Raw genomic sequence first — 57,671 nt, 5'->3', positions numbered from 1 at the left:
CTGTCGACAATGGAAAAGTCGATATTCTGAATAAATATGATAGGGACGCTGTTATTGGAAAAGGAAAGAATATTATTAAACTAGCTACCCACAACGGCAATATTTCAGTAGTAAAGTAACTATTTGTTATATGGCATAAGCTCACCTACAAAAAGGTAGGTACAGAGCTAGCCTCAGATAATTAAAGGGGTTCCACTCATTGAACGTTAATGAGTGGAACCTTTTTAAATTTAGTATATGGTGAAGTAAAGTAATAGTGGCAGCTAAAAATGAGCCGTATACAAATCTCTCTTGGTTCTTGTAATTTGAGCATGGAAGGTCTAAAAAAAATATATCTTCTTTTATCTTTTCTTCAAAAAAGGAATATTTGTTTAAATAAAACGATACTATTTTCTGATACAACCTATTCCTGCGAAAGGAGCAAAAGTAAATGAAACGAAATGTTGTGTATGGCTTATTACTAACAGTGTCTTTAGTATTTGCGATTTTTTTAATTGTTGATTGGCGCCAGTACGAAAATGGGTTAGAACACGCTATTAGACCTGCTGATGAAAACTATGAAAACAGCGAAAACTATATTTCTGACAAACGTATGATAGATGTAATTGTAAAGCTAACAGAAGAAAGTCCTGCAACATTTGGAACGAGATTAAAAAGTGCACAAAGAATAGATGAGAAACGTGTCCATGTGAATACCAATAAGCTAGAGGGAACTATTGAGTTAAAAGATATAGAAGGTAAGACCGTGGTATGGCGTGTCCTAGATAACACATCCCATCATTTAATTATGGAAAGCAAGAACTGGGGAAATGAATAAGGGACCTGCTGATGTTTTTTCTTATGAAAACAGGCTGAGACAAAAGTATGCTAGTGGTGTCTCAGCCTGTTTATACTTTTGTTACCGATTGTTCTTAAAGCACCAAAATAGAGGAGGAAAGATATTTTTGATTAATACTCATTAAAATATTCTTGAATCTTTTTAGGGTCCTTTGTTTTCGTTAAAGCAAGCATTAAAAGAATACGGGCTTTTTGTGGATTTAATGAATCGGATGTAACAAACTTATCTTTATCATCTGATTCTTCATGTGTCACAACCCCGCTGCCTACGCGGCTAGATCTAACAATAACTACGCCTTTTTTTACCGCATCTCTAGCACCTGTTAGGGCAGCATCAGATAGCAGCCCATTTCCTGCTCCTGCGACGACTATTCCTTTTGCTCCGGCTTTTACGGCCGTGTCATAAAAGTTCCTAGAGTCGTTTTGATACCCATATATGATGTCTACTTGAGGAAGCTTATCTAATTTTGATACATCGAATATTGATTGTGTTGTATGCTTGCGAGTTGGTTTGTTATAAAATAATACCTGATCTCCAGCTATTTCTCCTACATATCCCTGTTCAGGAGATTTAAACGTATCAACTGCTGTTGTATGCGTTTTTGTTATATAGCGAGCTGCGCCAATTCGATCGTTAAGCGCTACTAAAACGCCGTTATTTCGTGCTTCTTTTGTAGAAGCAATTTTCACTGCATTATACAAGTTTAGCGGCCCATCTGCACTTATAGCGGTAGCTGGTCTCATTGAACCAACCACAATTACAGGTTTTTCACTTTTTACTACTAAGTTTAGAAAATAAGCCGTTTCCTCCATCGTATCAGATCCGTGTGTTACGACAACACCGTCAACATCCTTAGACGCTAATAGTGTATTAATTCGTTTGGCTAACTTCAATAAAATGCTGTTATTTATATTTTGACTTCCGATATTTACGACTTGTTCTCCGCTTACATTCGCTAGTTTTTTTAACTGAGGAACAGCTTTAATGATTGTTTTAATATCAAGGGCTCCTGATTCATATCCAGTTGTGTCTGTGCTGCTTTCAGAAGAACCTGCAATCGTACCTCCAGTGGCCAAAACCTTTATATTGGGCAGCTCTTCTTTCACTGAATGTTTTACAGTCATTTTAGAATCATCTACTGATGCATTGACCAATGATAAAGGTTCCGAAAATAAGATAACGCTTGATAAAAAGGTGATGCCTATTATTTTTTTCACTTTCATCGTTACTTAGCTCCTTTTACGCAAAATACATGTGACAGTATTATTAGTAATTTGAGTTTGAAATATCCAAGGTGCTATTTTATTAAGATCTGTATTTGAAATATCTTTCTCCAAACAAATAAATTAGAAGAAAAGGTACACACTGTATGATAAAATGAGTAAATAATATTACAAATAAAGAAAAATATGGAACTTAACTATTCTAATAAGCTACTCTAACCAGTTTTAATAATCTTTTATAGAGGATGGAGATATCTAAAATACATAGAGTTTAAAAGGGAGAGAAAGTAGTGAAGCCGATCATTGTAGATGAACTAATAAAGAAGTTTTCCTTACTAGGTTTAAAAAAGGAGTGTGTGGAATTAGCAGTTGATTTAAACGATATTTACGAAGGCAGTAATAAACTTGATCGATTAATTAGAGAAACTCTTAGCTCTTCACTAAATCAAGAAAAGCTAATTGAACAATTGATTGAAATAGAGATAGAACTTGATCATATTCATTGGCATTATAAAAGCTTAAAAAAGGAATTAAAACAGTTACTTAATACTTAAGTTGGAAGAAGGTGAAGTCTTGAAAAAAGAATTTTATCAAGGGGAGAATTTTTGGAGCGACGATAGTGAATATAAGCGTATAGATTATCCGATAAATGATGAAATCGTAAAGCAAGCTGAAGCTATTTTAGGTGTTAAGTTACCTAGTTCATTATTGAATTTAATGAAAATAAGAAATGGTGGAGGACTTAACTACCCATACTTTATGCTACCTGATGGAGATACCGACAGTATTCCTTACGGGCAGAGAGCAAGGATTAGTGACATTGATCCTATACATTTTAAAAAGGATGATATAAGCATCTTGTCTTCTAAAGAACTATTAAAAGAAGTCAGCCTCACCGGTGAATTTGTGGTGTTATGGACGGATTTTCACTATTGGGTCGTGTTGGATTATCGCAATAGATCACAAAATCCTGCTGTTATGTATATCGCAGAAAACTTTTCAACTTCAACATACGACACTACAGAATGGGAGTATATTAAAATAGCAGACACTTTCGATGATTTTTTAAAGCAGCTATTTCGTGTACCACCATTAGATCCAAAACAATTAAAGAATGGTTATAGCCGCAAATAATGATTAAGCTAAATCAGTATCAAGGCTGTATATTTAATCATAAAAAAGGTTCCTATCTCTAAATGGATGGAACCTTTTTAAATACAATGAATTATTAACGTTTATTTCTTATAATAAAATGAATCCAGCTATTAATAAAACAGCACCCAGCATAATCCGGAATCCTGAAGATGACACTGGATCGGTTGCTATATCCGATGCTACTGCTAAAAAAACTAACGCTTTTTTAGTTTTTCCTTTTATGTTTTTATCCCTTATAATTATAAAAATTCCTGAAACCAACAGATACAAACCAATTATTAAAGATAATATAGGTATAAAAATCATTTTATTTCCACCTTCTTCTAAAGTGCTATAGCATAGTTGTTTTCTATGCTTTTCCGTAACAATATGTACGCTAGTAGTATCACCACTATGTTCCCATTTAAGAGATTACTTGCAACCTCCTTGAAGCTTTTGCATCAGAACCAATTCAGCTATATATGGTATATTGAGAAGAAGTATGATCTATACGGTTTTTTTACGAATCATGAAGCATTAAAAATAAGAAAGTTATTATGTATAAAAATAAAATAGTCCACCCTATATAAGCATCGTTTATAAAATCAAAAATAGGAAGTTTAATAAAAAGAAAATGACTTACTATAGGAAGCAAAACAAGAAGCCAAATAAATTGTTTATCCATTAAAATTTTAAAAAGGAAGATTACTAAAAGAATTGTTCCACATATAAGATAAATCAAATCATCCATATTATTTCACAAATTTCCAACCACCTAAAGGACTCCGATAGCTTAATTTTAGACACTAGACTGTTGTTCATACTTATTCCTCCAACGTTTAAAGCTGTTGTTTTTTCCTTTTCTATAAAATAATTTTTTGTTACGCTCTAAACTTTTTGACTATGTCAGTAGTACTTTACACCACTTACTTGTTCAGCCATATTAAACCTACCTTTTTCACCAGCCTCTTTGGTTCACCTTCATTATTATAGAATATACAACCAAAATTTCAATTAAAATCCAAAAATGCTATAAGATCAAAGATCAGTCCATAATGAGATGAAAAGAGTTAAAAGCACTCTTATGTAATATTTAAATATTCCTGCCAGAAAACGTGTGCACTTTTGCATAATGTTTTGATTTATTTAGATGCATTATAGTAATCTAGCAATTTTATTTGCGTTACTAAACACTTCATATTGATTATCCTCTTTTTCTTAGTTATAATGTAATTGTTACATTTGTAATAATAATGTAATATAATTGTAACTTATATACATTTTTGCGGTGTTAGATAGAATGGTAGCTAATTTTAAAAAATGAAAAGCTGTTTATGGATAAGCCCTTAGCGGTTGTGGTAGCAGCCGTAAGGTGAAAACTTTAGACAAAAAGGTGAGGACAATGTTGAAAAAAATATTTATTTTGGTTGTTCTAGGATATATATTCTTGAGTAGCAAGTATTTTCTTCAAAATTATGTGTATGCGGGCACGTATGAGCAGGATATAAAGGTTAACGATGACTTAGTGTCGAGTCTTCTTTTAGAAGAAGCTGTTTTTTAACGGCTTTTAAGGCGCTAAATTTTATATAAAGAGGTAATGGGTAGAGTTGTGATTTCTTAATCTTGTCAGCCTCTTTCCTTATCTTTAAAGGTAAAAAGTAGGCTGTAGTTAACATGATTGCAGGACTTCAAGTCCTAATAGATTTTTACATTGCCTAGACAACAACGAAGTAGAGAAGAACGATGTAGTTGAGAAGAGAAGGCTGAGGGAGTAAGAATAAAATGAAAAACTATTTAAATGTGGAAGAAGGCAAAAATAGCTGGAAGCGTTATGTAAGTACAACAATCCTTGCTTCTGTGTTTATGCTGTTAGGATCCATTATTTATATTATTGCTGAAATGATAATGGTTGCGGCTGATGAAAGTGGAAAATCATATGTTGATTTTGATAGCGGAGTAGCTGTAGGAATCAATGCTAATCTTGATTTTTTGTTGTCTCATATTATGTACATATGCTGGATTTTTGGTTTATGGATCGGGATTCGTTTTATTCACAAACGAAAAATGAAATCATTAATCACTGCTAACAAACGTGTGAACTGGAAGAAAGTAATATGGTCTTTTGGAGCTTTTAGTCTGTTACTAATCGTTTCACAATTAATTGATGTCGTGTTTAACCACTCGGATTATTCATGGAATCATGTAAGTTTAAAAGAGTATGCCCTGTTAGTACTGATCACGCTTTTATTAGTACCTATTCAAACAACAACAGAGGAGCTGTTTTTTAGAGGGCTTCTTCTTCAATGGGTGAGTAAGAAAGTGAAGCGTCCAATTTCACTTGCGATTATTGTGGGACTAATGTTTTCAATAGGTCATTTTGCTAATCCTGAAATGAATAAATCGATTATATTGGTGGGACTAGATTATATTGTAGCTGGTTTTGCTCTTACATATATCGCGATTAAAACAAAAAGCTTAGAAATTACCATTGGCGCACACGCAGCCAACAACATGTTTCTCGCCCTGTTCCTTACAACGGACGATTCTGTTTTCGGATCTATACCGAGTTTGTTTAAGGTAGCTAACACTGAGCCAGGAGCTAACCTTATTTGGTCGATTGTTATGTTTAGTGTTTTCTATATCTTATGTAGAGGGAAGATAAAAAAGGAAGAAGCAGCTGACAAAGATCAGCTTATTGCTTAAATTGGCACAACCAATACCTAAACAGGATAGGAGATGTAACAGAGTGAGTGGAAATCACGATGAAAATAAACCATTGACTCGTGCTGAAATGAAGCGGGGCCACTTAGCTACTCAACATCGCATTTTGAATGTACTTATCGTTCTTGCATCGATTGCTGCAGTATATCTAGTAATAAAAACGATACTTTAAAAGAGCAGCCTTTATGGCTGCTCTTTTTATTTTGTCCCAACACCTCGCAACTACCAATTGAAAAAAGCTTTTAACGAAATCATTGTAGCGGCGTAGACAAGAGATGAGATTAAAAAGGTAGGCAAATGCGCATGTTTTTCAAAAGGGAGCTCTTTACTGATTACGTTAAATAACATTGCACCTGAACTAAAAGCAATCATCGACTCAATAAGCAGTCCTGATGAGGGTCCGAAAACGCCCAGAATTGACCCAAGAAAAGTTGCTCCGGCCAGCATATAGCGACCTCTAGTTTTGTGTAAGCGCGGATGTTTTTTTCCTAGATGGTAAGACCATCCGATAAAATGAAGGCTGATAGCCAGTCCGTAGAATACTGATTCAACTCGCTTAACATCGGTTGAAAACACGACATAAGAAATGATAAAAGAATAAATCATAAAAAAACTAGCCTGTACCATATAAACGGTCAGTTCCGTTAGGTGTGTGGCTGCTTTTGTCTGAGCAAATGAATACACCGAAAAATAGACGAGTAAGCCGAGAAGACCAAGAAAATATAGTTCAGTATCAAGGGCTAGCGATCCTCCAAACTCTTCTTGTTTCTTATGAAGCGTCGGTAAGATATAAATAAATACATAAGCAATAGCTACACCACCTGATAATGAGAGCAGCTTTTGCTCCCCGATTGGAGAACGTTCGACAATCGTTAATGCGTATAATTGAATGAGGATAAAAACAATACCTATTATAATTGATTCAATTGTAACCATGATGGTCTCCTTTTAAGGTTCACTTTTAGGGTTTAATTCCCTTTAATAGAAGAAGAGAAACCATGATTTAGATGGAAACATTGCTGAATTATAGGTAGATGTTCGTAAACGTCATACTTTTAAGAATGGTGTTAGTTGATAGTATATACATATTTTACTTACTTATTATTAGCTAGAGAAAAGGTATTTATTATAAAGGAAAGCTGTTGAGTTCATGGGTGAAGGCATATCCATTATGTATTTTGGTATAGCTAGAATTTTTAAATGGCGGCCCTGAAGGATTCCTTTAGGAGAACGCTTTCCTATTCCTTCTATTTATTATGTTAATTAAGAAACAACATTATGATATAAAATATAGAAAAAATGTTATTATATAGATATTGATTTAAAAATAAAATAATGTATAGGGGATATCAGCTAATATGTTTTTTGTCATTATAGGATTTATAGCCGTCTTTATCACTTTATGTTCGTTAGAAGCTAAGCTAAGAACGATAGTGAAACAAAATAATAGATTAATTAAATTACTTGAAAAGAAGAATAGATACTAACAAAAAATCACCTAATAGGATAGTTGGGTGCTTTTTTATCGTGTAGGAGGATTTAAATTGAAAAGGAAGTTTTTGTTTTTAGGACTTATATCTATTTTTTTATTAGTATTGTGTAGCTGTGGCAGCAAAGAAGAAAGTGTGCGTTTTGAAGGTGAAGGAGATCATTGGAAAGCTTTGTATCTTTTAAATAAAGGCGAGAATACTCAAAACGGGCAAGGCAGTATCATTTATAAAGGAAAAGACAAAGAGAAATTAGGAAAAGTTTCTTATGTTGTGGAAGGGGAAACAAGCAAATTATCAGGTGCGGATGACGAGACAGAAGGGAAAATTAATTTAAATGGAAGCTGCAGTGGGTGTTCGACCCAAAGCAGCAACGCTCCTTTTCATGTGACAATAAAATGGAATGGTAAAGAAGATAAATTTGATTTAACATCAAAGTAAAACGATAAAACGTTGTATGTATATGAAACTAAAAATCTGGCACATTAATAACGTATTTTTCCTATTCTAATAAAGTTAAAAACCCTTTGCCTACATCAGGGAAGGATTTTTTTAAAAAATTTTGCATTTATTGGTTGTTAATCTGAATAAAGGGGAATTACATCTAGTAAGAGCATACAAAGGGGATAAACAGTAGTGACAAATTATAGGTACTATACGGGATCCCTGTTCGTCAGGGAATTAGAACGTTTAAAAGAAGAATATATTCAACTTGATCTCGATGATATGAAAAAAATGGTTGAAGAAGATATTTTACTGTTGGAAAAAGCGGTTAATATGCTGTCTACGAATACCATTTCTTAAGTTAAGCAACTTACTCAAGAAGCAATAAAGCATTATTTAACGACTACTGTTCATTCAATTTTTAAAAAAAGCTACCTCTTTTGACTGGGAAGAGGTGGTCTTTTTCAATTTCTAGACTGGATAGGGCATATGAAACAAAAAAAGCGTTTGAAAGAAGTTTTATAACATTTCCTAGTTTCTAACAAATGTTGCCCAAACAAAAAAAGGACATTTCTTCTATGCCCTGTTCCCTCATATCAGCCCCGCCTACGCTAAATACTATGACAGCCACTCATGCCATCCAACCTATACTTAGTATAAAAGAAAACGTTTACAAAGTAAAGATATTAATGAAATATTCTGTCTATTTTTATATTAAACGTATCTATTTCGAATAATATCAAATATAATAGATGAAATTTTTAATGTCTAGAGATTAGCTCACTCATTAATCTGTTTAAAGCAATGTGTAATATATCATGTTCTGTATACTCTTGTTCAAAGGCTAGACTTCTTTTTTCTTTTTTCCTCAACAACTTTCTAATTTCCTCACATAAGTAAATTTGAGAATCCAAAAGTTTTATTTCTTTTCTATCTTTTGTTTGTTTAGACATGAAATCAACTCCTTTATGATTCTTTAAGGAACTATTCTACCTTAAAAAGTAAAAATCCTTCTTCTATTACATCGGATTAACGTAATGGGGTTTATTAGAAGAACCAACCTCAGATTAGAGAAAATTGATTTAATAGCTCAAACCGATGAATTAACCCTAATTAAAGACAAAGATTAACTATACGTAAAATGTAAGAGAGGGTTTTTTTATTGATTCCAGAATTATATACAAAAGTGTTCTATTTAAACAGATTAATGGCTTCATTCAATTATGCATCTACTTATTTTAATTTGGCTGTTGTATATCGTAAGTAGAAATACACATTTAGCTTTGTCAGCGATATTTATGGAATCAAGTATGGAATGAATTGTAATTTGTGATTGCATTTCTTTAGAAGGAGAAGATAAATCAATGAGTACAAAAAGAATACATCTTACGCCATTTGAAACTACGCACATTCAATACTTACATAAATGGTTAAATGATGAACGGGCAATACGAGTGATAGGCAGAACACCTTTAACTTATGAAGAGGTAGTACAAGAAGTAGAAAAGAAAAGAATGAACAACGATTTAATTTTAGGAATTGAAAGCGATGAAAAAGAATTAGTCGGATGGGTATTTCTGAAGGATATAGACTATGCACATGGAAGAGCTAGTATAGGAATTCTTCTATCTTCAGAATCTAGAGGTCACGGATATGGTCGAATGGCTATGGAGCAAATGATTGATCTAGGGTTTAAACAGCTTCGTCTAAATAAAATCTATTTAACCACAAGGGGAATAAACGAACAGGCCATTACACTATATGAAAAGATTGGTTTTGTTACCGAAGGAAAATTAAGAAACCATGCCTATGTGGATGGGAAATACGTAGATACATATTTTATGGGTATATTAGCTTCAGAGTGGAATAAGTAAGCTTACCGGCCATGATGAAATTTTAAAAACTAGTACTTCTTAAGATATGTATTTGATTTTAGACAACGGGAGGGGTATAAATGAAATCTTATAACTATTTTTGTTCTACTCGAATTGAGGTAGGAATGGGGAAAGCTAGAGAATTACCAGAAATGCTGACATCTTTAAATATTGGTTCATCAATTTTAGTCGTGAGTGACCCTGGTGTGGTTCGTGCGGGATTAGTTTCACCAATTGTAACTGCCCTGGAGGCTGCTGGTTATCGAGTGCTGGTATTTGATTCAATTGAACAAAACCCTCGAGATACGAATTGCTTGGAAGGTGCTAAGTTATTTCGTGACTTTAGTGCGGATGCAGTTGTTGCCATTGGTGGCGGGAGTGCGATGGACACAGGAAAAGCTATTGCGCTGTGCGGCCCAAACGGCGGGGAACCATCTGACTATGCAGACGGCCGACTTCTGTATTCAAACATTGCACCAGTTATTTGTATTCCAACTACTTCAGGTACTGGCTCAGAGGTTACTCGGTCTGCTGTAATTACGGAAGCATCTACACATCGAAAGATGACGCTCAAACATGCTTCATTAAGACCTGTCTTGGCGATTCTTGATGCTGAACTAACATTAAGTCTTCCTCCTTCTGTTACGGCTGCGACTGGCATTGATGCCCTCGTTCATGCGATTGAAGGTTATACCTGTAAAGTCACAAATCCTATTTCACAAGCGCTTGGGGCTCAAGCAATGAGAACGATTGTTTCGGCATTGCCTATCGTTTTCCGCGATGGTAAAAATGAAGCGGCTCGTCAAGATATGCTGGAAGGAAGTCTCTTAGCTGGCTTGTGTTTCGGATCTGCAGATGTTGCTTCGGTACACTGCTTAGCAGAAGCGCTTGGAGGGCTTTATGATACCCCGCATGGAGTTGCTAACGCAGTGTTTTTACCATACGTATTACGTTTTAATTCTATGGAGAATAAGCAGCTGCATGCTACATTAGCAAGGTATATGAATTTTGCCAAAGATTCAGATTCAGATGAAATAGCTGTTGAAAAATTAATTCAAGGAATTATAGAATTAACAGAATCATTAAATATTCCTAAATTAAAAAAGCTAGAGGGTGTAAAGAAAGAAGACTTTCCGAGCATTGTAAAGTTGGCTATGCAAAACAACTCAACGCCAAGTAACGTCCGCTTAATTACCGAGGCTGATTATATGCAAATTCTTGAACAAGCTTACTTTGACCGTGTAGATAAAAAACGGCATTCTGAAGTAGAGAGCTTGAATTAAAGAATGAAAATTAAAAACCGGCCCCAATTGTCAGACAGTGTCTAACGATTTGGGGCCAGTTTTTAAGCAGTATCTATTTTTAATAAGAAGATACGTAATACCAGTTCTTATGTACTTTTTCTATCTGTTTAAAATCTCCGTCAAAATCGCTTTTTGAAGGTTTATGATCATTTGGGTCATAAACAAATCCTGAGAAATTGTCTAGCATTCCGCGGTACGTAAAGAAAAGAATGGATGTCGACTTTCCTTTTGTTTCTACTTCAATGTCGCCTCCGCCTTTAGACAATTGAGTATACTCTTTTGGCAATTGAATAAGTGATGGACTATCGGGTACGTTAGGTTTAATCACGCCATTTTCTATTTTAGCCGCAGCTTCTTCTCTCTTCTCTTGATGGATTTTAAAGTTCAAATCCAAGTTGACTTGAGTAAAGGGAAAGAAGAACCATAATATAATAGTAATGAGCTGAATAACAAGCGGCTGCCACTTTCTATTTTTAAAAAGATGAATCAATGCCCATACAGTTATGATGATAAAAAAGGCATATACAAATAACCAAACAGGCAACATTAAAAATTCCGTTATCATATCAACCAGATCCCACTGGAATAACGATACTAGAATAACTAACAAACTACTAACTAACGACAAAAGCAACAATCGACTACGTTTCACACATTTTCCTCTTTCTGAAATTATTCTTTTCTATAATATATATGAAAATCCTTCTGTATCATAATGTACGTTTTCGTTAGAAGCAAAAGCAAACCTTAATTAAATTTTCTTTCTGTTAAAAACCTTATTTATAAGTAGCAAAGTATGATAAAAAGTATTAGATGCAAGAATACCCAGTGCAAAAAAATAAAATAACAATTGGTAATCTAACTGAATTCCTTCAAACAGAAAGTAAAATGCTAAAGCAGGAACTAATCCTGCTAACGAGTACATTAATAGCTTAGAAAAGTACATTTTTCTTGTCTGCATGTTATGTGCTAGCATATCAATTAGATAGGAACAAATAATTCCAACAACTATATAAACGGGTAAAGTATACATGAATGTAAATACGAATGTATCTGTAAAGCTGAAGTAATAAATATTAGGTTCTTTTTCACTTTCAGGTGTTAAGCTGATTATCCCATAGACAGCACTAAAAATAGCAGTAGATAAAAGGGATGTAACAACTAGTTTTATAAAGCGACTCAAGGCAGTTCTCCTTTAATTTTATACTTAGTTCAGCTTTTTATCTTTTCTAGTCTTCTTGTTTGCTTAAAATGAATTTTAGTAGAGGTAAATCACTAATGCTAAATAAATCTGTGGGCTAGCTTGACCCACCCCAAGTAAGAGATTCCTAAAATAAAAGCCCAAAGAAATGCTACACGAATATTTCTAGGTATAGAAATCCACAGCTTTAACATGTTCCAAAGTAAATGATCTTTATTCGATTTTTTCATTGTTCGTAGATCCTTCCTCAGTTAAGCAGTTCTAAACCATTCTTGCTTACGTAATAGACTAAGTTTCTTTTTAGCAGTCATTGTTTCCTTGGAAGGCAAAAACGGTAGTGTTCCTTTAAATAAATCTTCTATCAACAAAATCACCTCTTATACAGTTAAAGGTAATTATATCATTAATTCCCATAAGTGGAGTTCTTTTTTAATTAACTATCATATGAATTCCTTAAAATGTAGTATGTACAGCAACGACATAATAAAATTCTTGTTTTTTCACACAATGTTTACGTATATACCTTACTAGAAGGGGATTATTTCTATCTAAAATTGTATGACAACCTTTCAATTAATATGCTATAATTATTTATAGACCTAATCTTTCTTAAACTTTTGCAATGCTTAAAATTCGAAAAAGCCATCTCACTTTTTAATATCAAAAGAATGAGGTGGCTTTTTATTTTATGATGTAGTTTATTCCTCTTCAGGAATCTTAATTAAAATAGTGATAGCAACTGTTGTCAGAAATATAACCCCTAAAATGATCAATAGATTTGTACTCATATGTCCCATCTGCCCTTCTGCTATAATCCCTATAATGTCATTTTAACAAAGAAAACAATTGAATAGAATAAGAAATGAAAGCGTTTTATTTTTTATTTATAATCTCCTTCGAAAGATACGTACTTTTAGTTCCACGTACTGTTATGTAAGTACAACATCTTGTTCTTCGTTCTTGGATGTGGATTGCAAGGCTTTGAATTTATTCGAGAAATGACTACTGCAAGAGGATCAGAAATAATGATGCTTTTAATCATAAAACAAGGGATATGTGTTTTATCCAAAGCAACAGACTCATCCATCCAATTATCTAAGTAACTTGAAACTTGGAGCACACCATTCTTCTCATGCAGCATGTACAGATGTCACGAATCGTTTTCACAAGAGCATAGGGTATTTATCGCTGATATTTTACTTTATAGATAGTAAAAATAAAATATTTTTTGAAAAAAATGGAGATAATGAAACTTTTTGCTTGTTGAGACGACTCTAATTAATGAAGGGAGTGATAATACTGTGAAACATAATATACATACAGTAAAACAAGCAATAAACGGAGACAGCAGAGCTTTTGAAGAGCTGCTTTTTCAAAAAGAGAAAATGCTTTATTATAAAGCTCTTTCTTATGTTGGAACAAAGGAAGATGCTCTTGATGTTATCCAAGAAACAGCATGTAAAGCCTTTCTGGCGATAGGTCACTTGCGAGAACCAGAATATTTTTCAACCTGGCTATTTAAAATCCTTATTCGAGAGTGTTACAAGCTATTAAAGAAACGAGAACAAATCGTACCTTATGAAGAACACGAATTATTAAAGAGGTTAGATGAAAAACAAGAAAAAGAAATTGAATCTTTTCATTTAACTGAGGCATTATCTAAACTTAATTCATCTTATCAAACGTCTATTATCTTATTTTACTACCATGATCTATCCATTCAGGATATTTCGGACGTGATGGAAAAACCGGTTGGTACAGTAAAAACGTATCTACGTAGAGCAAAGAAAAAATTGAGAAGTGAATTAGAAAGGAGCTATAAATTAAATGAAAGAATCTCATGAGCATGTAGAAAATTTCCCACAAGAACAGGTTCGGTCAGCTATTCAAGCAGGTATCAGTCAAGCAGAATCACAAATGAGTGGTAACAAGGTAAGTTATAAATATAGCCATAAAATCAGTAATAAAAAAAGGAAAGGCTTATATGCTTTGTCTAGTGTGGCAGTCGCTTTTGGACTATTAGTTGCTTCTTCTTATCAATCTCCAGCTTTAGCAAGCACTTTGTCTCAAATACCTCTTATTGGTTCTGTTTTTGCAGATTCTAATTCCGTTGGTTTGAAACAAGCTCAAAAAAATGGACTGACCAGCCAGGTTGGAGAGACCCAAACTGTTAATGGAATATCTGTTACGCTTGATGAAATTTTATACGACCAAAGTGGCATTAGCCTTAGTTATATCATAAAATCAGAAAAAAAATTGGGAGAATATTATTTTGGTAGCGGTATGGATTTTACCATAAATGGAAAATCACCTGACGGATCTTCGGGTGGATATGAAGAAAAAGTTCAATCTGCCACAACTCGAACGGCCATTCAGGAGATAAACGTATCCGAAGATATGCCAAATGCTTTTGAGCTTGGATTAATCTTACACGGTGAAAATGGGGAAACGTGGTATTTCTCAAATCCAATCAAAAAAATTACGGATATTAAGCAGGTTCCTATTAATCAATTACAGAATGTTGATGGCATCACTCTTAATGTTAAGGACTTATCTTTAAGTAAAACAGGTATGAACATATCTTATGAGAGTTCTGAAAAAGGAGAGGACTTTGAACTAAGCAGAGCTGGATATATAGAATTCCAAGTATTTGATCAAGATGGAAAGGAAATTACAAGCCATTCAGGTGGAGCAAGCGGTCAAAAAGTGAAAGATAAGCTAGTGTTTAAGAGTAATAAAAAGTTTGATCCAATTGACTCACATGTTACTGAATTAACCGTTACTCCTTATTTATCTCTTCCAACAGACGGGGGAGGAGTTGAATTCGATGAAAACGGCGAGTCAAGGGATATAGGTTTTAAAGGTGGCTCTTTAAAACTAGTCAAATTTAAACCTTTTAAAGTGAAAATACCGCAATAAGTTTATTTTGTAAAAAGAGCTGATATCCAGCTCTTTTTACTTTTTTGAATCACCCTACATTAAGTATTAAAAGAGATAGTGCACAAAAATCTCCTCTAATGCTATTACTCCAATTAAAGATCGAGTCGAATCGATAAAATCTTTTATTGTTTTTTCTTACGAGGTTTCAATTGAAGTTTTTATTAATGAAGGCGAGAAAGTGATGACGAGCAGAATCTATCCTGTAGAAAATGCAAAAGGTATTTGTTTCTTTGCTGATCAAGAAATTGAATTGATTACCTTAAGCAAATGGAACTTAAGTAAGGGCGTTTCCCCGCTGATGTTTAAAGGGTAATTAGATTCACTTGAAGAACAGGCTTCCTAGAGAGGTGCTGTTCTTTTTTATAGAGTCAAAACTCCAATTCATTTTCAGAGTTTATTAAATGTTTATACTCATTAAAAACAGGTAAATCAGTAGTAAAAGACGTTTTCAAGGAGGAATACTATATGCCTTACAATTCATTAAAAGAATTGCCTGATGGAGTAAAAGATAACCTTCCTCATCATGCTCAGGAAATTTATAAAGAAGCATTTAACTCAGCGAGTGACGAATACAAAGAAGAAGCTACGGCGCATAAAGTCGCTTGGAATGCAGTAAAAACAAAGTACGAAAAGGATAGTAATGACAACTGGGTGAAAAAATAGCGAGAAAAGAGCTTAAAAGAAGTTTAGTGGAAGGAAGATTCGAACGATAAACTGTTCGGATCTTTTTATTATGAGGGGGAATGTAGGTGCTTGTAGCCGTTAATTGGATAGCAAGGCGAAAGACTCCTGCAGACTCACTTGCCGCCTGCGAAAAGCGAAGCCTTGCATGGAAATTAACAGCGGTGTAACAAGCCATTCATACTCGATCATTTATCCCTTTTATATCATTACTTATTCTTTTTCAGCTACGGTAAAGTATTGAACGCTGCTTTTAACGAGTACCAAGTCATTTGCTAAGTCCAATACTTTACTTTTATCTTCAAATCTATATTGTATGTAGTTCTTTGCACGAATAAGTGATTTAGTTTCAACTATATGACTGATTTCACCATTGATTAAATGAAACGTTACTTCAAACTTTTTCATAAGAAAACACCTCCATAATATCAATTTTTACTATTACCTCATTTCTAATACCATTTCTTTTGAACGTTTTTACAAAAGATTTCACTCTTGAGTTCACGCCACCGGTGTCTAACAACGAAATGATTTGTTCTGCACCCATTTTTGATATTGACAGATTGGCAATACTTTGTGAGACTTAATATACATAATGTTCATTAGTTTACATTATGTATAGAATATATGCTGATGATACAGGATAGTTTAAATAGTCCATCGTATGTCTTAATAAAAGTGATACAAGGAGATCAACTATGTCTAAAAAAACAAAAGTAGATCCTAGGATAAAAAGAACAAACAAATACTTAAGAGACGCTTTAGTCGAACTTCTTAAAGAGAAAGATGTCACGTCCATTACGATTCAAGAAATTACGGAAAAAGCGGAATTAACGCGAGGAACATTTTATTTACGCTATCAAGATAAGCAAGACTTTCTTGTTCAGATCATGAATGAAGTTTTAGAAGAACTAATAGAGCAGGTAAAGCCTAAACAAAATAACGAGGCTTCCTCAGAAGTAGAAGAAAAAGATGAGTCTGTTTCTTTTTTAAAGCTTTTTGAATTTATCTACGAACACGCTGATTATTTTAAAGTCATGCTAAGTGACCGAGGATTGCCTCAATTCAGAAGTCATATGACGGAAATTGTAAAGAAAAGAGTGTACGGAGAGCTAATCTCTTCGATTGGAGAAGCAGAGGATGGACTGGATATTCCTAAAGATATCCTGATTAGCTATATCACATCAGCTCATATAGGTGTCATTTGTTCTTGGTTAGAAAGCGATATGAAATTTAGCCCTGCATTTATGGCTGATAAATTAACCCGTTTAACCCTTCTAGGGCCAATTCGAGTGGCAGGTTTAGAAAATAAAATAAAGCTTCCTTACTGAAGCTTTATTTTTTAGTTTGTTGAAATAAAGATATTTTACAATCATGAAAGGCAGAAAGGAATTGTAGTATGAAAATAGAAAAACACTGGGGGATTTCCTTACTGGCAGTTTTAGCTATTGGTCCTGGTTTAATGTTAAACACGTCATTAAATTCTATACGTGAAATTCTCCAACAAACGTTTAACAATCAATCTTATATTTCGATAACACCGGTTTTAATAGGGGTTATAAGCTTTGCATTTTGTATTCCGTTTGGACCTATCCTGCGACACAAGTTAGGGGAGAGAAGGAATTATGTTCTTTCGATGTGTTTGTTTCTTGTAGGAGCTATCGTAAGTATTGCTTCTAACAGCTTCTTAGGAATGGGAATTGGTCGTTTTTTACAAGGGACAGGAACGGGTTTAGCACTTATGATGATGATTCCAATGCTGGTTCTTTCTTTTCCGATTCAGAAACGGAACTTGGCATTACTGATTCTTATTGGCGGATTTTATGGCTCTAGCGTTGTGGGTATTTTTCTCGGAATGTTAGTGAACAGCTACGGACACTGGAGATGGTTATTTTATATAGCGGCCGTACTTTCCTTACTGGGAATAGGTTTTAGCTACAAATTTTTAACAAATGATCACGCCAAGCAACAGAACAAACATCATGAACCATTTGACATCATCGGTGTAGCGTTAATGTTTATGGTTACTGCATTTATTACGTTTACATTACTTAATCTCCAAAAATCAGGGTGGGCATCTACTTATGTATGGATAGGCATAGTAGGAAGCATCATTTTTTTATGTTTTTTATTTATAGCAGAATGGCATATTAAAAATCCTTTAATTCCCTTTCGATTAGTGGCTTCTCGAAAACCAGCTCTTGCTATCCTAATTGCTGTTATAGGAAATATTAGTATGAGTCTCACTCTTTTATCCCTACAAGGATTGCTTAAAAGTGGATCTGGTTTTGATAAAGGAGAGATGTCACTGATCTATATCGGGCTTTTTGCAGGGATAGTAATTGCGGCCATATTAAGTGCCGTATTATATGATAAAGTTGGGCCGGGCGTATTAGGTATTATAGGAGCCGTCATTATTATGGGAGTAAACATACAGTGGATGTATGTGGACGGTCATGCTTCAGCTTTTCTCTTTGTTATCAGCTTCGCCGCTTTAATCGCAGGAGTAGGGTTCACAGTTGCTGCAGGTCTTATGGGTGCGGCTTTAGGCGGACCACTACCAAGTTTAGTCCCTCGAATGGTCACGGTTCAATTTATAAGAGTTACAGTATCGGCAGTCATCCCTGTAATCAGCAGTATTGTTTTTGCAAAGGTGTATAAAGATCACCTGGCGACAGTAAGCGCAGAGAGCCAAGTTGCCAGTAAAGAAAACTTTACTCAGTCTCTACATGTAAAATCTGAAATCATTACGTATCATACCTTTTCTACGTTTTCGTGTGTATTAAGCATTGTGGTATTCATTCTCTCGTTTTTGATGTTTTTAACAGGTAAAGGACACAAGCTGGCTCACAAGCCGCATGATAAAGAAAAAAATAAAGAAAAGCTGAGTACCGAAGAGGTTCACAGTAAAAAAGCTACACCTGTTTTTGAGCGTTCGCCTAAAGAGATTGTTTCGAATGGAGTCATTGGTGACAGCGAGTATAGAGAAGCTTTGAAAAAGTTTGGCCAGCCTAAACCTTCTCCTGATAAAATGCTGCATATGAGAGATCAAGAATATAGAAAAGCTCTTAAAAGGATGAAGGATATAGGACAATAAGTTAAACTGAAGAAGTTTGAATGAAGAAGAGAAAGAGCAAACTCACGTGTAAGAGAGTTTGCTCTTTTCATTTCTACATGTACGCTTTACAGGTATGTTTTATGTAAATTAATAACTAATACAAAAAATACAGTGCAAATATAGCTGGAAATATGTATAATTATTTATAAAATAGAATAAAAATCCAAAAGGAGAACCTAGATGAATTCCTTCATAAAAGAAAGTATTGAATCCCTTGATACACAATTGAATATAATTCAAACTTGTATTAGTAGACTAGAAGATGATGACATTTGGAAAAAGTTCCGTCAAGAAACGAATAGTATTGGAAACTTGTGTTTACATCTTGCCGGCAGCGAATATGCATTTATCGCCAGCATAATTGGTGGTAAGCCTTTTATTAGACAGCGATCTAAAGAGTTTACTGACAACAGAGTAATGAACGCTGATCAGCTGATAGAAAATTTAATCCTTACACGACAACAAAGTAAAGAAGTTATCGGGAATTTTGATTTTAACGATTTAGAAAAATCCATACAAATGCCCTCTACAACAAGTACCTTAATTCCAGAACCAAGTAAAATACAGTCTTGCTTAAGTGTTATCTTATATGCCGTTGAACATTATGCCTATCATACGGGACAAATCGTTTATATGACGAAGCTGCTTCAAACGGAAAATGAACATATCTTAAAATGGAGACACTGAATTCAATCATTCTGTTCAGAACTATTAGTTATTCATAGGTATATAGATATCATTATTTAGTATATTTTAGATAGAAACAGTACTTATAGATGTGTTACAATATTCCTGGTATGCAAAGTGGAAATTCATTTTTCCTTTGTGCAGGGGAATGGTATAAATAAGTGCCTTTCCTCTTTTCATTTTTTAGTTCTATCTTGCTTATTGAAAAAGCATATACATAAATGGGAAACAGTTTACATACGTAATTTAGAAATGAAATGGAGAGAGAGGTATCTGTGGAAAGAAACGAATTTAGAAGACAAAAAGCAATCCGGTCAAAAGAGAAGAGAAGGAAAAAGCTTAATCAGCACAATGTCTTAAACTTATTACTAATCTTTATATCGGTATGTATTGTTTGTCTGCTAATCAACTTATCATTGAGATAGAAAAAATTCACCAAAAAGAGTACGTAAAAGAGAGGAAGACAATTTAATATGAGTAATCAACAAACAGCAGCCGAAGGCTATAACATCAAAGTGCTGCCGATTATTACGTCGTTTCTTATTGCCGGGTTTATCGGTTTATTTAGTGAAACAGCGCTAAATATGGCGTTAAAAGAGCTAATTTCAGGCTTTGGTATTCACGAAACAACGGCACAATGGCTAACAACAGGGTATCTATTAACGTTAGGAATTTTGGTACCTATTTCAGGTTTTATTCTTCAACGATTTACGACCAGACAGCTTTTTATAGCATCGCTAATTTGCTCGATTATTGGAACATTTATTGCAGCTATTGCACCAACGTTTGGGGTACTCATGATTGCCCGTGTCGTGCAAGCCGTGGGAACTGCTTTACTTTTACCGCTTATGTTTAACACAATTCTTGTTATTATTCCACCGCATAAGCGTGGAAAGTCAATGGGAATCATCGGCCTCGTTATTATGTTTGCGCCAGCTGTTGGACCAACTGTATCAGGCTTAATCTTAAAAACATTAACGTGGCACTGGATTTTCTGGATTTCACTTCCGTTATTAGTGGTTGCCTTGGTGTTTGGAGCTTTCTTTATGCAGAACGTTACGACACCAACAAAGCCAAAAATCGATATGATTTCTGTTGTTCTTTCAACAATAGGTTTTGGAGGAATTGTATTTGGATTTAGCAGCGCTGGAGAAGGCGGGGGCTGGGGAAGTCTACAGGTTATTCTAACTCTTGTCATTGGAACGATCGCGTTAGTTGCATTCTCTATTCGTCAAACGAAGATGAAAGAGCCAATGTTAGACCTTAAAGCCTTTAAGTATCCAATGTTTACAATTGGTCTTTTATTAATTCTAGTCTGCATGATGGTACTGCTGTCTGCGATGATGATTTTACCTCTGTACTTACAAACATCATTAGCTTTATCAACCTTTGCCGCTGGCCTAATGCTTCTTCCTGGAGGAGTGATTAACGGAATTCTTTCACCAGTTATGGGCGGATTATTTGACCGTTTTGGTCCTAAATGGTTAGTTATTCCTGGACTTTTGATTGTAGCTGGCACTATGTATGGTTTTTCAACCGTAACGCTGGAAACGTCAACAGGGTTTATCATTGGGTTACACATTGCGCTTATGATCGCCATTTCGATGATTATGATGCCCGCCCAAACAAATGGTTTAAACCAGCTTCCACCGGAGCTGTACCCGCATGGAACAGCGATTATGAACACCTTGCAGCAGGTTTCAGGCGCAATTGGAACAGCTGTTGGAATCTCGATTCTGTCATCAGGTTCAAGGAGCTTCCTTGAGACGGTATCAGATAAAATGGATCCATTAAACCAAGTTCTTGCCTTTACCAACGGTGTTCAACATGCGTTCGTCTTTGCGATTATTGTTTCAATTGTTGGATTGGTTATCTCGTTCTTTATCAAGAGAGTCAACGTTGAACAGAAGGCGCATTAATAAAAAACACAGACCATTGTAGGGACTGACCCCATGGAGTGAGACAAATAAAAAACACCTTTAAGTTAAAAAACGGGTATGTAGTACCTAACAATAACTTGGAGGTGTTTTTTTAGGTTTGGGGAAGGGTTTAAGTTAGAAAGATAAAAACTATGGTAGAAACTCTTTTTTTCGAGCAGTATCTTAGTTGATTTTATCTTTTTCTTTTAGATCGAAAACTTATGATAGAGGCTATTACTAAGAAAATAACAGCAGCAACACTAATCTTTATATAAGAAATCTCTAAAGCCCAAGGGCCATATTGATTCGCGTTCAAATGATACATGGACCACCATTGGCCATCTTGCCCGTTAGAAAAAGAGAAGATGATCCATAGAAGGAACAAGAAAAGGAACCACACAAAAAAGACGATAATATTAGCGATTTTCTTACTTATTGGTTAGCCCTCCAACTTATAATTTATAGGTAATGTGCTTCTTTCTTATTATAGTAACAGTAATCAGAAAAACGTAAGAGTTTTTATTGAAAGAGGCTGAGTAATCTAATTGATGTCTGCTTTGTGTAATACTAAAATTAAATGTAGCAACCTAAAAACATATTTCTACATAAGTAGTAAAAGCATAGAAGGGAGGAGGAATAAATGAGTGATTTTGAGTTCTCTGAACGGACCTATACGATCTCTAACTTCAAACAAAATGGGTATGAAAAACTTGTTCTATCTAAATCAGTTGATGAAAATGAAGCTGAAGTCCCAGTTACAAGGCGATGGTTGTGGAGTACGGATATAGGAGAATGGGAAGAAGTTGAAATTACGATAGAGGGAAATAGTGAAAAGCCATATGAGGAATTTGTTGAAATGGCGGATTGTATATTGAAACAATTACATATCTATCTTAAAAGGTCATTCGAGTATTTAAAGCAGTTCATTTCTGCACAAAAATTTAGTGTCTATTATCTGTCCGCTGTAAGTTTTGGGCAGCTTTTAAATTTTGACGGACATATTCTTGCAGGATGTTCTTTAGCTTTTGTTTACGGCGATTATCCCAATGTATTTCAATATAAAGTAAAGTTCAACAGAAGCGGATGGCCTATTGGTTTTGAAGGTGGACCGCTATAAAGAGATAAAAGCAGAGAATTAACATATCAGTTTGTGACTATATATTTAGGGCGAATTTTTCAACAGCAGTTAAAGAGGGGAATGTATATTAAATGAGTGAATTCAATGAAAAAAAGAGTTCTCAGAAGACGTAATTGACATAGCAGCGGTTACAGGTTCAGTAGGGATTGGTGCTGGAATGTCCAGTGAAGAGACGTTATGGACAGCATCAATTGATTTAATCGCATGGAAAAGTTTAGATGAAAATGAAGCTGTCAAAAAAGAAGAGATACAGCTTAGATGGCTAGTGGACGAGGAAGAAGTGGAAAAAGCAATGAATCTACTGCAAAGTAATACCGTTGTAAAGCTACAAGTACGTACGGGAACGGATTCAATGATGCTCGTTAACATTCTGGAACCAGAGTATGAAGACGGAGAGTTAGAAACGATAGTAAAAGAATCAGTAAAGCCGGTTTATTATCATGATGAGATATTTGGCAAGTTTACACTTGAAAAGGGTATTAAAGTTTTTGAAAGAAACATTGCTTGGGAGAATGAACAGTGCGAGCTGTATTTCGACTGGCATGAAGATGAAAGTATGATGAAGTCTGCGCTGAAGACAGCACATACACTTTTTGAGGAGCAGGATAAATGGAGCCAAAAAATTAGAATGTATGCCGCAGCGGAACTGGTCGATTTAGCAAACGATTGGCTACAGGAAGAGGATGAAATAGAGGAAATTACCGAAGGAATGTTTATAGATTTTATGAGTTTAGACACTATATCCGTTTATCCAGAAGGTGATTTTGATTTTTATTTTTCTGATGGAGATATGTTTGCAGGACATAGTATCGTTGTAGAAGGAAATATAAAGGGGACTTTTACTAGGGCTCAAATTGCAGGATGAATAGATTGATTAAATGATAGTTAAAAAACCATTATGTAGTTTAAGAGAAGGCTTTTATCCTTCTCTTTTTTATTTAATTTTGTGGATGAGTTAAAACGGATTATTAATATTATTGAAATTTACATTTAAATTTTTAATTTATTAGTTAAAATTATTTAATTTTATTGTTTTTAATATTAAATAATTGTTGTATAATCAAATTAACTAAAAGAAGGGGATTTGATTATGGCTTATAAAGTACTTACAAATTGTCCTGTCTGCAGTGAAACGTTAAAAATTACAAAGCTGCAGTGCAGCCATTGTCACACGACGATTGAAAATGAGTTTGAATTATCTAAGCTGGCATCTTTATCGAGTGATCAGCTTCATTTTGTAGAAGTGTTTTTAACGTGCAGAGGAAATATCAAAGAAGTTGAGAAAGAACTGGGCGTCTCGTACCCAACCGTCCGAGGCAAGCTGACTGACATCATTTCATCTCTTGGATATGTAGAAAAGAAGAAAAACGAAGTAGATGAGAAAAAAGTTGTGTCTATGTTAGAAAATGGTGAAATTACAGCAGAAGAAGCCATCAAGCTCTTAAAAGAAGAATAGGGGGATTGTCTATGAAAGAGGAAATTACAAAAGTGTTAACAATGGTTCAAGAAGGAAAAATTGATGCAGAAAAGGGATCAGAACTGATTCAAGTGTTAAAAGAAAAAGAAGAAACAGGCAATAAGCTTTTGAAGAAACCGAATGAGTATTTAGATAAAACGTTGAAAATTCGAGTTGTTTCAACTGAAAATGATAATGTGAAGGTTAATTTGCCAATAAAGCTTGTCAAGCTGGTATTAATGGCTGGACACAGCATCGCAGCAAGTATTCCTCAATCAGAAAAATATGTAAAAGATATAGACATAAACCTGATTGTTGAAGCAATTGAAAACGAGTTAGATGGCCAGATTGTTGATATTAAATCGGCGAACGGAGATACCGTTTCAGTCATCATTGAGTAGCGGCTTGCTTATGATTCATGTAAAAGTGAAAACCAAAGAAGCTCGGTTTAGTATCCCAATTCCATATGCTCTTTTAAACGTTGCTATTAGCGTTGCTTTTTCGAAATTTATCCAGAAGCATATAGATAAATGGACAAAAGAACATTTTAAAAGAAAAGAGCTGAACTTTACTTTTCCGCTAATAGATAAAAGTGTGCTAAAGCCTATCGTCAAGGAACTGAAGAAACATAAGGGAATGGTACTAGTAGATGTTAAAGCTACTGACGGTACTGAGGTAAGAGTTAAACTATAATTTAGTGTAAAGTGCAGTTGGCTTTAAAGAACTAAAATAAAAATGGCTCCGAGTGTCTGAGCTTATTTAATAAAAGGTCTTAAATATTTGAAAGTAGAAAAAAACTTCGGTTAGTTATACACACAAGTACTATCTAACAGTTGGGTATTCTCTATGTGTCCAAATAGAAGGAGCAAACTCTGGCGATACGGGATTGCTTCTTTTATTTATGTATACGCTTCTGTTTATAGGTCTTGAAATAAGTTTTGATACAAAAAAGGGCCTCAATTTAGCTCAGAATCATTAAGTATAGTTGCGTTTCAAAAACCACTTCACTTTTAGTAAGAACAACAAAGTTCAGCCGTTATATTTTCCACTTCCATGCTCATATCCACACAAAATCATGAATATGTTTTTAATACGTCGCTAAGCGTTTCAACTAGCTGCAAAAAAATATAAAAATTTATATTGACAGTGGAATTATAAGGTTTTATAATTATCCTTAATTCAAGATATTTTAATTCGAGATTTTAAAGTGATGAAAAAATAGGAGGAATAAAAAATGGTGAGCATTGGTTTATTGTTAATACGTTTAGTCATTGGATTATCTTTTATGGCCCATGGAACTCAGAAATTGTTTGGATGGTTTGGCGGCCACGGGCTAAAAGGAACGGGAGGCTGGTTTGAATCCATCGGAATGAAGCCAGGTGTTAGAATGGCGTTAATGGCTGGATTATCAGAGCTGGTAGGCGGGGCTTTATTTGCTGCATGACTTCTTACGCCGCTTGGAGCGCTTTTAATTGCAGGAACAATGGTCATGGCTATTGTGAAAGTACACGGTCCAAATGGATACTGGGCAACACAAAATGGGTATGAATATAATCTTACACTTCTAGTTGTAGCGGTTGGTGTAGCAATTGCTGGACCAGGTTATTATGCACTCGATACTTTTATTTTCTAAAAGAGAGAATAGGTTGGAATAAGAAAGGTGCTTTTATTTTTTGACCAATATCTTGAATTCGAGATATTTATGATAAATAGTTTTAATTTTAAGAGGGATAACGAAATATATGACGAAAAATGTATCGAAGGAGATGGTAGCAATGAGTAAAAAAACAGCGGGTATTCATCATATCACGGCGATTGTAGGTCATCCTCAGGAAAATGTTGATTTCTATGCGGGCGTGTTAGGGTTACGCTTGGTCAAACAAACGGTAAACTTTGATGATCCAGGAACGTATCACCTTTACTTTGGGAATGAAGGCGGAAAACCTGGAACGATTATCACATTCTTTCCGTGGGCAAATGCACGACAAGGAAAAATAGGCGACGGGCAAGTTGGCGTAACTTCCTATGTGGTTCCAAAAGGTGCGATGGGCTTTTGGGAACAGCGATTAGCTAAGTTTGGAGTTCCAGCTACAAAGATGGAGCGATTTGGAGAGCAGTATTTAGAGTTTGACGATCCTCATGGTTTGCATCTAGAGATTGTGGAAAGAGAAGAAGGTGAAAAGAATACGTGGCAAGCTGGTGAAATTAATTCGGATGTTGCTATTAAAGGGTTCGGAGGCGCTACGTTATTATCGGTTCGACCTGATGAAACAGCTCAATTATTAGAAGACGTAATGGGGCTAAAAAAAGTAGGTCAAGAAGGAGATTTTATACGTTTTCAATCATCAGCTGACATTGGAAATGTCATCGATTTAAAATTAACAACCATTGGGCGCGGGCAAATGGGCGTTGGAACGGTTCACCATATTGCATGGCGAGCAAAAGATGATGAAGATCAATTAGAATGGCAGAAATACGTAGCCGATAGCGGATACGGAGTGACGGCTGTTCGAGATCGAAATTACTTTAATGCGATTTACTTTAAAGAACACGGAGAAATTCTATTTGAAATTGCAACAGACCCTCCAGGCTTTGCACATGATGAGTCACTTGAAACAATGGGAGAAAAGCTCATGCTTCCTGAACAGTACGAAACCCATCGAGATCAAATTGAAAGAGCTTTGATTCCTTTTGAAGTGAGAGAATTAGACTGAATTTTACTGAAATAATTCTTTTAGTAATAGTAAAACGCTAGTTCGATCCCAAATTAGGTACAAAGAAGGAATTAATTTATCTATATATAAAACTAATATCTATATTTGAAACACCGTGGTAATATGAAATTAATTCCAAGTAAGGAGGTGAATAGATGACAAAAACGATTGGTCTTATTTGTGGAAGTTTACGAAAGAATTCGTATAACCGAATGATTGCTGAGTCATTGACTACATTAGATGACTCAGCTCAATATCGCTGGATTGAAATAAGCAGCCTGCCTTTTTTTAATGAAGACTTAGAAGTTGACGGATCACCAGAATCTGTCGCATCCTTTAGAGCTGCGATTCAAGATGTTGACGGTGTTATCATTGTAAGTCCAGAGTACAATTCCGGAATTACAGGGGTATTAAAAAATGCTTTGGACTGGGCATCAAGGCCTCGGACTTCTTCTGTTTTAAACAGAAAACCAGTTGGTCTCATTGGAGCAACTCCAGGAGGCTTCGGTACGGCTTTTGCTCAAAAGCAAACGAGAGAAGTACTAGAAGCGATGCAAGTCAATGTTTTACCCTTTCAAAAAATGCTGATTTCGCAAGTTCATGAAAAAGTTGATGCTCAACAAAAGGTACTAACTGATGAGTCAACGAAACGCTATCTTCAGCGCTACTTACAGCAGTTCATTCATTGGATTGATCAAGCGCCTGTTCCTGTTCTAGATTAAGAAAGAGAACACACCTCACGAACCTTCACCTCAGAAATAGCTTTTCTTTCTATAGATGTTTTACTCAACAGATCATAAATGAAATCCAAAAAACCGTTCAAATGATAGACCGCTTGTAAGGAACGGAAAAGGTACGTGTCCTTACTTGCCTTAATTTAAGGAGGATGATAAAATGTCTGATCTTTACTCTCGCCTTTCAAAAGATGATGCTGCCGTGCTTTTAGTTGACCACCAAACGGGCCTTATTTCCGGCCTTGTACGTGATTATGGTGTTGATGAATTTAAAAACAACGTATTGGCTCTTGGTGATACGGCTAAATTCTTTGATTTACCGGTTATTTTAACAACTAGCTTTGAAAATGGACCCAACGGCCCGCTAATGGGGGAACTCGTGGATTTGTTTCCTGACGCGCCAAAAATAGCTCGTCCTGGACAAATTAACGCGTGGGACAATGAAGACTTTGTTAAAGCCATTAAAGCGACTGGGAAAAAACAGCTGATTATCGCGGGTGTAGTGACAGACGTCTGCGTCGCTTTTCCTGCGCTTTCTGCCATTAAAGCAGGCTATGAAGTGTTTGTTGTGACAGACGCTTCCGGGACGTTCAATAAGCAAGTCGCAGATGCAGCATTAACGCGTATGGCTCACGGCGGCGCGCAGCTTATGAACTGGTTTAGCGTAGCGTGCGAGCTGCAGCGTGACTGGCGCAACGACGTTGAAGGTTTTGGCAATTTAATTTCTAGTCATCTTCCTGGTTATCAAAACTTGATGGGCAGCTATAGAGGAGCTCAGCGCGATTTCAGCAAGCAGAGCGTCTAACATAGCGGAGCTTATGTTTGGCATCGGTCGTTCTCTTTACATATAAGACACGAAAGTAGAATGGCATCTATGGATCATTTATGTGATGGAGAAAATGTAACAACATAAAAGTAATTGTTAGATAGGTGAGCCGACTGATGAACCGTTGGCTCACCTATCTTTTACTAAGCTGCCTTTCATGAAGTATGCGTCTCTTATATATAAAATAAAGTACATTCACGACAGCCTGGTAAATGATAGGAAGGGATGCGGAGTAGTGGAAGAAAAAAAAGTTACGTGGCTGGAGCTTTTTTATGATTTGTTATTTGTGGCAGCCGTTGCTACTGCTACGCATGTTTTGCTTCACGTTGAACAAGGGTATATTCATGGAGAGTATTTGTTAAAGTTTGTACTAATTTTTATTCCTATATGGTGGGCGTGGACCGGACAAACGATGTTTATCAATCGGTTTGGACAAGATTTTTTGCATCAGCGCATCTTTATGATTCTTCAAATGCTGTTTGTTCTTATCATGATCTCAAGCCTGTCCGTAGATTTTGATCAATATTACGTGTCTTTTTTGATTGGCTATATTGGGCTAAGAGCATTAACCTCGATTCAATACCTTATTGTTCAAAAATTTGAACGAGATGAACGAAAAAAAGTTGCTGTGTTTTTAGGTACATGCTTTGGAATTGGGATTTTTATCTCACTTCTTTCTCTTCTTTTTGATTCATGGATTCGCTACGCCGTGTTGTATACAGGAATTGCAGTGGATATGATTTTACCTATTTTAGGGCATAATAGACTGGCAAAATTACCGACCAACACCGCTCATTTATTAGAGCGTTTTGCTTTGTTAACATTAATCCTGTTTGGAGAATCCGTTGTCAGCATTCTTGCTGTGATACAGCCACAAAAAGGGGACTGGAATACCATTTTATTTTCGGTTATTTCATTTGTCCTGATTATTGCCATGTGGTGGCAGTACTTTGAGAATGTAGAAAAGAAAGTAAACAAGTCTATTCAAAGAGCCGGACAAACGATTATTTACGGACACTTACTTATCCTCATGTCTCTAAGCATGATTGCAGCATCGATTAAGCTCATGTTTTTACATGAAGTTCAGTACACATTCAGCTTATATTTTGTATTCGGATCCGTGCTGCTTTATTTCATGGCAACCACTCTTGTGTTTCACCAATATAGATTTGAACAACATCGTTTGAAAGTGTATCACTTGGGAATGTTTTTAGGGATTTTAGCGCTGTTTTTTATTATTAACTTAATACTGATTGTTCCCAGCACTGTTATTATAGGAGAATTAGCGATCTTTTTTATGATCTACGCTAGGTTTACGACCACTTAACCAAATAAAGAACGACTATATAATGGAGGTAGCGAAATGGCAAAAATTACGGTAGGAACAGAAAATGAAGCACCTATTGAACTATACTATGAGGATCACGGGACAGGAAAGCCGGTCGTCTTAATCCACGGCTGGCCACTAAGCGGACGGTCTTGGGAATATCAAGTTCCGGCTCTTATTGAGGCTGGACACAGAGTCATCACGTATGACCGTCGAGGATTCGGCAAGTCTTCTCAGCCATGGGACGGCTACGATTATGATACATTTGCTGCTGATCTACATCAGTTGCTAGAACATTTGGATTTAAAAAATGTGACACTAGTTGGGTTTTCAATGGGTGGCGGAGAAGTAGCCCGTTATGTAGGAACATACGGCACAGATAGAGTAGAAAAAGCCGTATTTGCAGGAGCCGTACCACCATTTCTTTACAAGTCAGAGGATCATCCTGAAGGAGCATTGGATGATGCAGGAATCCAAGAATTTGAAAACGGCGTAAAAAATGATCGTTTAGCTTTTCTTGATGATTTTACAAAAACATTTTTTGGAGCTGAAGACGGAAAGGGCTTAGTCAGCGAACCATTTCGACTGTACAACCGGGATATTGCAGCAGCTGCATCGCCCAAAGGAACATTAGACTGTATAGCTGCTTTCAGCAAAACGGATTTCAGAGACGATTTAGCTAAGTTTACAATACCGACTCTTATTATTCACGGTGATGCAGACGAGATCGTTCCATTTGAATATAGCGGAAAGCGAACGCATGAAGCCATTTCTGATTCGAAATTAGCTTTAATAAAAGGCGGTCCTCACGGCTTAAATGCAACGCATGCACATGAATTTAACGAAGCGCTGCTTTCGTTTTTAAGAGACTGAATGTAAGTGAATGTTTTGTAGGTGACAATAGTTCCAATCATGATGGTAAATAGTAAAAGAAGCTGCCGAAGGGTCGCTTCTTTTTTTGTTTTTACGCCGATAGAAAAGCGTACTATAGTAAGGGAGGCCATTTAAATTGCTTTACTATAGCTTTAAAAGATAAAAATCAAATAATAAACGTTTGCTATTCTGTGGTGCGAGAGCTTATGTTAAACTTTTAAATGGGAAATATAACCTTCAGTCCAACAGCTATTCTAAAATGACAACAAAGATTGGATTGAACAGTTATGTAATCGCTAACACTTCTATTTTATAATAAACATGAGGAGGATAATAAGATGTTTGATCATAAATCATTGCAGCTGCTTGAGCAGATGATTAATTACCCGAAGTTATCAATTCCGGAGTTGAGACTTCAAATAAATTTATCACCTCGACAATTTGCTTATACGCTTGATAAGTTGAACAATGCATTAAGCAATTTAGATTTACCGGAAATTCAAGTGATTGATATAGAATTTAAGGTTGATGAAAGAATTAAAAATTATTGGAAACTAGAAGGCACATCGCTTAACCGTCAGCAGTCAGTTTTTCAAGAGACTGAGCGGATATACTTAATTTATTTATACACGTATATAAGAAAAGAGCCGATAGCAAATATACATTATCAGTCTTTTCTGCAGGTAAGCAGGAATACAGCACTAGCGGATATTAAAAAGCTTCGTTCGTATTGTGAGAAAGAAGGCATTCAGTTATCTTATAACCGGACAGATGGCTTTCATCTAGAGGGAGAAGAGAGGCTTAAGCGTCGATTTGCAACTATTTGTATTGGAACACTTTTGCAATTGCCAATGGGCATTTCAGGGATGAAGCAGGTTCTTAATAGTTGGAATTATGAAAATACGGGTTCAGCAATTAGAGAGAATGTAAATGATTTAGCTAAAAAATATCGGATTGATTTTGTTAGTAACCGGCTAGATCAGCTAGTTTATGAACTCTTATTTCTACAGTGCAGGTCTGGGCATCATAAACTGATTCTACCAATCAAGCAAGTTAAATTAATGAAAGAACAGCCCTTACTAAAAATGGGGGAAGAGCTATCAGCTTATTTATTTGATGAAGTGGCTGAAGCAGAGGTTATCTATCTAACGGTTCAATTGTTATCTGCTATGCAGAATATAGACGAGCTCCATATTGATGAAAAGCTTGACCTTGTATCGAGTACTATTATTTCAGAAGTAGAGCGCTTAATATTAGTACCATTTAAGGAAAGGCATATTTTAAAATCGCTCTTATATAAACATTTGGTACCAGCCTATTTTAGAATCATCTGTGAAGTGCCATTATCAAATCCGTTGATTGACACAATTAAAACAGAGCACGGTGTACTCTTTGAATTTGTTAAACAGGCGTTGAAGCCGCTTTCTGAATATACGGGAAAATGTATTTCAGATGAAGAGATAGGGTATTTTACGATTTTATTCGGTGGGCATGTTCGAAAACTGGAGGCTAAACCTAAAGTGTATAGAGCCACAATCGTTTGCCCAAACGGGATTAGTTCCTCTATGATGCTACGAACGCAATTACGACAACTGTTTCCAAAATTGCATTTTACAGAATCATATTCGGCTGCAGAAATCGAAAAACTGTCACCAGACAGTTACGATATGATTTTTTCAACTATTTATTTGGAATCATCCAAGCCTGTTTATTTAACACGTCCATTATTAACAGCGCTAGAGGAAAACTATTTGCAGCAGGCCGTGGCAGCCGATTTCAATTTGCCGGTTCAATCAACTATCCCAATGGATAAGTTAATGGCGACCATACGAAAATATGCAACTATTAAAAATGAAAAAGCGCTTTATGAAGATTTAACGAAACATTTAAGACAAAGCCATACACGTGAAAGGAGTTACGCCCCTATGCTTTCTGAACTTTTAACAGAGGATAAGATTCAATTCTCTGACGATTCTCTAGAGTGGGAAGAAGCAATCCAATTGGCAGCAAAACCTTTGGAGGAACAGCATTATATTACCTCAGCCTATACTCAAGCAATGATTGATAGAGTTTTAGAAATGGGAGCTTTTATTCATATAGGGAAAGGAATTGCTATTCCTCATGCCCGGCCAGAACAAGGTGTACAAGAGCTTGGTATGTCCCTTTTACGAATGAAGAAACCAGTTTTGTTACTGAACCAAGAAGAACATGCAATTGACTTGTTTATCTGTCTAGCAGCCATTGATAACAAATTACATTTAAAAGCACTGTCAGAATTGACCTCATTTTTAGTAAATGAAGACTCATTAAAACGTTTAAAAGAAGCTGAAACTTCAGCTGAAATTATAGCTATGATGCGAAAAAAAGGAGAAGATGAATAATGAAAATTTTAACAGTATGCGGATCAGGATTAGGAACAAGTTTTATGGTGGAAATGAATATTCAACAGTTGTTGAATGAGATGGGAGTAAGCGGCGTAGAAGTAGATCATTCTGATTTAGGTTCTGCAACACCAGAGGATGCAGACGTGTTCTTCCTTGCAAAAGATATTGCAGAGGGCGGGGCAAGCTTAGGAAACGTCGTAATTTTGGATAATATTATTGATTTAGAAGAATTACGCGCTAAATTAAAAGGGGTTCTGCAAGAAAAAAATCTACTGTAAAGAAATTGAGAGGTGATAGCGATGAATCAGGTGTTAAATGTATTAGTTAACGTTCTGAGTGAACCTTCAGTTTTAGTAGCCATAATTGCTCTAGTAGGTCTACTTGCACAAAAGAAAAATCTTTCAGATACACTAAAAGGAACAACAAAAACGTTTGTTGGGTTCCTGGTTATTACAGCAGGTGCAGGGATTCTTCAGCAAGCACTCGCTCCATTTGGAGAAATGTTCAAAGCAGCATTTAACGTAAACGGTGTCGTTCCAAATAATGAAGCCATCGTTGCGATTGCACTGAGTAAATATGGTTCTTCGACCGCATTAATTATGTTTTTTGGTATGATTGTAAACCTGCTGATTGCTCGTTTTACACGATTTAAATATATTTTTCTGACAGGACATATCACTTTGTACATGTCATGTATGATTGCCATCATTTTATCCGTAAGTGGTTTTACATCGTTTTCATTAATTCTTTTTGGTGCTTTAACAGTGGGAATTTTTATGACGCTTTCTCCAGCCCTCGTTCAGCCTTTTATCCGTAAACTAACAGGTAATGATAATGTGGCACTAGGACATTCTGGAGCAGTTGGTTTTGCAGTTGGTGGTCTCGTGGGGATGGCTGTAAAGGGAAAGAAAGAGATTGTATCAACAGAAAAAATTAACTTTCCAAAAGGTCTCGGCTTCTTACGAGACAGTACGGTTAGTATTGCATTAACTATGGCGATTTTCTACGTTATTGTCGCTCTTTTTGCGGGGCCTGGTTATGTCGAAGGTAAATTAAGTGACGGAAAAAACTATATTTTATTTGCGGTACTTCAAGCAGGAATGTTTTCTGCCGGCGTTTTCGTCATTTTAGCTGGTGTACGATTGGTATTAGCTGAAATTGTACCAGCATTTAAAGGGATATCTTCTAAAATTGTGCCAAATTCAAAGCCAGCATTAGATGTTCCAATCATCTATACTTATGCACCAAACGCTGTATTAATTGGTTTCTTTTCAAGTTTTTTAGGCGGCATTGTTAGTATGTTAATACTAGTTTTATCAGGAGGAATCATTATTTTGCCAGGTGTAGTACCTCACTTCTTTACCGGTGCAGCTGCAGGGGTGTTTGGAAATGCAATGGGTGGTGTACGCGGTGCGATTTTAGGATCATTTGTGAACGGCCTTTTAATCAGTTTCATGCCAATTCTATTAATACCCGTGTTGGGAGATTTGGGTCTATCAAATGCTACATTTTCAGATTCAGACTTCGGTATAGTGGGACTATTCTTGAGTGGGCTAGCTCATTTCGGTGGAAAAACTACCATTATGGTTGGTATTGGTTTAGTGTTACTGATAATGATCTTGGCCAGTATACGCAAGCAAGAAAGTCATGCAGTGCCTTACAAAAAAGTTGAGAAATAAAAAATGATAGACAAGAGCTTGAAGTAGTATCGTCAATCCATTCATTATCAGTTCATGCAATTAACATAGGCATTCTGACCGCTTCAAGGATTCTTTAGGGTGACGCATCTGATTCGTAAGCATAAGGTTACAAATAAAATCCCTTAGAAGCTCATCAGTTTCTAAGGGATTTTAACTGCTCTTCTTTAGATATAATTGCTTCAAAAGAAAAGGTGGTACAACTGACTAATCTGTTAAAAAGAATGTAATAAAAAGTTCAATATAGTGTTTTGCAGGTCCTCATGAAACTCTTTGCGATTAAAGCCTTCCGGATCCTGAGAAGGGAGGAAGGTAGGAGATTTCATAAAGTCCGGAAATGGACTGAGAAATGAAAAATGTCCTCCATTTTCTACAACGATATACTGAACTTTTTCCGCATCAGAAACCCCATTTAACACAAATTCCCCGTGAAAAGAAGGAGTAATCGTATCCTTTTCTCCTGTAATCATTAAAATAGGTATATTCACGTCTTCAAGAGCTCCTCTTTCTCTAAACCATCCGGCGGCTGGCGCTAAAAGAATAAGTGATTGAACCCGCTTATCATGATCAACAGATAAACAATAAGGCTTTTGATCAGGAGATTCAGAAGGAAAAGAAGTGGGAACTCCACCTGCTACGGCAAGAGCCGTATATCCTCCTATTGAATGGCCAATAAGAGAAATATTATTTGAATGAATGGATGGAGAAAAGGAATTTTCTTTTAAAAACCAATCGATTACAGTACGTATATGAGTAGGCCGATTTTTTAGATTGTCTATTGTTCCAGATAGCGTATTATTTTCTCTATTATTAAACGGATGCTGAGGTACCCCTACAATAAAACCATTACGTGCTAAAAATTGAGCAATGGTTCGATAAGCAAGAGGCGTGCTTCCATCTCCATGGGAAAGAATGACTAAAGGAAATAATCCGTCTGAAAGTGGAGCATCTTGCGCAGCGCTTATCGTGTAAGGTCCCATCTTTTCAACTTTTTCTTCTTTGTATGTAGGATACATAATAAGCAGAGGCAGACGTTTTCATGTTCTTGATTTTCTATATCTACGAATTGACATCCGGCATAAAATAACTGTCTTTCATGTTTTTTTATTTGCACTTATATACTCCTCCTTGCTTTTAAAAATCCTTATTACAACAAGCTCATATATGAAATTTGATTGATTTAGCTCTCTTGAAAAATCAATTTGGATACTGTTAACTAACAAATATATAAGCATGCTTTTTTAAAGTTATCCACTGCTAGTATCTTGAGATAATTTAAGTTCCATATTCGTATGTGATGATAAAACGATGTTTGTTGAAGGTGTACCAAACTCCATAGCTTTATCAATAAATTCTTCTAAAGTATGTACGGACTCTGTACATATTTTTGCTATGTAACTTATTTTTCCTGCCACACGATAACATTCCATTACATCAGGATGAACGCTACAAAACGCGGCAAGATTTTTACATTTTGTCGTTTCAAATAAAACAAACGCAGTTATGTTTCTATTCAATTTTTCTGCATCAACAATTGTTTTATAGCCTTTTATAATCCCGTTTTCCTCTAACCTTCTCACTCGTTCAATGGTAGAAGGAGAAGATAAGTAAACTTTTTGAGCTAATTCTTTCATTGAAATCTTAGCATTTGCCTGCAGTTCATGAAGTATTTTTCTATCTATTACGTCCATTTTATCGTCAACCTTTTTTTATTAATTATTATCAAGTAATTACCTAATTTAGTATAGCTATCTTTAGAAATAACCTAATTATTTGTATATAACATTGCATAAATATTTCATAAAATTTACTGAAAGGAGATGATTCTATGAAGAAAATATTATTACTTTTAGCAAATGGATTTGAAGCTGTAGAAGCAAGCGTTTTTACAGATGTGTTTGGATGGAATAAATTTGAGGGAGACGGCACGACTGAACTAATAACAGCGGGCTTACATCCAAAACTAACATGTACATGGAATTTTACTGTAATTCCAGAAATGCTAGTATCAGATATTAATGTAAAAGAATTTGATGCGCTTGCTATACCAAGTGGCTTTGAAGAAGCAAATTTTTACGAAAATGCTTACGATGAGAGATTCTTGAAGGTAAAAAAGCTACTACCTATAATCACCCTAAAAGTATAAGAAGGGCACAGTTAAAAGAATTTGGTGTACTTGTTCAAGATGATTATATTGTCGTAAACCACAATATAATTACTTCCTCAAACCCCAGCACCGGGTTTGATGTGGCCTTTTTACTATTAGAAAAATTAACTTCTTTAGAGAATGTTCAACAGGTGAAAAACTTAATGGGATTTAACTAATCAACAAATATTGTTTTTAGCGAAGAAACGAAAATGAACCGTTTTTAAACAGTAAAAGGAAATGAGTACTTTATTTTTTGATGTTGAAATAGAAAAAGAGTTAGACTCCTCGCTAAGAGTCTAACTCTTTTTATTTCCCTAAATTGTATAATAATATTTATCTTTTGTATAAGTTTACTTTACCTTTATCAAAGTTTGTTGTATTATATACTTGTAGTCGAAAAAAGGAAGGTGATTACATTGAAAGAAAAAAATGGTGACTACGTTGAAAATAAAGTGTATGAGCACCGAGTTTTAAACAGAATGTCTCAAAAAGAATTGGCTGACGCAGTTGGAGTATCTAAACAAACTATATATGTGATGGAGAAGAATAATTATTCGCCTTCTCTTGTTTTAGCTTTTCGAATAGCTGATTTCTTTAACGTAGATGTGAACGATATTTTTAGTTATGTGAAAGGAAGGGATTAAAATGATAACTGACAAAATAGAAAATGCCATTTTTACTCCTTTGAGAACCTGGACAGAACAATCAAATAGTAACTGGAATATGCTTATTTGTATTGGATTTATATCGCTTATAGTAGGAGCAGTTTTAATATATGTTTTTCAAAAGAAAATGGGCATGAGTGTGTCTGACGAAAGAACAAGTCAAATCGGTTTAAAAAGTGCCCTCGTTGTACTGTATGGAGTCATTTTGTGCGACTTGATTTTCCCAAAAGAATATATGTGGCAAATTTTCTTCTTATTTAAATATTCCATTGCATTCATTGCTTCAGGTATATATCTTGCTGTTCGATATAAAAGGGATTTTTTAAACTAGAGAATGACGCAGATTTGCCAGCAGTAAAAAAGCCATAGAAGGCTATACATTTCTTTGGCTTTAGTGTTTTAACTATAATTTTCTTACAACAACCTTATTAACTTCATGACAATCCTACTCTTATTTTTATGGTCGTCTTTAAACGAATAAGATTGATACATTTCTATAGACCAACCATCATTCATTCTCTTTCTTTAGTGCTCAACATTTCAGACATTCAATTATAGTAGACCATCGGTTACGCTTTATAAAATGAAATAGATGATGATCAATAACTAAATCATATTTATTATTAAATTTATAGTTAACTATATTCTCTACCTAGACGAGTGTGTCTCTACAGGGAAATATAGTTTTTGCAGGAAAAATATACTATAATTCATAGTAAAACAAATTCTATATAAAATTTCTCGTAAAAGCTGCCTTATCTGACAAACCGAGGCGGCTTTTACGTTTTTTATTTAAAAGGAGTATGACTATGAGCAAGTATGATGAAATAGATTTTGAAAAGGTTGCGCTTCACATGCAGAAGCAAGTGGAAACAGACCCAAACAACGTACAGCTAAGAAAGGATGGAGTGATGGAAATAAGAGCATAAAAAAAGCTATTTCAATCGTATTGGCATCGGAGTGAAATAGCTTTTTCTATTTTACATTCAAGAGTTTGTTAGTTCATATGAAGATCCTTATATGTGAAGTATATCACAAACTATTTTTGTTGTGAAGGTAGCAAACGAAATTTGTATGACAAATTTTAAGGTGCAAGAAGCAATCTCATTATTTGCGAGAGGCTGCTTCTTTATTGCGTTGATGGGGTTTGAATATTCGGTTTAGCATAACTCGTACGCAGATAGAAAAGAGTGCTTGACTTAGAAGAGAAAGAGCAGCAAGAAATAGATCTTGATAAGGTATATGGATATGCTGAATACATTAGGAAAAACAAATATCTTATATAATATAATGTTTCTATAAGCTGAAGCGTATAGTTTTAGGAAAGAATAGGGGTACAAGGATAGTATGAAATGGACAAAAGTAAAGAAAGATATGGGGAATTTAATCTGTGGTAAATTGAAGCATAGATTGAGTATTCATCTAACTAAATATAACGTTTCTCGTGGAGAGCGGACGCGTATTTGGATTACTTTAGATAAAAAGGAAGTTTTTAATGCTTCTTCAGCAGAATATTTAATGGAACATGATAACCTCTGGGAGGAAGTGAAGAGAAAAACAAGCAAACCTTTTCCCGAGTGTTTATATGAATGTTTCCCAGAATTCATTGGCCAGGTAGATGATATGGACTACACTGCAAGTATTCTAAAACATAGAGGCGTTTTTAACGCTGAACATGTTTATGGCGCTTTTATCCAGTATCCTCAGCTGACCATTCATCGAGCATTAAATTCTGAGAATATTATTCTTCAAGCTCTTGCATTAGTAGATAGAAGGTTAGGCAAGAGGACATTGGAAGCTTTAAGATATGATTCTAATGTCCCCCCCCCCTTAATCATGAAATTTTATGAACTAAGATGCGAGGTTGATAACATCACGCCGTTCAAACATACGCCCAGTTAATAAAAAAGGAGGCTAAACTGTGAAGCCCACAAATTTTTTCATTAAAGATATCCAAGAATTTCAATCCACTAATAAAAATTTAAAAAGTATCTTTAACACAAATAAAGAATTGCCTGACCAAGTATTTAACCAAAGGTGTGATTATTATTTATTTGAAGAGTTCTATTGGGTGATGTGTGATGATTTTTGGCCTACCGTACAATATTTAACAAAAATCTTTAGTGAAAAGGAAGTTACAGTTGCGGTTTTAGATCCACACCCCACAAACTATTTTTATAAAGAGTTTGGCTATTTTAATTACTTGAAGCTTCCTACTTCTTTATCAAGTGAAGAGTATAGGAATGCCTTAGAAATTGGACCGGAGGATTACCCTGCGGATGCCCCTTACTATAATTCAGAGAAGGTGGTATGGTTTTCTTCTTCTAAGCAGTGGGCGATATGGGGAGAAAGGAGCTTAGATATATGTGTCATAGGTTTTAATGAATCTGTTTTGTTAGACCATTTAATGACATCACCATCTAAATGGTCGTATTTAAATGAAGATGTTGAAGATTTAATTGGCTTAAATTTTAGAAATATGAAGCTTTCTCAAGACTTTAAAGACAGCTTATCAAAAAACTATGCTCATGATAGAGATAGTGGATGAGTATTATATTAATCTGTAAAAGGGACAAAGCTCTCTATAACTGCAAAAAAATTCTTTGCCCTGGAAGCAAAGGATTTTTTTATAGATAAATTCATTACGTTCAATAAGTTTCCTTCTATTACATGTGGGCAGGGGAGAACTATTGAGCAGAAAAAGAAGCTACATCAGTCCATTGCAGAGGGACTTCACACTGACTTAGACCTTTCTACAAACAATATCTTTATTACAGTAAACGAAACAACCCTTGAAAACTGGTCATTTGGGCAAGGAATCGCACAAATGGTTAATCAAAAGGAGGCACAATAAATATGAATAACGGTATTAATTCTAAGCTGCTGAACGACATGAGAGATCTTGCTCCTAACTTTGTGACTTTCTGCTTTAATCAGTATTGGCAACACTGAACAAATGTCTTTTCATCTGCAGCTGGCAAAAAAGAATGGAGTGACTGAAAAAGAAATTATTGTACTAATAACTCATATGGCTTTTTACGTGGGGTGGCCAAAAGCAGCTGCAGTACTGAATATAGTAGCGGAGAAATAATAAAGGTAAAGCACATAAATATCGTTATTTTTTAGTTTGTATTTAATAGAAAAAGCTCCCTTTAATAAGGGAGCTTTTAAAGACTTTATTTAATCCATTGAAATTCTTTTAAAGGCCAATAAGCTAATTTTGCTTTTCCTACGATTTTGTCTACGGAGATTGTTCCTACTTGAGGTGATCTGCTATCTAAGCTATACATTCTATTATCTCCCATGACAAACAATTGACCTTCTGGAACTGTTTTGCTGCCTGTAAAATCCTCAAGTTTAAAATCCTCAGTTAACGGGCCTGTTACTATTTCTTTTTTGTATTGATCCAAATAAGGCTCTTCATATTTTTTTCCGTTTATATATAGCGTGTCATTGCGATATTCTATATGATCACCCGGTAAACCAATTACTCTTTTAATATAGTCTTTTTCCTTTGTAGCGTGAAAAACGATAATATCAAATCTTTTTATATTATCTGCGTTATTTTTACCCATTTCATTAAGAATAATATGTTCACTATCTTTTAAAGTAGGCATCATCGATTCACCGTCTACTACTATAGGCGTAAATATGTACTCTCTCACCACAAAAGCCAGGATACAAGCAATAACGATGGATTTGATCCACGAAAAAATCTCTTTCTGTTTCAATTTAAAACTCCTCTACAACCGTAATACATGTTTAAGAGTATAACACAATATATAGAAATAAACCTTTAATTTAACAATTAAAGGTTTACTTAGATGATTTTTTAACAAGTTCAATAAACTTCATTGCATGATTTTGATCCTGCTTTATTATCTTTACTTTTTGGGGATCTAAAAGAATCTTTTTTATTTTATTATCTTTCCAAATGATAGTGTTATAAGATGGAACCTTATATAAATCTCTAAACCACTCCTCGAAGGAAGAAACACGTACAGCAAAGATGCTCGCAAAGGCTATTAAAGTTGTACTAGAGGAAACAGCTGATTAATACTTAATTAGATAAAAAGAAAGCCTTGTTTTATTTTGCAAAAGGCTTTCTTTTTGCAATACAAAGTCTTTTAATCTGCTAAATGCGTTTGCGCAGCAACAGATACAAAAGGGGACCGAACGAGCCAATTATTAGTGTGACTAGTGCCCATGGCCAAAAAGAACGATTTGTCTTTTTTGTATCATGCCACATCCATACAAGCACTAGAATTAGTGCTATCAATAAATCAAAGAATATTTGCATAGAAGCATAGTTGTTAAATGCCTGAGAAAAAATACCAAGGAAGCCATAATGATATACGGCCAGACCTGTTAAAACAGAAAAAGATACTAATACTAAAATAAGTAATGCTTTTGGTATTCGATTATTTCTAGAAAATGTGTTACTGTCCATTGATTTGTCGTTTTTACTTACCAATTCAATCATCCCCCTTTCTTAAAATGTAGCACTCATTACATTTTTTATCAACAAAAAAATGAATGGGAATAATGCAAAGCAGCTAAGTTTCCTTCATAATTGTATCTATACGACAGAAAAAGACAGTAAGGAGCTTTATATGAAAAAAGGTGAAAAGAAAAAACAAGAAATTATAGAAAAAACGGCTGACTATATTTTATTAAATGGTCTGCAGGCCTCCAGTTTGCGAAATCTTGCGAAAGCAGCGGAAACCAGCGATAGAATGCTACTTCATTATTTTAATGACAAAGAGGAATTATTTACGGTTGTGCTATCCTTTATTTCTCAAAAGCTTATTTACATGCTTCACAATACAGAAATGGAGAAGCATTCATTTCAGACGCTAGTTCCCCATTTGTATAACATGATGAGAGATCCTGAAGTTCGTCCATACATTAAGCTGTGGCTTGAATTAGTTGCGGTTGCATCAAAAGAAGGGGACCCATTTCATTCTGTAGCAAAGGAAATCTGCGACAGCTTTTATCAGTTCTACCTAGATATCATTAAGGTAGACGAAGGAGAGGATAAAGAACAAGTAGCAGCACTAGCTCTTGTTACAATTGAAGGAATAGCTCTCTTAGATGCAGTAGGTGACGATGCTCGTATTACAAAAGCGATTGCGGCAATTAATAAGGGTTGATCTGCAATAAGCGGAAAATAGAACCCTCTCTATTTTTTGAGTGATAGGTTAGGAACATCAAACTCTAAAAGCAAGCGAGTAAGATAGATGTAACTACTTCTCCTAGAGAACTGTACAGAAGGCCATAGCAGTAGAAATGGTGGGGGTTCTCAAAATAAGAGCATAAAAAAAGCTATTTCAATCGTATTGGCATCGGAGTGAAATAGCTTTTTCTACTTTACATTCAAGAGTTTGTTAGTTCATGTGAACATCCTTACATGTGAAGTATATCACAAACTATTTTTGTTGTGAAGATGAAAATTGAAATTTGTATGACAAATTTTATTGCGTTGAGAGAATTTGAATGGGTTACTTAGCGTGACCCTTAGGCAGAGGCTATTTTAGAACAGCTGAGCATCTTAATAAAAATTGACGTCACCTCTCAATACCTCAAAAAAACCTGCTTCTTTTAAAGGAACCTTTCAATTTCTATAGACAAACAAACACTAGTTTATCAAGTATATTGTTAAGAGAAGTTTTAAGTGGTAAGTTTGTGTTCACTATATTTGGTATAATAAACATTTTTGGATGGCTACTCATGTACAGGAAATATAGATAACAGTAGCTCTGCCGATAAACAACCTTTTTAAAGAAAGCCATCTTATCGATAAAAATTATAAAAAGGAGAGACTCAAATGAAATTTGATGTCCCTGAATTAGTTGAAGCAAAACGTCAAATTGATTCAACTTTGCACAAGCTTAGGCAGACTGTAAAAACGTTTGAAGCTAAAGAAAATGCGAATAGATATAAATCTCAAATAACCTTAGCTAAAAGAAGGATACAAGCATTCGAACTTTCAGTAGCTCTTATTGAAAGGGAGATAAACGAACTTTCTAAAAGCTAGATGCCAGCTTTTAGAATATGAATTACAAAACGTTGGAAAACGTTATATTGCAGTAAAAGCATTTTAATTTATCTTCAATTGTCGCTTAGAGTGGAATATCAGAAAGAAAGAAACCTTAAAAATACTAGGGTTTCTTTTTTTGTAATTAGTACTCTGCGTAAGCCAGTATATCTTTTGGATTTTGGCTAAACCTGTTTCCAAAGCAGGCAGCCTTCGCACTTCTCAAAACGTATCTACGCTCTCTTTATTGCACTAAAAATAATTCATTCATTCATTCATTTAAAAATAAGGGTTGAAGGTGACGCGACGTAATCTAATATAGCTGAACTATGACATATCAAGAAGGAGAGTAACGAAAATAAACAATCCTTTTTAGAAATGTATTCGGAACGTTATTAGAATGAAAGTAAAGGATGGGGGCATGGGAAGTGGAGAATAAAAAACGAATTCGCTCTTTAGATATATTAAGAGGACTAGCGATTCTGGGAACATTAGGAACAAATATTTGGCTGTTTACCTATCTGGGAGATATAAATTATATATTTACTTTTAACCATAATCAATGGTGGTTATCAGGAGATGACTTTTTGAGAATCCTTTTTCTGTCCTTAATTAACGGAAAATTACTTGGCCTCTTAGCCATTATGTTTGGTGTTGGTTTAGAACTGAAATATCAGCAATCAAAACGATTAAATCAGACTTGGCCGGGAAGGTACATATGGCTGTCTTTACTTTTATTAATGGAAGGGCTTTTGCACTTTATTTTTGTCTTAGAGTACGACATTTTAATGTCTTATGCAGTAACTGCCATTGTCGTATCGTTTATCGTAAAAATGCGAAAGAGAATGATACGAATAACAATGATTAGTGCAGCAGCGATTCATCTTTTCTTTATAGTACTTGTGTTCTTAGGTGTGCTAACTAACTCAATAGGAGATGAGCTAGTTGCTGTCCAAAAAGAAGTGATGAACCTTTATCAACATGGATCATGGATGAATCAAATTCAGTATCGACTTTTTCATTTTTGGGAGCTGCGCACAGAAGCAATTTTCATCATTCCTTTTAATATATGTATGTTTTTAATGGGTGTTTTACTAGTGAGAATAGGGGCTTTTGACAATAACTCCAAGGGTATTAATATCAGAAAGAGGATGATGAAGACAGGACTTTTAGTTGGGCTACCTCTAAACCTATTATTATTTGTTCCTGGAGGATACTTTGATTTTCCAGTAAGGTATGTATTTGCCCCTATTTTGTCGATTGGATACATGGGGGGAATTAGTTTTCTAATTGAGAAATTTCAGGCCTTTTCGTTATGGAGCGTTTTAGAGAAAGTAGGGAAGATGTCTTTAAGTTGCTACGTGTTACAGAATGTTTTAAGCTCCATTTTATTTTATGGATGGGGCCTTGGATTGGGTGGACACCCACGTTCATTCTTCGTCATCTTTGTTTGGGTATTAATCTGCTTGTTTCAAATGTTATTTGCTGTTTTGTGGCTTCGTTATTTTAAAATGGGTCCTATGGAGTCAGCGCGTAAACGCTTAGCCAGTTTAACTATAAGGAAAAATATAAAGAAAGATCTTAAAATGTAAGTCATCTTCTTTTGGATGAATATCAAACCTGTTATAAGAAGCAAAATTTTCACATAGAATGTTATGTTAAAGTGATATTAGGTGTTGGGTATTTTAACCAATTAATAATCCGTAGAGGAGAATTAAAGAAAATGGCTACCTTTTTCTTAATACTTATTGGCGGCTTTATTTGGGGCAATAGGTGGTATATTAGCACTGTTGATCATTAGAGACGCTTTTGCAATATTTTATGGTTTACAAGTTGGATACTATTTACTTATAAATAGCGCAATTGTTCTGTTAATGGCAGTTATAGTCACAGTTATAAAACAATATAACAATAAATAAAAAATTTGCTTAATAAGACTTATACTTCATAAATTTGTAGTTACCATAATACCTGTTTCCGGAACTCATGCAAAAAACAAACCCTTGGTACTCAAGGGCTTGTTCGCCTTTTGAGTTTATCGTTTATACAGCTTTTTATAGATCCCTTATTTATAAAGGTTTGATGCAAGAGAAAAAATAAAATGAATGAATAAAAAATTTGCATTTTATGCATATGGTCATTACCTTAACCCTCTAATAAGCTTACTAAATATAAACCTCTTCCAGGTATAATTCGGGGGAGGTTTATATTTTTATTATTAAGCTTGAATGAATTTAATTTACAATTTTTTCATATAAAATCATTGACTTTATTAGTACCTAGTACTAATATCAATTTGTATATCTTGGTAACAAATAAGAGAAGGGTGAATACAATGAAATCAACTGCACGTATTACAGCAATAGGTACATATGTACCGAAAAAAAGACTTACCAATGACGATTTAGAAAGAATTGTAGATACAAACGATGAATGGATCGTGAAACGAACTGGCATGAGGGAAAGAAGAATTGCTGATGAAAACGAATATTCTTCTGATCTAGCTGTTAAAGCAATTGAAAACTTAGTGGAGCAGTATCAGAAAGAGTTAAAGGATGTAGGATGTATCATTGTCTCAACTACGACACCGGACTATGCATTTCCAAGCGTAGCAGCTCAAATACAAGACTACTTTGATATTCCTACAACAGGGGCCCTAGACTTTAATGCTACCTGTGCTGGTTTTACATACGGATTACACATGGCAAACGCTTTTATTACATCAGGACTTCATCATAAAGTCCTAATCGTAACTGCAGAAACGTTATCAAAGGTTACAGATTATACAGATCGCACTACATGTGTCCTATTTGGGGATGGAGCTGCAGCTGTTTTGGTCGAAAGTGATGTAGAGCGCCCGAGTTTTATTGCTACGCATATCGGTACAAATGGAAAGGGAGGTAAACATGTATACCGCACCAATTTATCTACTACTATGCATGGACAACCTTTGAGTTCGAGTGGCAAGATGGTGCAAAACGGAAGGGAAGTATATAAGTGGGCATCTCGAACAATTCCTTTAGGTATATCTGAATTGCTAGAACAAGCAAATCTACAAAAGAGAGAAGTAAATTGGTTCGTTCCACACAGTGCCAATTTACGAATGATTGAATCTATATGTGAAAGATCAGAGTTTCCAGTCGAGAAGACATTAACTAGTGTTGAGTACATGGGAAACACTTCTTCCGTTTCCATTCCTCTAGCATTACAAATAGGGATAAACGACGGGAAATTAAAAAATGGAGATGTTCTCTTACTCTACGGATTTGGAGGAGGCCTTACCCACGCAGGCCACCTTATTAAATGGGATTTAGGTAAGTAGTAAATAATTAATGTATACCATTACAACAAGAATTCTACAGCTTATACTATCTTTAATAAACGGAAGAATGAAAACAATAAACAAAGAAAATTAAATGCATTTCTACTAGAAAGCTATCTCGTTTACCAATGGCGGGGTAGCTTTTTATATTTTCTACAATCTTTACCATGCTCTTAGTTAAAAACACCTTGACTAAAAAAAAGGTAATTAGAGTCTTTTTATACCGTTAGTTCATTTTTTTATTAAAATTTTAAGCCAAATGCCAAGTAACTTTGTCTAATAGGTATAAAAGGAAAAAGCAGAGAGGATGAATTTCAATTATTAGGATCGTTAAAAAAGCTCAAAAAGGTAATGATAAAGCCTTTTTGAAGCTTTTTCAGACATATGAACAAGATATTTATCGAATGGCTTATGTATATGTCAAAAATAAGGACGATGCGCTCGATGTAGTACAAGAAGTAGCATACCGTTCTTTTAAAAAGATAGATACATTAAAAAAGCCTGAATACTTTAAGACATGGTTAATCAAGATTACCATTAGGTGCGCAATCGATCATCTAAGAAAAAATAGCAAGGTCGTTCAATTACATCCAGAACATGAGGAAATCATCGGTTCAGACATTGAAGATATTCCCCTTACATTGTCCCTTCACCAACTAGTAGAAGAATTAGATGAAGATGAAAAAAGTGTGGTTATTTTGAGATTTTACGAAGGCTATTCTTTTAGGGAAATAGCTGAGACGTTAACCATTCCTTTGGGCACGGCAAAATCTATTTTATATCGTGCTTTAGCTAAACTTCGTAAACAAGTGAAAGGCGTTGGTATTTATGAAGAATAAACTAAAACAAGAACTTGAACAAATTGAAATTCCAAAAGAATTACATATGAGAGCCAAACTCGGTGTAGAAAAGGCTAAATTGGAGCAACAAAGAAGAACGTTTAAAAATGCAATTGTGTTTCCAGCTGCCGCAGCTTTATTCCTTATCGGTTCCGTAGGTGTAAGTGCAGCGGCCTTTCCAAGTTTTAACCACTTACTATCTCTTGTTAGTCCTGACATTGCTTTGTTTCTTCAGCCTATTGAAACCACTAGTGAAGATAAAGGAATAAAAATGAAGGTTATAGGTGCCATGAATGATGATGAAATGGCTGTTATTTATGTTACGATGCAAGATTTAACCGGTAACCGCATAGACAAAACGTTGGACCTTTATGATTACACACTAACTGAAGCGCATATGTTTAATAGCCAAATTGTTGACTACGATAAAGATACAAACACAGCGACGTTACGAGTTCAAGCAAACGGAGGCACAAACTTAAACCATAAAAAAATAAATTTCCAAATAAGCTCTTTCCTTAGCCACAAGCATAACCATGATGGTATTTATGTAGACACTCACTTAGCAGATTTAAAAAATAAAGAAGTAGCGACAGTTTCTATTAACTCAGATAGTACGTCTGGAGGTGGTGGAGAGATGTTTGATAAACTTGAAAAAGGTGAAAAGATAGAAATCTTGAAACCTAACGAAACCACTCTTTCCCTGCCAAAAATAAAGTTTATGCATGTATCGAACATTGGAATTGTGGATGGTCAACTTCACGTTCAAACAAAATGGTCCGATGACGATATCGATAGCCACGGAGATTTTTACTTAGTTGATTCCTTTGGAAAGAAGATAAATGCTTCTTCTAGCGTCCATTATGGAGTAGATAAATCAGGTAAAACCGTTTATGGAAATAAATATGTAGAATATATTTTTGATGTAAATAATGAAGATCTTAGTAAGTTAAAGCTGATGGGACACCTTGTATCTAACGGTAATTTTACAAAAGGTGATTGGAGCACTACATTTAAACTGCATTCTGTAGGAAATGAAAAAAGCCTGAACTTTAATGAAGACTTTGGCAGTTGGAAAGCAACTAAAATGACCCTTTCATCTCTAGGTGTAACGCTATATGGAAAAGGCCAATTTAAAGATACTGATAACATAAAAGTGAGTGTGAAAATGAAAAATGGAAGCATTCAATCACTCGACTCATTACAAAACTTTAGTGATAATAAAAGCGTTAAAGCTAAATTTCTACCTTCTTCTCCGTTAGATTTATCAAAAATCAAAGCAATCAATGTAAATGGTACAGTCATAAAAGTATCTAAATAAAAGATAAAGCTAAGTTTCTTACTTATCGCACTAAGAAACTTAGCTTTTTTAGCATTAACGATTTTAATAGCTCTCCTAAACGTTGATTCGTTAAGGTTACAATGCATATGGATTGGAAAGATATACGTTTAAAAAAGTATCCGTAATAGTACCTTCTTATCCCACTAAATAAAAACTTTTGGTATAAACGAGGAAATTTATAAGTGAAAAAAGAAAAGTCTTCTTAAGAGATTAATAAGTTTAGGGGGAGTTCCTTGTATATAAGAGATTATAAAGAAACAGATGAAACTGGATGGCTTCGGTGTAGAGTATTATCGTTCTTGGACACTGCTTATTTTGATAACGTTCTTAGAGTGAAAGAGAAATATAAAAATTCAGCTGTTGAGCTAGTGGCTGTAGACAATAAGCAAATTGTGGGACTTATTGATGTTGAATGTGAATCTCAAAAAGGCACGGTTTGTTCCGGTTTAGAGAGCAGGCTTGGAGGTATGATCTGGCATCTTGCTGTTCACCCAGATTTTCGTCGCAAGGGAATTGCCAATCAACTACTTTATGCAGCAGAAAATCAAGTTAGAAAGCTAGGGATTACTTATCTTGAAGCGTGGACTCGGGATGATCACTGGGTAAATAAATGGTATTTAAAAAACAATTTTAAAACCACGGCATCTTATTTACATGTATTCCTTGAAACATCTACGGAAATAAAAAAGCCCTTAGTAGCTCAGTCCACTATTTACAGCCAGTTCAGGCATTTGCCCATTATACAGGGCCTGAAAAGGAAAAGATTATTCGTGAATACGATAGAGTGCATGAGTGCTATTGCTATCAAAAGGAACTCCTGTAATGATGACTAATTCTTTTGTGTTATCGATCAAACTTATTTTTATTAGGATATTTTTAGGAATACTCTTTTTAAAACAATAAGATTTATAATGTGATATTAAAGCTACCTACTTTGGAAGAAGTAAAAAAATAAGTTGAAGCTAATGTAATACCTGTTTCAACAATCAAAACAGCCTTTAGATTGGCAACTCTAAAGGCTGTTAGTATATCTAGATATTTAATATTCCTTGTATGTAACAGTTACATTCTTATAATCATTAGGGCTTATTGGGTCGAATAGATAGTGGATTTTTGATTGGTTCTGATCCATCCATTCTAATTTTTAGTATTATTGTTCCTCTTTTTTTAAAAATAAAATAAAAAAACACTTGATAATTTGTATGCGTTTTCATATTATAAATAAAAAGGTAGTAACTTTTTTGAAAACATTGTGATGTTATGAAAGAGGGGTGATTTTAGTATCAACTTAGAGGAGGTTATAAGTTTGGAAGTGTATCAAAATTGTAATCTTCTGTGTGATGCATGTTTAATGTGAAGTCTTAAAATGTGTTAATCAAAGGGGGAGAACTTATGGAACAGCCATTGGTTCAAAATGTAGAACATTCAATTAATACGCCTAAGAAACTAAGACTTAAAGAGAAGGTTGCTTATGGATTGGGAGATGTAGGAAATAACTTTATGTTAGACTTGGGTCAAATTTATTTGCTGAAGTTTTATACCGATGCGTTAGGCTTGCCTTCTGCAACAGCAGGTTTAGTATTTTTAATTACGAAAATATGGGATGCGTTCGCTGATATTACAGTAGGTACTTGGATTGATAACCGTAAGAAGATAGGCCCTAAAGGCAAATTTAGACCATTCTTTCTCTATGCTGCAATACCGCTTGCTTTGATAACGATAGTCAGCTTTACTAATCCTGATTTTTCAATAACCGGAAAGATTATATGGGCATATGTAACGTATATGGCATTTGGAACGATTTATAGCATTTCAAATATTCCTTATGGATCAATGGTACCTGCGATGACAAAAGATCCCGTTGAACGAGCAGAAATGGCATCATTTAGACAAGCAGGATCAAATTTAGGCCTTCTTATTACAACTGTAGGGTTTATGCCGATTGTCTTAATGTTTAACAATCAATCTACTGGTTATTTAGTGGCTGTATCTATTTTTGCATTTTTGGGCGTTTTATTACAAGTCTATTGTTATGCCAATGTAAAAGAAAGATATGTGTATGAAAAACCCCAAAACACAAATGTAAAGCTGACTGACAGCTATAAAGGTCTTTTTAAGAATACGCCTTTACTCATTCTTTGTTTAGTTAATTTGTTTACCTTTTCAGCTTTTAACGTCAAGCTTGCTGTACAAGTCTATTTTTGTCAGTACGTTTTAAAAAACGTAGCAATCGTTCCTTATATGGGATTTTTTAGTATCGGCTGTGTATTTATCGGCGTAGCAATGGTTCCTTTCATGGTTAAAAAAATTGGAAAGAAATCTACGTACATATTAGGGTGCGCGATTTGGGCTGTAGGAGATATTTTAGCTTATGTTTTTGCAGATAACGCAGTGATCTTTATTACATTAGCTTGCTTTGCTTTCTTCGGAAGCTCATTTGTAAACAGTTTAAACTGGGCATTAGTTTCTGATGCTGTAGAGTATGGCGAATGGAAGACTGGAAATCGATCTGAAGGTGTTGTGTATTCTTTCTTTACGTTCTTCCGTAAACTTTCTCAAGCGCTTGCAGGCTTTATTCCTGGCGTTGTGTTAGGAGTTGTGGGTTACGTTCCAAACGCGGTGCAAAGTGCAAATGTACTGGAGGGAATCAGAGGGTTAATGTTTATTTATCCAAGTGCATTAGCCATTGCAACGATTGTTGTCATGTTTTTCTTTTATAAACTTTCAGATGAAAAATACAATAAAATCGTAGCGGATCTTGCTAAAAGTAAAAATAGAATACCAATGTAAGATGATAGGTAAAATGGACGAAATACAAAATTAATTTAATAATCTAGCAAAAAGTACTTGAAATATTGGTGGCGTTTTCATATTATAAATACAAAGGTTATTACAAATTATATAAAGGTCATTATCTTTTAAGGGTAATAGTCACTTAACTGGAGGTATAAAGATGAAGTATTTTTTAGATAGTGCAATTTTAGAGGAAATTCGTTACGCGTATGAAAACTGGGCAATTGATGGAGTTACAACAAACCCTCGCCACATTATGAACAGCGGTAAACCATTCTTAACGGTTTTAGATGAATTTGCAAGTGAGTTTAAAGGAGTCGAAAATTTCCCGATTTCAGTGGAAATCAATCCTCATTTAGATAATGCTAAAGATATGGTAGAAGAAGGGACAAAGATTGCTAAATTATCGTCAAACTTTGTTATTAAAATTCCATGCACAGAGCCTGGCTTAATTGCAGCAAAGGAATTTGAAAAACAAGGTATTTCTACTAACGTCACTCTTGTCTTCTCGCCATCACAAGCACTTCAGCCTGCAAGAATTGGAGCTAAATTTGTATCTCCATTTGTCGGCTGGAAAGAAAATAGCGGAGATGATACAACTCAATACATTCAGGATATTGTGAATATCTATAAAAACTACGATTACAACACAGAAATCATTGTTGCTGCTTTACGTAATGGTAAACAAATTGTAGATGCGGCAAAAGCTGGTGCGCATATTGTGACTTGCGGATTTGATGTATATAAAGAAAGCTTCCAGCATGCGTTCACAGACTATGGTTTAAACAAATTCCGCAACGCTTGGGATAATACAGTCACAGAAGCTCCTGTCTTAAAATAAACATATGTATTTTATAAAAGGCGCCTCTTAGAATCTTATTATCTTCTTGGAGGGGCTTTTTATATAGCAAAAGGAGAGAAGAAAACGTTGAGCAGCTTTCAATACATGAAAGACTTAAATAAACATGTACCTTTTTATCATATAGAGGACAGCAAATTTAAGCCTTATGGAAAGGTAATTAATGAATACGATTTCAGTGAACTAGAAACATATATGGATAGTTTAACTATTCCTCAAGATCAGAATGTATACGTAGCATCCGTCACGGAGATGGAAAATACCATTATTAAAGATCAGCTTCAAGAAGCTTTTTATGGTGAGATGCCTATTCAAATTGGATATTGTAATGGTCCTAATTCAACTTTGAATGGTCTTGAGTATCATAAAAGCAGTGAAATTAACATCGCTATAACGGATATGGTTCTTTTATTAGGTAAGGTACAGGAAGTTGAAAATAACTTTTTTAATTCAAGTGATGTAATCGCTCTCTTTGTACCTGAGGGAACAGCAGTTGAATTGTATGGTACGACATTACATTTTGCTCCTTGTAAGGTCAATAACGAAGGGTTTAAAACAGTCGTCATTTTACCTAAAGGAACAAATGATCCGTTATTAACTAATATTCAAAAAAGAACAAAAGAAGATGAGTTATTGTTTATGAAAAATAAATGGTTAATTGCTCATCCTGAAAGAGAGCAATTAATCAATAAAGGTGCACACCCAGGTATAAAAGGAGAAAATATTAAAGTTTATCAATAGAGCGCATGAATGTTAGACAAAAGACTAAGCTCTATTAATTGATGGGAGAGAGAAAAATGTCAGGTACCTTAAACGTGACTAAAGGGGTAAATGTGGAGATCTTACAAGATGGATTTGAAGTTGCTCTTAACGGTGTAGTTCTACTTCAGCATACAATACAAAAGCCAATGCTGTTTGTTGGTTATGGAGAAGAAACGATTGAAATGTATCGAGGGAACTTTGATATTAAAGATTATGTGACTGAACGTACAGCTCTTCGCTACGCGAATGTTGAAGAAGTAGAAGGGGCTTATAAAATTGATTTCTCCAGCTTTAACAATGGAGATACTATGCTGTCTCTTATAGTTAAGGAAGAAGAGGATCGTCTAAAAGTAGAATACCAAAAACACGATGCGAACATTAACCGCTTTTGGTTACGAGTAGCTGCAGATGAACAGGAAAAAGTCTATGGATGCGGAGAACAACTTTCTCATTTTAATATGAGAGGAAAAAACTTTCCTTTATGGACATCTGAGCCGGGCGTAGGAAGAAACAAACAGACATATGTAACATGGCAAGCTGATGTAGTTGATAGAGCTGGAGGAGATTACTATAATACCAACTTTCCTCAGCCTACATATGTATCTAGTAAAAAGTACTATTGTCACGTAGAAACAACGGCATACGCGGACTTTGATTTTCGTAATGAGACGTTCCATGAACTGCAGGTTTGGGAAGTACCTGAATATATGCTGTTTGAAACGGCGGATACGTACCTTGAATTAGTTGAAAAAATTACGGGTTTATTCGGAAGACAGCCCGAGCTACCAGACTGGGTATATAACGGCGTGGTTTTAGGTATTCAAGGCGGTACAGATGTTGTTGAACAAAAATTAGAAAAAGTTTTAGCGAAAGGTATGAAGGTATCTGGAGTATGGTGCCAAGATTGGCAGGGCAAACGTATTACTTCTTTCGGCAAACGTTTAATGTGGAATTGGAAATGGAACGAGAGTGAATACCCGGAGTTAGATAAAAAAATTGCAGAGTGGAAAGAAAATGATATTCGTTTTCTAGGTTACATTAATCCATATGTAGCCATTGAAGGTGATTTATATAAGGAAGCTGAAGATAAAGGATACTTAGCATTAAATACGGAAGGAAATACGTATTTAGTGGATTTCGGTGAATTTTATTGCGGAGTTGTGGATTTTACCAACGAAGAGGCTACCCAATGGTATAAACAAGTTATTAAAGAGAACATGATTGATTTTGGATTAGACGGATGGATGGCCGACTTTGGCGAATACTTACCAACGGATGTTGTGCTCAAAAATGGAGTCGACGCTAAGATTATGCATAATGCTTGGCCGACAATGTGGGCAAAAGCGAACTATGAAGCGGTATCAGAAGCAGGAAAACTTGGTGAAATTGTATACTTTATGCGCGCCGGATATACGGGCATACAAAAATACTGTACGCTTCTTTGGGGCGGAGATCAAAGCGTAGATTGGTCGCTGGATGATGGTTTAGCTTCCGTTATTCCTGCAGCTTTATCATCAGGAATGAGTGGCTGTGGCTTACACCATAGTGATATTGGCGGGTACACAAGTCTACATGGTAATAAACGTTCAAAAGAGCTGCTGATGAGATGGGCAGAAATGGGAGCCTTCACGCCTATGATGAGAACACATGAAGGAAATCGTCCGGATGATTGTTTCCAGTTTGACGGTGATGAGGAGACACTAGAGCATTTAGCAAGAATGTCTAATGTTTATGTAACGATGGCACCTTATATTAGATCACTTGTAGAAGAAAATGCGCGACGTGGAATTCCTGTTCAGCGACCTTTGTTTATGCACTATGAAGAAGACGAAAAAACATATGATATTCAATATCAATATTTATTTGGTGAAGATGTACTTGTTGCGCCGGTTCATCAAGAAAACCAAACAGAGTGGGAAGTATATTTACCAGAAGATCAGTGGGTCCATGTATGGAGCGGTGAAGAGCACACAGGAGGATCGGTTACTGTTCAAGCGCCATTAGGTTATCCACCTGTATTTTACCGTAAAAAATCTATATGGAGTGAGTTGTTTTCTAAACTACTTCACATCTAATTTAAGAGCTATTTATATAAGAAATGTAGTCAAACGGAAAATAGTGTTGATAAAGGTAATGATGTATTTTAAAATGGTTATAACAAATAGTTTTACGACAAGGGGAACTCTATATGCAAAATACAACAGTTTTATATGTGCCTATAGGTAGAAAAACATTTGATATTGAAGCGGCTGAAATGTATCGTCAAAAAAGTATGGAGTGGCTGAACGGCAACTGCAGTACTCTTATCGCGCCAGAGCAAATTATAACTTCAGTTGAAGAATTACAGGGATTTCTTGATTCAATTAAAGGGGATAAGATTGATACCGTTCTATATCAAAGCGTTACGTTTGCCGACGGTGAATTTATGGTTAAGATATTGGAGTATTTTAAACAGCCTGTAATTGTTTGGTCCGTACGTGAGCCAAGTGTAGGGGGACGTTTACGTTTAAACTCTCTAACAGGCGGAAATAGCACCAGTAATGTGCTGCGTAATCATCAGCATCCGTTTGCGTTTGTATTTGGAAATCCAGATGAGAAAGCCTTGCAGGAGCGTCTATTAAGACAAATTAACGTTATGCGCGTGTTAAAAGCATTAAATGAATTAAAAATTGGGGTAGTGGGAGATTATCCGCCGGGATTCTTCTTTTCACAAGCTAACGAAGATGAATTAAAAAGTGCACTTGGCGTAACTCTTCATAAGATGGATTTACAAGAAGCGTTTAAAGAGTGCGTAAAACTTCCAGAACACGAATGGATAGGGGAAGTTGAGCGGGCAGAAAAGCAGGTGATTGGTCTAAATCGAAACGATGAAACCGTTGCTAAATTTGCTCAATTTTCCACTTATATTAAAAAGCACATTCAACGTGAAGAGTTAGATGCATTAGCTATGCGATGCTGGCCAGATTTCTTTAATGATTTAGGAGCTGCTCCGTGCTCAACTTTATCTCAGTTTACGGAAGACGGAATGGTGACATCCTGTGAGTCAGATATTCACGGATCAATCTCCATGTTTATCCTGCGTGAGTTAGCAGGCGGAAATGCACCTTACCTAGGGGATTTAGTTCACATAGACGAAGAAAAAAACTCAGTTGTTTTTTGGCACTGCGGTGCAGGAGCATATTCGCTTGCCAACCCTTCTACTGGAGCAACAGCAGGGGTGCATCCTAACAGAAAAATTGGTTTTGCGATGGATTTTGGATTAAAAGCAGGAGAAGTAACGATCTTCAGGGTAAGTCATACGCCTGACGGGTATCGCCTTCTAGTGATGAAAGGAGATGCCTTAGATGTAGAGCAGCCTTTTACAGGTACGTCTGTAGAAGTGGAACTGGCGACAAATGCATCAGACACACTTTATGAACTTATGCATGCAGGATATGAACCTCACTTTGCACTAGTGTATGGTGATGTGACAGAACATCTAATTGAACTAGGACGTATGCTTAATCTAGAAACAAAGGTCTATATCTAAGAAAATCGTACTTCTCCGCTACAGTAAAAGTTAGCCAATACTATATAATAATACCAAACGCTAACTTAAAAGGAGTTTGAGAACATGAAGGATACAATAGGTTCTAATAAAAATATCGCGCTTTATCTTCAAGTAAAAGATGTCTTAATTAAACGTATACAAGAGAAAACTTGGAAGCCGAATACGTTAATTCCAACAGAACAAGAATTAATGCAAGAATTTGATGTAAGCCGTACTACCTTAAGACAAGCTATTTCTATGCTAGTACAGGATGGACTGCTGGAAAAAAAACAAGGCAGAGGAACAATTGTAAAACCTCAGCCGCTTATTGGCGGCAGCTTAGGCAAGCTTAAAGGACTAGCAGAAGAAGTAGCGGAAAAAGGATTAACACCGAATTCAAAACTCATTCGTACTGATTTTAAAAAAGATTTATATTATGAAACTTCCATGCTGGAATTGGATGCTGGAGAAGAAGTTTTAGTTATTGAACGAATTCGTTTTGCCGATGAAGTGCCTATCGCTATTGAACGTTCTTGTTGGCCTACGCATATTGGAAAAACACTAGTTGAACAAGATTTAAATCGTGCAAAATTTTACGAAGTGCTAGAAGAGAATGAAATCTTCTTGAAACGAGCTAAAGAGAAGATATCTGCG

The 57,671-nt window shown here is 35.2% G+C and carries 57 protein-coding genes and 6 pseudogenes (2 of these 63 cut by a window edge); 52 read left to right on the top strand and 11 right to left on the bottom strand.

Going from position 1 to position 57,671, the window contains the following annotated elements:
* Together MKX72_RS18440 and MKX72_RS18435 are read left to right on the top strand one after the other, a co-directional pair.
* Positions 1 to 119 carry the end of a DUF4097 family beta strand repeat-containing protein gene (locus MKX72_RS18440; protein WP_155007745.1) on the top strand. The gene continues 745 nt to the left of window position 1, outside the view, so only the last 119 of its 864 coding nucleotides appear in the window; the start codon falls outside the window, past its left edge; its stop codon occupies positions 117 to 119.
* Between the two features lie 311 nt (positions 120 to 430).
* Positions 431 to 817, top strand: coding sequence for a hypothetical protein (locus tag MKX72_RS18435; RefSeq protein ID WP_155007746.1), 387 nt, complete (start codon positions 431 to 433; stop codon positions 815 to 817).
* Between the two features lie 131 nt (positions 818 to 948).
* On the opposite strand, the gene MKX72_RS18430 is transcribed toward MKX72_RS18435, so the two are convergent.
* Positions 949 to 2,061 carry a type II asparaginase gene (locus MKX72_RS18430; protein ID WP_155007747.1) on the bottom strand — a complete coding sequence of 371 codons (1,113 nt, stop codon included), beginning with the start codon at positions 2,059 to 2,061 and terminating at the stop codon, positions 949 to 951.
* 290 nt (positions 2,062 to 2,351) lie between these two features.
* Here MKX72_RS18430 and MKX72_RS18425 point away from each other — a divergent pair, with 290 nt between their 5' ends.
* Positions 2,352 to 2,615 carry a hypothetical protein gene (locus MKX72_RS18425; RefSeq protein ID WP_155007748.1) on the top strand — a complete coding sequence of 88 codons (264 nt, stop codon included), beginning with the start codon at positions 2,352 to 2,354 and terminating at the stop codon, positions 2,613 to 2,615.
* Between the two features lie 19 nt (positions 2,616 to 2,634).
* Positions 2,635 to 3,195, top strand: a complete 561-nt coding sequence (locus MKX72_RS18420) for an SMI1/KNR4 family protein (RefSeq protein ID WP_155007749.1) — start codon at positions 2,635 to 2,637, stop codon at positions 3,193 to 3,195.
* Between the two features lie 108 nt (positions 3,196 to 3,303).
* On the opposite strand, the gene MKX72_RS18415 is transcribed toward MKX72_RS18420, so the two are convergent.
* Complete coding sequence (locus MKX72_RS18415) at positions 3,304 to 3,522, bottom strand: hypothetical protein (protein ID WP_013058420.1); 219 nt, start codon at positions 3,520 to 3,522, stop codon at positions 3,304 to 3,306.
* A gap of 1,455 nt (positions 3,523 to 4,977) precedes the next feature.
* Here MKX72_RS18415 and MKX72_RS18410 point away from each other — a divergent pair.
* Together MKX72_RS18410 and MKX72_RS18405 are read left to right on the top strand one after the other, a co-directional pair.
* Positions 4,978 to 5,898: a CPBP family intramembrane glutamic endopeptidase gene (locus MKX72_RS18410; protein ID WP_155007750.1), complete on the top strand. Its 921-nt coding sequence runs from the start codon at positions 4,978 to 4,980 to the stop codon at positions 5,896 to 5,898.
* A gap of 43 nt (positions 5,899 to 5,941) precedes the next feature.
* Positions 5,942 to 6,088 (top strand): hypothetical protein, encoded by a 147-nt coding sequence (locus MKX72_RS18405; protein WP_014458831.1) that lies wholly within the window; start codon positions 5,942 to 5,944, stop codon positions 6,086 to 6,088.
* A 50-nt stretch (positions 6,089 to 6,138) separates the two neighbouring features.
* Here MKX72_RS18405 and MKX72_RS18400 read toward each other — a convergent pair whose 3' ends face one another.
* Complete coding sequence (locus MKX72_RS18400; protein WP_014458832.1) at positions 6,139 to 6,852, bottom strand: hypothetical protein; 714 nt, start codon at positions 6,850 to 6,852, stop codon at positions 6,139 to 6,141.
* A 608-nt stretch (positions 6,853 to 7,460) separates the two neighbouring features.
* On the opposite strand from MKX72_RS18400, the gene MKX72_RS18395 reads away from it, so the two are divergent.
* A complete protein-coding gene (locus MKX72_RS18395; protein ID WP_155007752.1) occupies positions 7,461 to 7,844 on the top strand; it encodes a hypothetical protein in 384 nt (127 codons plus the stop codon).
* Between the two features lie 195 nt (positions 7,845 to 8,039).
* Complete coding sequence (locus tag MKX72_RS18390; protein WP_186808509.1) at positions 8,040 to 8,207, top strand: hypothetical protein; 168 nt, start codon at positions 8,040 to 8,042, stop codon at positions 8,205 to 8,207.
* 401 nt (positions 8,208 to 8,608) lie between these two features.
* Here MKX72_RS18390 and MKX72_RS18385 read toward each other — a convergent pair whose 3' ends face one another.
* The gene (locus MKX72_RS18385; protein WP_034267423.1) at positions 8,609 to 8,800 is read right to left on the bottom strand and encodes a hypothetical protein; all 192 of its coding nucleotides are present in this window, start codon (positions 8,798 to 8,800) and stop codon (positions 8,609 to 8,611) included.
* 411 nt (positions 8,801 to 9,211) lie between these two features.
* On the opposite strand from MKX72_RS18385, the gene MKX72_RS18380 reads away from it, so the two are divergent.
* Entirely contained in the window at positions 9,212 to 9,721 is a 510-nt protein-coding gene (locus MKX72_RS18380; RefSeq protein ID WP_155007753.1) for a GNAT family N-acetyltransferase, read from the top strand.
* An 80-nt stretch (positions 9,722 to 9,801) separates the two neighbouring features.
* Positions 9,802 to 11,004, top strand: coding sequence for an iron-containing alcohol dehydrogenase (locus tag MKX72_RS18375; protein ID WP_155007754.1), 1,203 nt, complete (start codon positions 9,802 to 9,804; stop codon positions 11,002 to 11,004).
* 79 nt (positions 11,005 to 11,083) lie between these two features.
* Here the strand turns inward: MKX72_RS18375 and MKX72_RS18370 are convergent, their stop codons facing one another.
* Positions 11,084 to 11,677 carry a hypothetical protein gene (locus MKX72_RS18370; RefSeq protein ID WP_098626268.1) on the bottom strand — a complete coding sequence of 198 codons (594 nt, stop codon included), beginning with the start codon at positions 11,675 to 11,677 and terminating at the stop codon, positions 11,084 to 11,086.
* Positions 11,678 to 11,776: 99 nt separating this feature from the next.
* Positions 11,777 to 12,208: a hypothetical protein gene (locus MKX72_RS18365; RefSeq protein WP_098626270.1), complete on the bottom strand. Its 432-nt coding sequence runs from the start codon at positions 12,206 to 12,208 to the stop codon at positions 11,777 to 11,779.
* Positions 12,209 to 13,527: 1,319 nt separating this feature from the next.
* Here MKX72_RS18365 and MKX72_RS18360 point away from each other — a divergent pair.
* The 4 genes from MKX72_RS18360 (at position 13,528) to MKX72_RS18345 (ending at position 15,829) form a co-directional block, all read left to right on the top strand.
* On the top strand, positions 13,528 to 14,070 hold the full coding sequence (locus MKX72_RS18360) for a sigma-70 family RNA polymerase sigma factor (protein WP_155007755.1): 543 nt from the start codon (positions 13,528 to 13,530) through the stop codon (positions 14,068 to 14,070).
* Positions 14,054 to 15,145, top strand: coding sequence for a DUF4179 domain-containing protein (locus MKX72_RS18355; RefSeq protein WP_155007756.1), 1,092 nt, complete (start codon positions 14,054 to 14,056; stop codon positions 15,143 to 15,145). The genes MKX72_RS18360 and MKX72_RS18355 overlap by 17 nt, the downstream gene beginning before the upstream one ends.
* A gap of 88 nt (positions 15,146 to 15,233) precedes the next feature.
* Positions 15,234 to 15,479 (top strand): GH32 C-terminal domain-containing protein, encoded by a 246-nt coding sequence (locus MKX72_RS18350; RefSeq protein WP_340760973.1) that lies wholly within the window; start codon positions 15,234 to 15,236, stop codon positions 15,477 to 15,479.
* A gap of 152 nt (positions 15,480 to 15,631) precedes the next feature.
* Positions 15,632 to 15,829 (top strand): ChaB family protein, encoded by a 198-nt coding sequence (locus MKX72_RS18345; protein ID WP_047750119.1) that lies wholly within the window; start codon positions 15,632 to 15,634, stop codon positions 15,827 to 15,829.
* Positions 15,830 to 16,060: 231 nt separating this feature from the next.
* On the opposite strand, the gene MKX72_RS18340 is transcribed toward MKX72_RS18345, so the two are convergent.
* Positions 16,061 to 16,255 (bottom strand): hypothetical protein, encoded by a 195-nt coding sequence (locus MKX72_RS18340; RefSeq protein ID WP_028414863.1) that lies wholly within the window; start codon positions 16,253 to 16,255, stop codon positions 16,061 to 16,063.
* Positions 16,256 to 16,545: 290 nt separating this feature from the next.
* Between MKX72_RS18340 and MKX72_RS18335 the strand changes: the two genes are divergently transcribed.
* The 18 genes and pseudogenes from MKX72_RS18335 to MKX72_RS18250 all read left to right on the top strand — a co-directional run bounded on the left by MKX72_RS18335 (position 16,546) and on the right by MKX72_RS18250 (position 34,702).
* The gene (locus tag MKX72_RS18335; protein ID WP_034267396.1) at positions 16,546 to 17,178 is read left to right on the top strand and encodes a TetR/AcrR family transcriptional regulator; all 633 of its coding nucleotides are present in this window, start codon (positions 16,546 to 16,548) and stop codon (positions 17,176 to 17,178) included.
* A gap of 68 nt (positions 17,179 to 17,246) precedes the next feature.
* Positions 17,247 to 18,944, top strand: coding sequence for an MFS transporter (locus MKX72_RS18330; protein ID WP_155007757.1), 1,698 nt, complete (start codon positions 17,247 to 17,249; stop codon positions 18,942 to 18,944).
* 201 nt (positions 18,945 to 19,145) lie between these two features.
* A complete protein-coding gene (locus tag MKX72_RS18325) occupies positions 19,146 to 19,652 on the top strand; it encodes a DinB family protein (RefSeq protein ID WP_033580053.1) in 507 nt (168 codons plus the stop codon).
* 473 nt (positions 19,653 to 20,125) lie between these two features.
* A complete protein-coding gene (locus MKX72_RS18320) occupies positions 20,126 to 21,571 on the top strand; it encodes a DHA2 family efflux MFS transporter permease subunit (protein ID WP_155007758.1) in 1,446 nt (481 codons plus the stop codon).
* Positions 21,572 to 22,211: 640 nt separating this feature from the next.
* The gene (locus MKX72_RS18315; RefSeq protein WP_155007759.1) at positions 22,212 to 22,688 is read left to right on the top strand and encodes a hypothetical protein; all 477 of its coding nucleotides are present in this window, start codon (positions 22,212 to 22,214) and stop codon (positions 22,686 to 22,688) included.
* Between the two features lie 109 nt (positions 22,689 to 22,797).
* Positions 22,798 to 23,574, top strand: a pseudogene (locus MKX72_RS18310) (DUF2262 domain-containing protein); the annotation flags it as partial.
* 225 nt (positions 23,575 to 23,799) lie between these two features.
* Positions 23,800 to 24,165: a DUF2089 domain-containing protein gene (locus MKX72_RS18305; RefSeq protein WP_028409887.1), complete on the top strand. Its 366-nt coding sequence runs from the start codon at positions 23,800 to 23,802 to the stop codon at positions 24,163 to 24,165.
* A gap of 11 nt (positions 24,166 to 24,176) precedes the next feature.
* Positions 24,177 to 24,566: an SHOCT-like domain-containing protein gene (locus MKX72_RS18300; protein ID WP_155007761.1), complete on the top strand. Its 390-nt coding sequence runs from the start codon at positions 24,177 to 24,179 to the stop codon at positions 24,564 to 24,566.
* A gap of 10 nt (positions 24,567 to 24,576) precedes the next feature.
* Positions 24,577 to 24,858: a hypothetical protein gene (locus tag MKX72_RS18295; RefSeq protein ID WP_028409889.1), complete on the top strand. Its 282-nt coding sequence runs from the start codon at positions 24,577 to 24,579 to the stop codon at positions 24,856 to 24,858.
* A gap of 541 nt (positions 24,859 to 25,399) precedes the next feature.
* A pseudogene (locus tag MKX72_RS18290) lies at positions 25,400 to 25,798 on the top strand (DoxX family protein).
* Between the two features lie 142 nt (positions 25,799 to 25,940).
* Entirely contained in the window at positions 25,941 to 26,879 is a 939-nt protein-coding gene (locus MKX72_RS18285) for a ring-cleaving dioxygenase (RefSeq protein WP_155007762.1), read from the top strand.
* Positions 26,880 to 27,034: 155 nt separating this feature from the next.
* Positions 27,035 to 27,601 (top strand): NADPH-dependent FMN reductase, encoded by a 567-nt coding sequence (locus tag MKX72_RS18280; protein ID WP_155007763.1) that lies wholly within the window; start codon positions 27,035 to 27,037, stop codon positions 27,599 to 27,601.
* 172 nt (positions 27,602 to 27,773) lie between these two features.
* Complete coding sequence (gene ycaC / locus MKX72_RS18275; protein WP_098999684.1) at positions 27,774 to 28,418, top strand: isochorismate family cysteine hydrolase YcaC; 645 nt, start codon at positions 27,774 to 27,776, stop codon at positions 28,416 to 28,418.
* Positions 28,419 to 28,674: 256 nt separating this feature from the next.
* Positions 28,675 to 29,766: a low temperature requirement protein A gene (locus MKX72_RS18270; protein WP_155007764.1), complete on the top strand. Its 1,092-nt coding sequence runs from the start codon at positions 28,675 to 28,677 to the stop codon at positions 29,764 to 29,766.
* Positions 29,767 to 29,802: 36 nt separating this feature from the next.
* A complete protein-coding gene (locus tag MKX72_RS18265; RefSeq protein ID WP_034267352.1) occupies positions 29,803 to 30,639 on the top strand; it encodes an alpha/beta fold hydrolase in 837 nt (278 codons plus the stop codon).
* Between the two features lie 338 nt (positions 30,640 to 30,977).
* Positions 30,978 to 33,020, top strand: coding sequence for a BglG family transcription antiterminator (locus tag MKX72_RS18260; protein ID WP_098626288.1), 2,043 nt, complete (start codon positions 30,978 to 30,980; stop codon positions 33,018 to 33,020).
* A complete protein-coding gene (locus tag MKX72_RS18255; protein WP_098626290.1) occupies positions 33,020 to 33,301 on the top strand; it encodes a PTS sugar transporter subunit IIB in 282 nt (93 codons plus the stop codon). The genes MKX72_RS18260 and MKX72_RS18255 overlap by 1 nt, the downstream gene beginning before the upstream one ends.
* A gap of 21 nt (positions 33,302 to 33,322) precedes the next feature.
* Entirely contained in the window at positions 33,323 to 34,702 is a 1,380-nt protein-coding gene (locus MKX72_RS18250; protein WP_028414843.1) for a PTS ascorbate transporter subunit IIC, read from the top strand.
* A gap of 233 nt (positions 34,703 to 34,935) precedes the next feature.
* On the opposite strand, the gene MKX72_RS18245 is transcribed toward MKX72_RS18250, so the two are convergent.
* Together MKX72_RS18245 and MKX72_RS18240 are read right to left on the bottom strand one after the other, a co-directional pair.
* On the bottom strand, positions 34,936 to 35,700 hold the full coding sequence (locus MKX72_RS18245) for an alpha/beta hydrolase family protein (RefSeq protein WP_235918728.1): 765 nt from the start codon (positions 35,698 to 35,700) through the stop codon (positions 34,936 to 34,938).
* 267 nt (positions 35,701 to 35,967) lie between these two features.
* Positions 35,968 to 36,411: an Lrp/AsnC family transcriptional regulator gene (locus tag MKX72_RS18240; protein WP_155007765.1), complete on the bottom strand. Its 444-nt coding sequence runs from the start codon at positions 36,409 to 36,411 to the stop codon at positions 35,968 to 35,970.
* A 137-nt stretch (positions 36,412 to 36,548) separates the two neighbouring features.
* Here MKX72_RS18240 and MKX72_RS18235 point away from each other — a divergent pair.
* The 7 genes and pseudogenes from MKX72_RS18235 to MKX72_RS18205 all read left to right on the top strand — a co-directional run.
* Positions 36,549 to 37,045: pseudogene (locus MKX72_RS18235) on the top strand (DJ-1/PfpI family protein).
* 240 nt (positions 37,046 to 37,285) lie between these two features.
* Entirely contained in the window at positions 37,286 to 37,513 is a 228-nt protein-coding gene (locus MKX72_RS18230) for a helix-turn-helix transcriptional regulator (RefSeq protein ID WP_028414839.1), read from the top strand.
* 1 nt (position 37,514) lies between these two features.
* On the top strand, positions 37,515 to 37,865 hold the full coding sequence (locus tag MKX72_RS18225; protein ID WP_014458864.1) for a DUF2178 domain-containing protein: 351 nt from the start codon (positions 37,515 to 37,517) through the stop codon (positions 37,863 to 37,865).
* Between the two features lie 1,016 nt (positions 37,866 to 38,881).
* A complete protein-coding gene (locus tag MKX72_RS18220) occupies positions 38,882 to 39,436 on the top strand; it encodes an SF0329 family protein (RefSeq protein WP_340760663.1) in 555 nt (184 codons plus the stop codon).
* A gap of 19 nt (positions 39,437 to 39,455) precedes the next feature.
* Positions 39,456 to 40,082, top strand: a complete 627-nt coding sequence (locus tag MKX72_RS18215; protein WP_155007766.1) for a hypothetical protein — start codon at positions 39,456 to 39,458, stop codon at positions 40,080 to 40,082.
* Positions 40,083 to 40,196: 114 nt separating this feature from the next.
* Positions 40,197 to 40,388: pseudogene (locus MKX72_RS18210) on the top strand (tautomerase family protein); the annotation flags it as partial.
* A gap of 66 nt (positions 40,389 to 40,454) precedes the next feature.
* Positions 40,455 to 40,625: pseudogene (locus tag MKX72_RS18205) on the top strand (carboxymuconolactone decarboxylase family protein); the annotation flags it as partial.
* An 85-nt stretch (positions 40,626 to 40,710) separates the two neighbouring features.
* Here the strand turns inward: MKX72_RS18205 and lepB are convergent.
* Together lepB and MKX72_RS18195 are read right to left on the bottom strand one after the other, a co-directional pair.
* Entirely contained in the window at positions 40,711 to 41,265 is a 555-nt protein-coding gene (gene lepB, locus MKX72_RS18200; protein ID WP_155007767.1) for a signal peptidase I, read from the bottom strand.
* Between the two features lie 404 nt (positions 41,266 to 41,669).
* Entirely contained in the window at positions 41,670 to 42,017 is a 348-nt protein-coding gene (locus MKX72_RS18195) for a DUF2834 domain-containing protein (protein ID WP_228123016.1), read from the bottom strand.
* Between the two features lie 130 nt (positions 42,018 to 42,147).
* On the opposite strand from MKX72_RS18195, the gene MKX72_RS18190 reads away from it, so the two are divergent.
* The 13 genes and pseudogenes from MKX72_RS18190 to MKX72_RS18130 all read left to right on the top strand — a co-directional run.
* On the top strand, positions 42,148 to 42,687 hold the full coding sequence (locus MKX72_RS18190; RefSeq protein ID WP_028414833.1) for a TetR/AcrR family transcriptional regulator: 540 nt from the start codon (positions 42,148 to 42,150) through the stop codon (positions 42,685 to 42,687).
* Between the two features lie 674 nt (positions 42,688 to 43,361).
* On the top strand, positions 43,362 to 43,571 hold the full coding sequence (locus tag MKX72_RS18185; protein ID WP_155007769.1) for a hypothetical protein: 210 nt from the start codon (positions 43,362 to 43,364) through the stop codon (positions 43,569 to 43,571).
* A gap of 413 nt (positions 43,572 to 43,984) precedes the next feature.
* Positions 43,985 to 45,163 (top strand): DUF418 domain-containing protein, encoded by a 1,179-nt coding sequence (locus tag MKX72_RS18180; RefSeq protein WP_155007770.1) that lies wholly within the window; start codon positions 43,985 to 43,987, stop codon positions 45,161 to 45,163.
* 743 nt (positions 45,164 to 45,906) lie between these two features.
* Entirely contained in the window at positions 45,907 to 46,893 is a 987-nt protein-coding gene (locus MKX72_RS18175) for a ketoacyl-ACP synthase III (protein ID WP_155007771.1), read from the top strand.
* Between the two features lie 311 nt (positions 46,894 to 47,204).
* Positions 47,205 to 47,732: an RNA polymerase sigma factor gene (locus MKX72_RS18170; RefSeq protein ID WP_155007772.1), complete on the top strand. Its 528-nt coding sequence runs from the start codon at positions 47,205 to 47,207 to the stop codon at positions 47,730 to 47,732.
* Entirely contained in the window at positions 47,722 to 49,053 is a 1,332-nt protein-coding gene (locus tag MKX72_RS18165; protein WP_155007773.1) for a DUF4179 domain-containing protein, read from the top strand. Before MKX72_RS18170 ends, MKX72_RS18165 begins: the two co-directional genes overlap by 11 nt.
* Before the next feature lie 254 nt (positions 49,054 to 49,307).
* A pseudogene (locus MKX72_RS18160) lies at positions 49,308 to 49,897 on the top strand (GNAT family N-acetyltransferase).
* Between the two features lie 569 nt (positions 49,898 to 50,466).
* On the top strand, positions 50,467 to 51,864 hold the full coding sequence (locus MKX72_RS18155; RefSeq protein WP_155007774.1) for a glycoside-pentoside-hexuronide (GPH):cation symporter: 1,398 nt from the start codon (positions 50,467 to 50,469) through the stop codon (positions 51,862 to 51,864).
* A 163-nt stretch (positions 51,865 to 52,027) separates the two neighbouring features.
* Positions 52,028 to 52,708, top strand: a complete 681-nt coding sequence (locus MKX72_RS18150; RefSeq protein WP_014458886.1) for a transaldolase family protein — start codon at positions 52,028 to 52,030, stop codon at positions 52,706 to 52,708.
* Positions 52,709 to 52,795: 87 nt separating this feature from the next.
* Positions 52,796 to 53,467 (top strand): DUF4867 family protein, encoded by a 672-nt coding sequence (locus tag MKX72_RS18145; RefSeq protein ID WP_155007775.1) that lies wholly within the window; start codon positions 52,796 to 52,798, stop codon positions 53,465 to 53,467.
* 56 nt (positions 53,468 to 53,523) lie between these two features.
* Positions 53,524 to 55,563, top strand: coding sequence for an alpha-glucosidase (locus MKX72_RS18140; RefSeq protein WP_155007776.1), 2,040 nt, complete (start codon positions 53,524 to 53,526; stop codon positions 55,561 to 55,563).
* Between the two features lie 113 nt (positions 55,564 to 55,676).
* On the top strand, positions 55,677 to 57,017 hold the full coding sequence (sftI, locus tag MKX72_RS18135; RefSeq protein WP_049165931.1) for a sulfoquinovose isomerase: 1,341 nt from the start codon (positions 55,677 to 55,679) through the stop codon (positions 57,015 to 57,017).
* An 84-nt stretch (positions 57,018 to 57,101) separates the two neighbouring features.
* A protein-coding gene (locus tag MKX72_RS18130) for a GntR family transcriptional regulator (protein WP_155007777.1) crosses the window boundary here: on the top strand, positions 57,102 to 57,671 show its 5' portion. Its footprint extends 165 nt past the window's final position; 570 of the gene's 735 nt are visible here — the first part of the coding sequence; the start codon lies at positions 57,102 to 57,104; the stop codon falls past the right edge of the window.

Origin of the sequence: Priestia sp. FSL R5-0597 (assembly GCF_038006305.1) — a bacterium.
GTDB lineage: Bacteria > Bacillota > Bacilli > Bacillales > Bacillaceae_H > Priestia > Priestia zanthoxyli.
Note: the sequence above shows the minus strand (reverse complement) of the source record. Positions and strands in the feature narration are given on the sequence as shown.

Coding starts and splice junctions, on each gene's coding strand:
- MKX72_RS18240 (WP_155007765.1), bottom strand. CDS start 36,411: ATGGACGTAATAGATAGAAAAATACTTCATGAACTGCAGGCAAATGCT.
- MKX72_RS18165 (WP_155007773.1), top strand. CDS start 47,722: ATGAAGAATAAACTAAAACAAGAACTTGAACAAATTGAAATTCCAAAA.
- MKX72_RS18385 (WP_034267423.1), bottom strand. CDS start 8,800: ATGTCTAAACAAACAAAAGATAGAAAAGAAATAAAACTTTTGGATTCT.
- MKX72_RS18140 (WP_155007776.1), top strand. CDS start 53,524: ATGTCAGGTACCTTAAACGTGACTAAAGGGGTAAATGTGGAGATCTTA.
- sftI (WP_049165931.1), top strand. CDS start 55,677: ATGCAAAATACAACAGTTTTATATGTGCCTATAGGTAGAAAAACATTT.
- MKX72_RS18195 (WP_228123016.1), bottom strand. CDS start 42,017: ATGATTGAATTGGTAAGTAAAAACGACAAATCAATGGACAGTAACACA.
- MKX72_RS18250 (WP_028414843.1), top strand. CDS start 33,323: ATGAATCAGGTGTTAAATGTATTAGTTAACGTTCTGAGTGAACCTTCA.
- MKX72_RS18375 (WP_155007754.1), top strand. CDS start 9,802: ATGAAATCTTATAACTATTTTTGTTCTACTCGAATTGAGGTAGGAATG.
- MKX72_RS18415 (WP_013058420.1), bottom strand. CDS start 3,522: ATGATTTTTATACCTATATTATCTTTAATAATTGGTTTGTATCTGTTG.
- MKX72_RS18180 (WP_155007770.1), top strand. CDS start 43,985: ATGGGGGCATGGGAAGTGGAGAATAAAAAACGAATTCGCTCTTTAGAT.
- MKX72_RS18330 (WP_155007757.1), top strand. CDS start 17,247: ATGAAAATAGAAAAACACTGGGGGATTTCCTTACTGGCAGTTTTAGCT.
- MKX72_RS18410 (WP_155007750.1), top strand. CDS start 4,978: ATGAAAAACTATTTAAATGTGGAAGAAGGCAAAAATAGCTGGAAGCGT.
- MKX72_RS18190 (WP_028414833.1), top strand. CDS start 42,148: ATGAAAAAAGGTGAAAAGAAAAAACAAGAAATTATAGAAAAAACGGCT.
- MKX72_RS18285 (WP_155007762.1), top strand. CDS start 25,941: ATGAGTAAAAAAACAGCGGGTATTCATCATATCACGGCGATTGTAGGT.
- MKX72_RS18225 (WP_014458864.1), top strand. CDS start 37,515: ATGATAACTGACAAAATAGAAAATGCCATTTTTACTCCTTTGAGAACC.
- MKX72_RS18295 (WP_028409889.1), top strand. CDS start 24,577: ATGATTCATGTAAAAGTGAAAACCAAAGAAGCTCGGTTTAGTATCCCA.
- MKX72_RS18265 (WP_034267352.1), top strand. CDS start 29,803: ATGGCAAAAATTACGGTAGGAACAGAAAATGAAGCACCTATTGAACTA.
- MKX72_RS18300 (WP_155007761.1), top strand. CDS start 24,177: ATGAAAGAGGAAATTACAAAAGTGTTAACAATGGTTCAAGAAGGAAAA.
- MKX72_RS18175 (WP_155007771.1), top strand. CDS start 45,907: ATGAAATCAACTGCACGTATTACAGCAATAGGTACATATGTACCGAAA.
- MKX72_RS18260 (WP_098626288.1), top strand. CDS start 30,978: ATGTTTGATCATAAATCATTGCAGCTGCTTGAGCAGATGATTAATTAC.
- MKX72_RS18315 (WP_155007759.1), top strand. CDS start 22,212: ATGAGTGATTTTGAGTTCTCTGAACGGACCTATACGATCTCTAACTTC.
- MKX72_RS18400 (WP_014458832.1), bottom strand. CDS start 6,852: ATGGTTACAATTGAATCAATTATAATAGGTATTGTTTTTATCCTCATT.
- MKX72_RS18320 (WP_155007758.1), top strand. CDS start 20,126: ATGAGTAATCAACAAACAGCAGCCGAAGGCTATAACATCAAAGTGCTG.
- MKX72_RS18380 (WP_155007753.1), top strand. CDS start 9,212: ATGAGTACAAAAAGAATACATCTTACGCCATTTGAAACTACGCACATT.
- MKX72_RS18220 (WP_340760663.1), top strand. CDS start 38,882: ATGAAATGGACAAAAGTAAAGAAAGATATGGGGAATTTAATCTGTGGT.
- MKX72_RS18435 (WP_155007746.1), top strand. CDS start 431: ATGAAACGAAATGTTGTGTATGGCTTATTACTAACAGTGTCTTTAGTA.
- MKX72_RS18245 (WP_235918728.1), bottom strand. CDS start 35,700: ATGGGACCTTACACGATAAGCGCTGCGCAAGATGCTCCACTTTCAGAC.
- MKX72_RS18335 (WP_034267396.1), top strand. CDS start 16,546: ATGTCTAAAAAAACAAAAGTAGATCCTAGGATAAAAAGAACAAACAAA.
- MKX72_RS18345 (WP_047750119.1), top strand. CDS start 15,632: ATGCCTTACAATTCATTAAAAGAATTGCCTGATGGAGTAAAAGATAAC.
- MKX72_RS18280 (WP_155007763.1), top strand. CDS start 27,035: ATGACAAAAACGATTGGTCTTATTTGTGGAAGTTTACGAAAGAATTCG.
- ycaC (WP_098999684.1), top strand. CDS start 27,774: ATGTCTGATCTTTACTCTCGCCTTTCAAAAGATGATGCTGCCGTGCTT.
- MKX72_RS18185 (WP_155007769.1), top strand. CDS start 43,362: ATGAAATTTGATGTCCCTGAATTAGTTGAAGCAAAACGTCAAATTGAT.
- MKX72_RS18325 (WP_033580053.1), top strand. CDS start 19,146: ATGAATTCCTTCATAAAAGAAAGTATTGAATCCCTTGATACACAATTG.
- MKX72_RS18150 (WP_014458886.1), top strand. CDS start 52,028: ATGAAGTATTTTTTAGATAGTGCAATTTTAGAGGAAATTCGTTACGCG.
- MKX72_RS18355 (WP_155007756.1), top strand. CDS start 14,054: ATGAAAGAATCTCATGAGCATGTAGAAAATTTCCCACAAGAACAGGTT.
- MKX72_RS18430 (WP_155007747.1), bottom strand. CDS start 2,061: ATGAAAGTGAAAAAAATAATAGGCATCACCTTTTTATCAAGCGTTATC.
- MKX72_RS18155 (WP_155007774.1), top strand. CDS start 50,467: ATGGAACAGCCATTGGTTCAAAATGTAGAACATTCAATTAATACGCCT.
- MKX72_RS18255 (WP_098626290.1), top strand. CDS start 33,020: ATGAAAATTTTAACAGTATGCGGATCAGGATTAGGAACAAGTTTTATG.
- MKX72_RS18305 (WP_028409887.1), top strand. CDS start 23,800: ATGGCTTATAAAGTACTTACAAATTGTCCTGTCTGCAGTGAAACGTTA.
- MKX72_RS18340 (WP_028414863.1), bottom strand. CDS start 16,255: ATGAAAAAGTTTGAAGTAACGTTTCATTTAATCAATGGTGAAATCAGT.